Raw genomic sequence first — 55,353 nt, 5'->3', positions numbered from 1 at the left:
AGATCCCGTACTCGATCGAGTCGGTGGCCGAGTCGGTCAACCGCAGGGCCAGCTCGGGGCGCAACTTCTCCGTCATCGCGCTGGCCGAGGGCGCCCGCAACGAGCAGGACGCCGCGGACCTGGCCGCGGCGGAGGTGCTGCGCAAGCACGCGTCGACCCCCGAGGCGAAGGCTGCGGCCACCAAGCACCGCGACGCGGTCATCGCCGAGCACCGCGACAACGCCTTCAAGGTGGCCGAGTCGCTGGAGCAGGTCACGGGCCTGGAGTCTCGGGTCACGATCCTGGGCTACGTCCAGCGCGGCGGCATCCCGGACGCCAACGACCGTGTCCTCGGCACCCTGCTGGGCTCCGCGGGAGCCGACCTGGTGGCCGAGGGGACCTTCGGCGTCACCGTCGCCTCCCAGGGCGGGGCGGCGGTGCCGGTGCCGCTGGAGGATGTGGCCGGCACCCTGAAGACCGTGCCCGTGGACCACGAGTGGATCCGGGCGGCGCGCGGGGTCGGCACCAACCTGGGCGACTGAGTGGCGACGAAGGTGGCCGCCGGCCGCCCCCGCTGGGTGGTGGCGCTGTGCGTGGTGCTGGCGGTGCTCCTCGTCGCCGCGGTGGCCGGGTACCTGTACGTGCGTCCGCTGCTGCGCACGGGCACCGGCTATGCCGCGCACAGCCTGTGTGCGGTCACGGAGATCGCGGGCCGCACCGACGCCTCGGAGGATCTTCCGCCCAACCCCCTCGTGCCGTACCTGACGCAGTTCAAGACCGGCAGCCACGCCTACGTCAACGTGCTCGGGCTCTTCGCAGGGCAGACCGCGTTCTACAGCGAGGGCCTCGGGTGCACGTTGTCGCCGAGGCCGCCGAGGTTCCCCGTGCCCGATGCGGTGCCCAGCCAGAAGCTGCTGACGGAGGAGCCGGTACCGGACCGCGCCCTGGACGAGGCGATCGGCCGGGCGTTCGGCGACCACCTGCCCGACGACGAGGCCGAGGCGCTGGGCACTCGCGGCATCGTGGTGGTGCGCGACGGGGTCATCGTGGGCGAACGCTACGCCGACGGTTTCACCTCCAACACGCCGCAGCTGGGGTGGTCGATGACGAAGTCCGTGGCCAACCTGCTGGCCGGGCGGGCCGTCATGCAGGGTGCGGTGGCGGTTGACGACGCCAACCTCCGCCCGGAGTGGACCGACGAGCGGGCCGGGATCACCGTCGACCACCTGCTGCGGATGACCAGCGGCCTGTCGTGGGACGAGGATTACGACCTGGGCACGCCCATCACGCAGATGCTGTTCAACGTCGACGACATGGCGGGCTACGTGGCCGGCCGCCCCGCGGCGCACGAGCCGGGCACGTTCCAGCAGTACTCGTCCGGGTCCACGACGCTGCTGTGCTCCGTGCTGGCGGACCGCCTCGGTGGAGGCCCCGCCATGCCGCGCGACCAGCTGTTCGCGCCGCTGGGCCTGACGTCGGCGGTGCTGGAGCCGGACGCGACGGGCACCCCGGTGTGCAGTTCGTACCTGTCGGCGACGCCGCGCGACTGGGCCAGGATCGGCCAGTTCGTGCTGGACGACGGCGTCGTCGACGGTGTGCGCCTCCTGCCGGAGGGGTGGGTGGAGGAGTCCACCACCGTCGTGCCGTTGACGTCGGCTGACCCGGGGGAGTACGCGACGGAGGAGGCGGGTTACGCGTCGTCGTGGTGGACGAACCTGCGCGGCGACGGCACCTTGGCCTACCCCGACCTCCCGGAGGACATGTTCTTCGCGCAGGGCCACGACGGCCAGCGGCTGTACGTGGTGCCCAGCCGGAACCTGGTGGTGGTGCGGCTGGGCTTCACGCCCGAGTCGCGCGACCTCGGCCTGACCGAACTCATCTCTGCCGCCTCCTGAGCGCGGCTCACCCAGGCCGCGTGGCCTCGGCCAGCAGTTCGATGATGTGGCGGTAGGTCTGCCCGGTGGCCCGGCTCATGGCCAGCTCGCAGGTCCGGTTCGTCGAGGCGTAGGCGGCGAACTGCCGGCCGGCGAGTTCCTCGGCCATCTCCCGCGTCGCCGACTCCGTCAGCTCGGGGTGCAACACCCCCCGGTCGCCCGCCCAGCCGCAGCAGGCCCAGCTGTCCGGCACCACGACGTCCTTGCTGATCGCGCGGGCGATGGTGAGCAGGTGGTCGTTGATGTCCATCCGGGTGGAGGCGCACGTGGGGTGCACCGCGATGGACTCAAACGGGTGCGTGACCGCCAGGTGCGGCAGCAGGTGCTCGGCGGCGAACTGCACCAGGTCGAGGATCTCGATGCCGCGACCCTCGGCCATCTCCCGCAGCGCCAGCGTGCAGCTGGAGGCGTCCATCACGATGGGGAGGCGCGCGCCGTCGGGGCCGTGCACGTCGATGCCCCTGAGGGTCTTGGCGGTCATGATGTCGTAGCCCTCGGTGAGGCCCTTGGCCTTCCAGGGGGCGCCGCAGCACAGGTCGGTGGCGTCGATGAGCGAGACCGACACGTCGGCGCGGTTGGAGACGTCGCGGAACGCGTGGAACGTGCCCTGCCCGGCGGGCGCGAGCACGGTCTGGACGCAGCTGGGGAAGTAGGCGGCGACGCCGTAGATGCGGCCGCGGTCTCGTCGACGAAGTGGCCGGCGCTTGAGGCCCGCACCGCGGGGCAGGTCCTCGTCGTAGCCGGGGACGGCCTCGTCGCCGAGCCGTCGTCGCCCCGCGTTGCTCACCGCCACGGCCAGCGGGGTGCTGCTCTTGGCCATGGTGAGCGCGGCTGACCCCATGCGGGTGGCCAGCCCCCAGTGCCTGGCGGCCGACGTCCACGCCGTCTTCTCGACGCCCTGGGCCAGCTCGGTGCGTTGGCGGCGCACGAGATCGCCGGTGTTGATGCCCAGCGGGCACGCCACCGAGCACATGCCGTCGACCGCGCAGGTCTCGATTGCGGCGTAGAGGTAGTCATCGGTGATCTGGTCGAGCAGCGCGTGGTCCGACTGGCGGGCGGCGAGCTCGCGTCTGAGCACGATGCGTTGGCGCGGCGTGACGGTCAGGTCCCGCGACGGGCACACAGATTCGCAGTAGCCGCACTCGATGCAGTTGTCGACCTCGGGCTCGATGGTGGGCATCAGCTTGAGGTTGCGCAGGTGCTCGTCGGGGTCGTCGGAGATGATCACGCCCGGGTTCATCACGCCTGCGGGGTCGAAGAGGTGCTTGATCTCGCGCATCACCTCGTACAGCTCGTCGCCGTACTGCGCCTGGACGAACGGGGCCATGGCCCGCCCGGTGCCGTGCTCGGCCTTCAGGACGCCGCCGCGGCGCAGCACCTCGCGCACCAGTTCGCGGGTGAACTTGCGGTACCGCAGCAGCCCGGCGGGCTGGTCGAAGCGCTCGCTGAGCAGGAAGTGGATGTTCCCGTCGCGCGCGTGCGCGAACAGCGGCACGTTGTCGATGCCGTAGCCGTGCTTGTCGAACAGGCGGTCCAGCGCCTTGCACATGTCCGCGAACCTCTCCAGCGGCAGGCTGAGGTCCTCCAGCAGCGTGGTGGTGCCCGATGCCCGTGCGCCGGCGACCAGGGCGTAGAGCCCGCGGCGCAGCTCGATGAGGGCGTTGCGTTCCTCAGGGTCCGTGGTGAGTTCGACGACGTCGACGGCGTTGAGTTCGCTGAGCGCCGCCTCGGCCCGTGCCACGCGCTCGGCCAGGGTCTCGGCCGAGGTGTCGTGCAGTTCGACGAGCAGCACGGCCTGCGTGGTGAGGTCGGCGTCGCGGATGATCGGCGGCGCGGTGGGCTGGTCCCGCACCACCCGCAGCGCCGCCACGTCCATCAGCTCGATGGCCTCGAACCCGTGCGCCACGAGCCCCTGCGCAGCGGTGGCCGCGGCGTCGAGGTCCGGGAACACCGCCAGCGCGGCGGCGGAGTGGCTCTGCCGCGGCACGGTGCGGAACGTCGCCTCCGCCACGAAGCCGAGCGTGCCCTCGGAGCCCACGAGAAGGTGGGGGATGATGTCGACCGGCCGGTGGAACTCCAGCAGTGCGTTGATGCCGTAGCCCATGGTGTTCTTGATGCTGAACAGCCGGTTGATGTCGGCGATGGCGGTGGGGTTGGTGCGCAGCCGGTTGCGCAGCATGTGGAGCCCGCCGACGAGCTTGGTCTCCTCGAGCCGCAGCGTGATGTCGGCGCCCGGGTCCGCGGTGTCGACGATGCGGCCGCTGGGCAGCACGAACACCATCGATTCGACGGTGTGGTAGGCCGTCTGCTCGTTGCCGGCCAGCATGCCGCTGGAGTTGTTGGCGATGATGCCGCCGATGGTGCAGGCCACGGCGCTGGTGGGGTCTGGCCCCAGGCGGCGGCCGTACGGCGCCAACCGCGCGTTGACGGCGGCGAGCGTGGCCCCGGCGCCCGCACGGACCCGTTCACCGCCGTCGAGGACCTCGATGCCGCGGAAGTGCCGGCGCACGTCGACCAGCACGCCGTCGGTCACGGCCTGGCCGCAGAGGCTGGTGCCACCGGACCGGAACGTGATGGGCTGGCGGAGGAACGAGGCCTCGGCCATGAGGTCGGAGACATCCTCGACACTGGTGGGCGTGACGACGGCGGTGGGCGTCAGCAGGAAGTGCGACGCGTCGTGGGCCATGGCCAGGCGCGTGATCGCGCGCTCATCCCGCTTGGGGTGGTCATGCGCGTTTGTCACGGCATCAAGCCTACTCATCTGCGCACACCCGTGGGGACACGGACTCCCCGCGGTCGAAGGCTCGCCCGATGCCTGCTACTCTGGGTGCGCAACGCGGGCGTAGCTCAATGGTAGAGCGTCAGCTTCCCAAGCTGAACACGCGGGTTCGATTCCCGTCGCCCGCTCTCTTGTTGCCCGGGCTCACCCCTTCGCAGCCTCTTCCAGCGCTTCGCGCTCGTCCACCACGCGGTCCTCGACCTTGCTGAACAGCCACGAGGCGATGATGCCCACCACCAGCAGTGCGACGGCGAACAGCACCGCCGCGGTGAGGCTCAACCCCGCGTCGGCCAGGCCGGAGGGGGAGAAGGCGGGGAACACCACCGTCGGGAAGATGGCCACCGACGAGCCGACCACCATGCCGAGGATGAAGTGGTACATGCCGGCGTAGTGGCGGTCGAAGGCCCAGGAGGCGGCCTTGGCGAACACGAGCACGCAGACGATGAGGCCGACGGCCAGCGGGATGACCGTGGCCAGGTCGAGGGCCTTGATGCCGCTGGCCATCTTGTCGTAGAGGCCGAAGTAGATCAGGAAGTTCGACGGGCTCATGCCGGGCACGATCACGCCGAGGCCGATCAGTGCGCCGGAACCGAACCAGGCGGGGACGCTGGGCTCGACCTGGAGCAGGGCCTGCGACTGGCCACCCACGAGCATCAACGCGAAGATGGCAGCTGCGGAGACCGCCATGATCACCAGGTGCTTCGGCCGGCGGCCTCGTTTCCCGGCCGTGTGGTAGAGCGAGGGGAACGTGCCGATCACGAAGCCGATGAACAGGCACACGAACTGCGCTGCGTACTTGCCGAAGGCGGCCTCCACCACGACGGCGAACCCCAGGATGCCCAGGCCCACGCCGATGCCGATGGGGATGAAGAACAACACGTTGCGCCAGAAGTTGCGCCGAGGGTTGGCCAGGAAGCGGATGAGCGGGTCGTACAGCTTGAAGATGACGGCGAGCACCCCGCCGGAGAGGCCGGGGAGGATGGCGCCGACGCCCACCGCCATGCCCTTGAGCAGCCGAGCCAGCCAGCGGCCGGGCGTGTCGGGCTGGAGGACGGTCGACTCGTCGTTGCGGGTCTCGGTCTCGACGTGGGTCTCGGGCATGCGGAAGAGCTTTCTCTCGAGGGCGCCTCCACTCTAGACGGGGCCCGCGGGCAGGGCTCAATCCAGCGGGGTCTTGCGCGCGGGGCCGGAGGGATGCTCTGCTTGGGAACTGCTATGGACATCTATGAGATCCCCCTGCCGGAGTCGGCGGCCGATCCCGACTGGGCCGACCACAAGCGGCTCGAGAACGAGTGCTACCGCGAGGTGATCGGCGGGCCCGAGTGGGACGTCGACCCCGAAGCAGACCTCGTGTCGGCCAGGGCCGAGAAGGAATGGCGCAATCGCTGGTTCATCGTGCGCGACGACGGGGCACCCGTCGGGTGGGCACGGACGTCGCGGCAGATGGTGGACCAACCCGACATGGCCTACGTGTCGCTGTACGTGACCCCGGGCCACCGTGGTCGCGGCGTGGGCCAGGCCATCGTCGACCACGTGCGCGAGGTGCTGCTGGCCGACGGCGTCACCACGTTCCAGTCGTGGATCACCACGCCGATCGTCGACGAGCCGCTGAGGCCGTCGTCGGGCTTCGGCGGGGTGGACCCGTCGCACGGCGGCGTGCGGTTGGCGCAGGCCGACGGGCTCGCGCTCAAGCAGGCGGAGCGGGTGAGCCGCTACGACTTCGACCGCCCGCTGGTGGACCCGGCGGAGGCCCTGGCCGAGGCGCAGGCCGTGGCGGGGGAGTCCTACCTGGTGCAGACGGTGGAGGGCGCCATGCCCGACGAGATGTTGGCGGGCTACGCGGTGCTGATGGAGCGCATGGCTGTGGACCCGCCGCAGGGCGACCTCGCGGTGATCGAGAAGAAGTGGGACGCCGAGCGCGTGCGCCAACACGAGGCCACGCGGCTCCTGACCGACCGCATCTACCGCGCCGTCGTGCGGCACGTGCCCACCGGGGAGTTCGTGGCGCTCAGCGAGATGCACATGGACCGCGCCAACCCGCTGGCGTTCGTGCAGCAGTGGGACACCATCGTGCTGGAGGAGCACCGTGGGCGCCGGTTGGGCATGCTGGTCAAGGCGGCCAACCTCCTCCAGGTGCGCGACAGGGAACCGGACGCCAAGGCGATCCTCACGTGGAACGCGGAGGAGAACGGCCACATGCTGGCCGTCAACGAGGCGCTGGGGTTCTACCCGGTGTACGCAGAGGGCGCCTTCGAGGCCATCACCGGTGAGGGCGTCGGCAAGAACGGCGATCCGACGTCCTGAGGCTCAGGAACCGGCCGTCAGCAGGGCGGTGACCTCGGCCGCGGTGTCGACGACGACCTCTGCGCCGCCGGCCAGCAGGTCCGCCCGGGTGGCCGCACCGGTGGTGATGCCCAGCGGGCGCATGCCGGCGGCGATCGCCATGGTCATGTCGCTGACGGCGTCGCCCACGTACCAGGTGCCGTCGGCCTGCGCGCCCAGCCGCTGGAGGCCCAGGACGGCCGAGTCCGGCGCCGGCTTGCCGTGCTCGACGTCCTCGGTGGTGACGAGGGCGTCGATGAGGTGGCTCAGCTCCGTGATGTCGAGCAGGTGGATGGCCGAGGCCGTGCCCTTCGCCGTCACCACGCCGATGCGGTAGCCCGCCAGCCGCAGGTCCGCCAGCATCTCCCGCACGCCGGGCAGCACCAGCTTCGACCCTGCGGCGTTGACCGCGACGTGCAGCGCGTCGCGGTACTCGACGATGATGCGGTTCATCCGGTCCTGGTCGTCGCCGAACGTGTGCAACTCGCCCATCGCGAACTCGATCGGCCGCCCGATCAGCGGGTACACGTCGCGCGGCGCGCACTCGATGCCGTTGGCCACGAGCGCGCCGGCGATGTACTCGGCGATGAGCGGCACGGTGTCGGCGAGCGTGCCGTCGAGGTCGAAGAGGACAGCGCGGGTCATGGACCCACCCTACCCAGCGTCAGCAGGACAGGCCCGCCGGCTTCGCGGACACCGGACCGCGGTTGACGCACACCCCGATGCCGCGGGCCTTCAGGCCGTCGCGCATCGCCTTCAGCGTGGGGCCGTTGAAGGCGTTCCACTTCATGTGCATCAACACGCTGTCGCCGGGCCTGGCGTAGGTCACCACCCGGGTGATCAGTTCCTGGCTGGTGCGGCCCCGGTAGTCGAACGTGTCGAGGTTCCACAGCCAGATCCTCATCCCCACCGCGGCGTAGGCCCGCTTCACGGTGTCGGTGTCGTACTGCCCACCCGGTGGGCGGCCGTACGTCGTCACCACACCGGGCGCGCCGAGCTCGCGCACCACTTCGGAGTAGGGCAGCGAGGTGAGGTCCGGGTGCGAGATGGAGTGGTTGAACACGTAGTGGCCCTTCGACCGGGCGTAGGCGGCGTCGAACCGGCCGGCGGTGATGCAGTTCCCCGTCGGGAACAACACCAGCGCGATGCCCAGGTCGGTGGCGGCGTTCACCGTCGTCTTGAAGGCAGACAGCGACACCGGGCAGTCGTCGAAGGTCAGCGTGACCCGGTCCGTCGGGTTCGGGCCGCGGTTGATGTTGTAGTAGCTCGGCGCGGGGACCGACGGGGCCTGGTCAGCGGGCGGCCGGTACCAGTAGAGCGTGGCGAGGTCGGAGCGCAGCGCGCCGAACTGCACGATGTTGTTGAACACGAACTTCGTGCCGTCCCAGATGTAGGCGCGGCACCCGTTGCGCCCGGTGGCGGCGGTCTCGCACTCCGTGCGCCAGAGCCGCCCGTTGATCTGGTGCTGCCCCGGGGTGGCCAGCGGGTTGCCCACCCACAGCGACCTCGGCGACGGCAGGTAGGTGAGGTTGTTGAACGTCCAGACCCCTGCCACCTTCAGCTGCGAGGTGCAGCGGGCCGTCTGTGAGTACGGCTCGCACCACGTGCGCCACTCGCGCCCGGCGCTGATGTGTTCGCCCGGCGTGGTGTACACGTCGACGGCGTGGGCCGGCGGCGCCGCGACCCATCCGGCCGCCACCAGTGACAGCGTCAGCGCAGCCATGAACCATTGTTTGATGTGTCGCATCACGAGCCCCCTATGCAGTGCCCGGGACATGGTTGCCCGGGGCGACGCAAGTGAATGTACTCGCGCCGGGCGGCCCCGGAAAGGGACCGTGGTCTCGCGTTTCACAAGGGGGGATACGACGACGGGGCCACGCGGTTCAGCACCGCGTGGCCCCGTCGTCTGATGGGTGGATTCAGCCGGGGATCACGTCACCGGCAGGCCACTCCTGCTTGATGAACTCGGCCACCTCGGCGGAGTGCAGCAGCTCGTCGAGCTTGGCCACGCCCGGGTTGGTGTTGTCGGTGCGCCAGGCGAGGATGTTGGCGTAGGGGTTGCCCTCCACGGCCTCGATGGCGATGGCGTCCTCTGCCTTCAGGCCGGCGTTGAGGATGAAGTTGCCGTTGATCAGCGCGGCGTCGACCTTCGGGTCCTCGAGCTGCTGGACGACCACCTCGGGCTGCGCCTCCTCGAACTGCAGGCCCTTGGGGTTCTGCTCGTCCGAGATGGTCAGCGCCGTGGTGTCCTCGGCGATGTCCTGCAGGAGGCCCGCCTCTTCGAGCAGCTTCAGGCCGCGGTACTGGTTCGACGGGTCGTTGGTGATGGCGATGACGCCGCCGTCGGGCACCTGGTCGGGGGAGGCGTGCTTGTTCGAGAACAGGGCGAAGGGCTCGATGTGGATGCCCTCGCCGTGCTCGAACTCGAAGCCCTTCTCCTCGACCTGGTTGTCGAAGTACGGCACGTGCTGGAAGTAGTTGGCGTCGAGCTCACCCGAGGCGAGCGCCTCGTTGGGCAGCACGTAGTCGTCGAACTCCCTGATCTCCAGCTCGATGCCGGCCTCTGCCGCCAGGTTCTCCTTGACGAACTCGAGGATCTTGGCGTGCGGGACGGGGCTGGCGCCGACGACGACCTTGGTGGGGCTGGCCGGGTCGAGGCTGGCGCCGGCTTCGGGCGCGGCGGCGTCTGAACCACAGGCCGTCATGGCCATGACAGTTGCCAACGAGGCAGCGACGGCGGTGAGGATCTTGCGCATAGGTCTTTCTCCTTGAGCTTGCGGCCGACAACAAGTCGGCCATCTTCCTGGACTGTGGCCCGGGTGGGCCGCCCGCCTGCGCGGCGGGAGTTCTGTGGGGTGGTGGGTCAGCGGTGGTCGATCTTCTTGGTGACGGCGTCGCCCGCCATCTGGATGACCTGGACCATGACCACCAGGATGACGACGGTGATGACCATCACGTCGACCTGGTAGCGCTGGAAGCCGTAGTTGTACGCCAACCGGCCCAGGCCGCCGCCACCGATGAGTCCCGCCATCGCTGAGTAGCCGACGATGGTGACCACCGTCGTCGTGATGGAGGCGACCAGCGCCGGCATGGCCTCGGGGATGAGCACCTTGGTCACCGACTGCATCTTGGTGGAGCCCATCGCGTGCGCGGCGTCGAGCTTGCCGGGGTGGACGTCTCGCAGCGCCGTCTCCACCAGGCGCGCGAAGAACGGGATGGCCGCGATGGCCAGCGACACCGACGCGGCGATCGGCCCCAGCGACGTGCCGACCAGCCAGCGGGTGAACGGGATGAGCGCCACCATCAGGATGGCGTAGGGGATCGAGCGCGTGATGTTGACCACGATCGACGACAGCACGAAGTTCAGCGCTCGGTTCTCGCCCAAGCCGCCGCGCTGCGTGACGAACAGCACCACGCCCAGCGGCAGGCCGATCAGCACGGTGGCGAGCCCCGAGATGCCCACCATCTGGATGGTCTCGATGAAGGCCGGCAGCAGGGCCTTCTGCAGGGCCGGGTTGTTGAACCAGGTGTCGAGGAGGGTCATGCGAGCGGTTCCTCCTCGCGGATCTCCGCGGTGCGGCGCGCGTCGGCGCCGAGCTTCTTCAGTTCCTCGACGACCCGGTCCGCGTCGGCGCCGTTGGGCACCGCCAGGCGCAGGTGGGAGAACGTGGTGCCGGCCAGCTGCTCCACCGACCCGGCGAGGATCGCCAGCTCGGCGCCCACCTCCCGCGAGGTGTGGGCGATCATCGGCAGCGCCGCGTGATCACCGCTGGCGAGCACGTCGACCAGCGTCGCGTCCGATGGCGCGACGTGGGCGTGCGGGGGGATGCCGAGCAGCGCCTGGCTGAGCCTGCCGTCGAGGTGCTTCACGACGGAGGTCAGCGGGCCGGATTCGACGATGCGGCCGCCCTCGAGGAGCGAGACGGAGTCGCAGATCTTCTTGACCACGTGCATCTCGTGCGTGATGACGAGCACGGCGAGATCGTCGGGGTTGCGGTCGCGCAGCGACACGATCAGGTCGAGGATCTCGTCGGTGGTCCGGGGGTCGAGCGCCGAGGTGGGCTCGTCGAACAGCAGGACGTCGGGGTCGGTGGCGAGGGCGCGGGCGATGCCGACGCGCTGGCGCATGCCGCCGGAGAGCTGGGCGGGGTAGGCGTTGCCGGCGTCGCCCAAGCCGACGAGGCCCAGCAGTTCCCGTGCCTTCTCGCGGCGTTTCTCGCGGCCCACGCCGATCAGTTCGAGCGGGTAGGCGACATTGGCCTCGATGGTGCGCGAGTCGAACAGGTTGGCCTGCTGGAACACCAGCCCGATGCGCCGGCGCGCGGTGCGCAGCGCGTCGGAACGTGCGGCGGTGAGGTCCACGCCGTTGATCTCGACGGCGCCCGAGGTGGGGCGGTCGAGCATGGTGAGGCAGCGCACCAGCGTCGACTTGCCGGCGCCGGAGTGCCCGATCACGCCGTGGATGGAGCCGGCGGGCACGGTGAGTGAGACGCCGTCGAGCGCGCGGACTTCGCGCTTGCCCTGGTGGTAGACCTTGCGCAGGTCTGTGACGGTGATCATGTGCCTCTCCTGTGCTCCTGCGCGATCATTCAACCACTCGGGCGCCCGGCGCTCCGAATCGGCCCGCCCGATGTTCACCAGCGGCGGAAGCGCGCCCTGGCTCTGCCACGGTGCGGGGCGGGGGCGCGGGTGCGTAGGGTGGGCGTCATGAGCCGCTCGGTGGTGTTCGTCCATGGTCTGCGTACGTCGTCGAGCATGTAGGACCCGCAGGTCAGCCGGCTCACCGCACGCGGCTGGACCTGCCTCGCGCCTGACCTGCCCGGCCACGGCAGCCGCAGGGGCGAACCGTTCACCGCGGAGGCGGCCATCGGCACCATCCGCACCGCTCTCCTCGAGGGCTCGACGGCGGGCCAGCCGCACCTGGTGGGCTGTTCGCTGGGCGGGATGGTGGCCATCCACACCGCCGGCAGGTACCCCGAGTTGGTGCGTTCGCTCGTCGCTGCGGGGTGTTCGACGCAGCCCGGCGCCCGCTCGGCAGGGCTCTACGCGCGCCTGATCGGCTGGTCGGACCGGGCGGGCGAGGCGCCCGTGCGTCGACTGCTGGGGGAGGAAGGCGCCGCGGCCTTCCTCCGGCAGGGCCGGGCCGACCTGACGGTGGTGAGCGCCGCGGTGCGGGCGGTGGCGAGGTTCGACCTGCTGGCCGACCTGGCCAGGGTCGACGCCCCGGTCACGGTCCTGAACGGCCGCCTCGACCAGTTCCGCGGACAGGAACGCCGCTTCGCCGCGGCCGCGCCCCAAGGCCGGCTGGTGGTGCTGGGCTACGGCACGCACATGGTCAACCTCACCCACCCGGACGCCTACACCGACACCCTGGAGCGACTTCTGCAGGACGCCGAGGCCCGCTGATCAGTAGTGCTTGCCCACCTCGCGGGCGACGGTGCGGAAGGTGCGCTCGTCGAGCATCGCGCCCACGCGGCGCACCGCGTCGGGATCGATCCGGAGGATCCGGTTGACCCGCGCCTCGCTGGGCCGCCGCTGGGAATCCCAGTCGCCGGCGCCGATGTCGACCCAGAAGCGGCCCGCGCGGGCCTCCTGCTCCTGGTCGCGGTCGTGGTCCTGGCTGGTGACCTGCAGGCCCAGCAGCCAGTCGCCGTCGCGCCCGATCAGCAGCACCGGGCGGTCCTTGCCCTTCGTGTGGTCCTCCTCGTAGGGCACCCACGTCCACACGACCTCCCCCGGGTCCGGCCGGCCGTCCAGGTGCGGGTCGTAGCGGATCTCCGGCATGCGGGTGTAGTCGCCGGGGTAGCCCAGCGGCTGCTCGGGCGCTCGCCTCGTCGGCGGCGGCGCGGGTGCCTTCAACCTGGCGCGCGGACGGGCTGCATCGCGCAGCACCCGGAGGAGACCGGAGAGGAGCGGGTTGGCCATGCCGGGCAGTCTAGGGGTCAGCGGAAGCGGGGGAGCCGGCCGTACAGGATCTGCTCCGGGCGCCGATAGGGCTGCGGCCGCTGGCCGCGCACCTCGGCCCACTGGGTGAAGTAGCGGCTGACTGCGGGCAGGAACAGCAGCCCCGCGCCCATCAGCGTCAGCCCCACGGGCATGGCGGCGTACCAGTGCGTCAGCGCCAGGAAGCCGCCCATCAACGCCAGCGCCACCAGGCCGGCCCATCGGGCCCAGCGCCACCCGTTCCACGCCTGGAAGCCGGCGATGCCCGCGGCCCCGGCGGCCAGCGCGAGCGCCGCCGCGAGCGCCACCTCGAGGGTCAGCGAAAGCCACTTGCCGGGCGCCGGGTCCGTCCAGCCGATGAGCCAGGCGGAGCGGCCATAGCTGGCGGGGTGCGCGGCCAACCACCAGTGCCACGCGTAGGCGCCCATGGCGCCGACGGCCGCGAGCTGCAGCAGCACCGCGGCCACCACGAGCACGACGGGGCGGCGCGGCTCACCGGTGCGCCTGCTCAGCGGCACGGCGCCGTGCAGTTCCTCCAGCGGAGGGAGCGTCGCGATCTGCTTCGGTTCTGACATCGCTGCCAAGACTACAAGTCCCCGCCGACGCAGCGCCCGTGTCTCCGCACGGGGGTTTCGGCCGGGCCGCCCGGCGGTGCAGACTGGCCCCATGCACGAGCACAGCTGGGACGAGACCTACAGCGAGTCAGAGGCCATGTGGTCCGGCAACCCCAACGCGGCCCTGGTGGCCGAAGCCGGCAAGCTCGCACCCGGGTTGGCCCTCGACGTCGGCTCCGGCGAGGGGGCCGACGCGGTCTGGCTCGAGCAGCACGGCTGGGAGGTCGTCGGGCTCGAGCCGTCGTCGGTTGCCATCGAGCGCGCAGTGCGGGCCGCGAAGGCCGCTGGCGTCGAGGTCGAGTGGGTCCACGGCGAACTCGGCACGGCCTTCCTGCCGCACGCCGAGTACGACCTGGTCGCCGCCAGCTACGTCCCGCTGTTCACCGATGAGCACACCACGGAGCAGCTCACGCGGCTCGTCGCGCCCGGCGGGCACCTCCTCGTCGTGCACCACGCCGACTTCGACACCCACGTGCACGAGGGCCACCCGGCCCACGGCAGGGAACTGCTCGGCCCCGAACAGATGGCGGACCAGCTGCCCGACGGGTGGGGCGTCGTCCTGCTCGAGCCGCGCGAGCGCACCGTGACGCACGGCGCCGGCGCGCAGCATCGCGACGACGTGGTGCTGCTCGCGCAGCGCCTCGGGTGAGCCCGGCCCGGTTCAGTTGGCGACGGCGGCGTCCACCGGTGCCACGTCGGGGCGCAGCCGCAACATCACCGGCTGCCGCAGCACGCCGTCGGGCGTCACGTTGAGGTAGCGCACCTGTACGCACAGCAGGGGGTCGACCCAGTGGGTGCGCCGCACGGCGGGGTCGCGCGGGGCGGGCTCGAACGGCGGGGTGTCGCGCTCCGTGGTACGCAGCACCTCGAGCAGCGTGTCCTTGTCGGCGTGGCTCAGCCCGGAGCCCACCCGGCCCAGGGAGTAGAGCACGGGGCGGGCCTCGAAGGTCGACTCGTCTGCGGGGTGGCCGATCCACACCGCGCCCAGCCGGGCGTCGTTGCCCGTCTCGGGTATCCAGCCGCCGATCACGCCCACCAGTTCCGTGCGGTGCGGCGTCTTGACCCAGTCGGTGCTGCGCACGCCCGGCAGGTAGACGGAGTCGGCGCGTTTGCTGATCACGCCCTCCAGGCCGGCCTCGCGGGTGGCGCGCGCCAGCGCTTCGCCGTCCTCGTGCTGGTCGGACAGCTGCCAGTGGGGGCGGTCGAGGTCGAGTTCCTCGAGCCTGGCGCGGCGCTGCGTGAGCGGCAGCCGCGTGAGGTCACGGCCGTCGGCACGCAGCAGGTCGAACACCACGAAGGTGACCGGCCGCTCCGTCGACCAGCGGGCCGCGCGCACCGGGTTGCGCACGTGCATCCGGGGCGCGATGGCATGGAACGAGGGGACGCCGTCGTCGTTGAGCGCGATGAGTTCGCCGTCGATCACGAGCCCGTCTGGCAGCCCCCGCGCGCCGGCGACCACCTCGGGGTAGGCGACGGTGATCTCGCCGTCGGTGCGGTTGTACAGGATGAGCCCGCCGTCGCTGGTCTCGGCGACCGAGCGCACGCCGTCCCACTTGATCTCGTGCACCCAGCCGGGCCCGGACGGGGGCACCCCCGGCGTGGTGGTGGGCGTGGCGAGCATGGGACGCATCGCCCCATTGTGCCGCGACGTCAGGCCCGCGTACCCCACTGGACGCGATTCTCGTTGAGGGCCTCGCGGTCGTCGTCGGACGGCGGCTGCACCAGCAACCGGGGCGGGAACGTGCCCTCGTGCAGGGAGAAGAGGTGCGGGCACAGCACCAGGGCGTCGCCGAGGCTGACGCCGAGCGGTTCGGTGTCGCCCTCGCGGAAGAAGACCACCAGGTCTGTCCGCGGGATGCTCGTGACGCCGTCGGAGGTCACCGCCAGGGTTTCCCAGCGGCCGCTGCGCTCGATCTGCAGCATCGAAGACGGGAACGGGCCCTCCATCTGCAACCGCTCGCGTTGCGCGGCGTGCTGCTGCGCGTGGATGTCGGCGCGGAGCCGCGTGAGTCGCCTCTCGGCGGGGTGCCCGGCGGGCGGGATCCACTCTCGCCAGGCGTGGTCTGCCTGCACGTGGGGCAGTGGGCAGACCTCCTTGTGCGAGCCGTGCACCGACTCCAGCACGTCGAGGAACTCCGGCCAGTGCAGCGTGCCGGTGTCCATCAGGAACAGGTCCTCGCGCGAGGCCGGCACTACGGCCCACTCTGAATCCGTGAGCTGCTCCATCTGGGCGAGCGCCGCCTCCATCGTCTGGAGGTCGGCGAACCAGGCGGAGTCGTTGCCCTCGGTCGCGTTGACCACGAGGATCGAGTTGTCGGTGACGACCGGGGCCAGCGCGAACTGCTTGGTCATGTCGCGCAGGTTCAGCACCGCGCGGGCGGCTCTGTTGATGGCCTCCTCGGTGGAGTCGCCCAGCAGCTTCTCCTCACCCACGGGCATGACGGCGGTGGGCAGGTCGATGGCGAGGCCCACCCCGACGTAGTCGGTGAGGGGGAACGTCATGGCCGGGCCGGCGTCGTCGCGGGTGAAGTAGTCTGCGCTCCGCACGAGCGGGATGGCGTCGTCCAGGTCGTACTCCTCGTCCAGGTGGGTCTGGACGGTGACCAGCAGCTTGTCGAGGGAGGCGTGGAACCGGACGAGGGCCTCGGCCGCCGATTCGCCGGGGTCCGGTTCAGCCAGTTCCGGGTTGCAGATGATGTCCTCGCCTGTCAGCAGTGTGAGCGTGATCATGCCGGGGTGCTCGGCGCTCGGAACCGCACCCACCACCAGCGGGTGTGCCAGAGCGGCAGCAACGGCGTCGTCGAGTTTCATGTATCGAGACTACTCGTCGCTTCTCGGGCGATTTTCCACCCATTTGGGTCTATCAACCGTTATCAGCCGAGTTTGCGCAGCGTGAGTTCCGTGAAGAGCCGAGCTCCGTCGGCGAGCACCGCGTCGTCGAACCGGGCATAGGCGGAGTGGTTGAACGGCGCGGTGGCGGGGTCGAGGTCCGGCGGGCAGGCGGACAGGCCGATGAAGCAGCCAGGGGCCTCCTGCAGGAGGCGCGAGAAGTCCTCGGCGCCCGCCAGGGGCTTGTCCCACCGCACGTGCCGGTCGGCGCCGAAGAGGTCGGTGACGGCCTCTGCCACGACGTCGGCCTCGGAGTCGTCGTTGACGGTCACGGGGTACTGCTCCAGAAGGTCGAACTCGCCGGTGACCCCGTGGGCCGAGGCGATGCCGGCCACCACCTGCGGGATGGTCTCGATGAGCTTGGCGCGCACCCCGGTGTCGAAGGTGCGCAGCGTGGCCTCGAGCCTGCCGTCCTCGGGGATCACGTTGGCGATGGTGCCGGCCTGCAGCAGGCCGACGGTGACGACGACGGGGTTCTGCACGTCGAAGCGGCGCGTGACCATGGTGTTCAGCGCGGTGGTGATCTCCGCGAGGGCGGGCACGGGGTCTGCGGCCATCTGCGGGGTGGAGCCGTGGCCGCCGCGGCCGACGACACGGACCCGGGCCACGTCGGAGCTGGCCATCACCGTGCCGGGCTTGGTGCTGAAGGTGCCGTGGGGGTCGAGCGCGGACCACACGTGGATGGCGTAGACCCAGTCGGGCCGCGAGCCGGCCACGTCGAGCAGGCCCTCCTCCAGCATGTAACGGCAGCCGTCGACGCCCTCCTCGCCGGGCTGGAACATGAAGACGACGTCGCCTGCGAGGTCGTCGCGGCGGGCCGAGAGTTCCTGCGCGGCGCCGACGAGCATCGCCATGTGGAGGTCGTGACCGCAGGCGTGCATGTTGCCGTTGGCCGAGGCGTACTCGAGCCCCGTGAGTTCGTCGACGGGCAGCGCGTCCATGTCCGCCCGCAGCAGCACGACGGGGCGCTTGCCCTCCGTCGGCCGCCCTCCGCGCAGCACGCCGACGACGCTGGTGACGCTCTGGCCCAGCGTGATCTCGAGCGGGAGCCCTTCGAGCGCCTCGATGATGCGCGCCTGGGTCTGGGGCAGTTGGAGCCCGACCTCGGGGATCTGATGGAGTTCGCGGCGCAGTGCTACCAGGTCGATCATGGACCCATTCATACCAGTAGCGGTCAGCGGCCGAAGAAGTCGGCGATGCCCTGGAACATCATCTGCACGGCCAGGATGACCAGGATCATGCCCATGAGGCGCTCGATGGCGATGAGGGTCTTGTCGCCGACGACGCGGCGCAGGAAGCCCGACATGTAGAGGATGGCGGCGGTCACCAGCCACGACAGGATCAGCGCGCCGAGATAGGCGGGCCACTGGTCGGGGTTCTGGCTGACCAGCACCACCTCGACGGCGAGCAGCGACGGCCCCGCGACGTACGGGACGGCGAGCGGGACGATGAACGGCTCGTCGTCGGTGTGGGGCTCGCGCAGGTTGCGCTCGGGGGTGGGGAACACCATGCGGATGGCGATCAGCAGCAGGATGACGCCGCCGGCCGCCACGAGCGCGCCGTTGTCGATGCTGAGGAGTTGGAGCAGGCCCCGCCCGGCGAAGAGGAACGCCACCATGATGCCCAGCGCGATCAGCAGCTCCCGGAGGATGACCCACTGGCGCCGCTCCTCGGGCGTGTTGCGCAGGGCTGTCAGGAACAGCGGAACGTTGCCCAGGGGGTCCATGACGAGGAAGAACGTCAACGCGGCGGCAAGCACGGGATGGGGGCTCCTTTCCGGGGGGGGGGACGGTCCTCAGCCTGCCAGAGTCGCGCGGCCCGCGTCGGGCCGGGGTGGTCGGCGGGGCGCTGGGCGTATCGAAAGACGTTGTGCATATCGAGATTCGATGCTATCGTTTAACGATATACAGACCGAAGGGGGCTGACATGGCCAAGGATCGCATCAAGTTCGACGACTCGGACTTCCAACTCACCAAGATCGTCGGCGCCGGCGTCGCCGTCGTCACGGCGATCATCTCAGTCGTGATCCCCATCATCACCTGGGCCAGGGGCGAGCCCCTCGACACCGAGGTCTCTCCGGAGGTGGCGGGGCAGGCGTTGGCGGGTGCCGAGCCGGGCGTCTACCTCGGGCATGGTCGGGAGATCCAGGCGACCTTCACCGACGCGGGGCTGGGCCTGTGGTTGGCCTCGCTCGCACCGGCGGTGTTGTTCGTGATGATCCTCGCCGTGGTTGTCTGGCTGCTGTGGCAGCTCTTGGATGATGTCCGCGGCGGCCACCCCTTCACGCTTGCCAACGTGAGGCGAATGCGCGCCATCGCCATGGTGATCGTGGGCGGCTCGGTGCTGCTGTTCCTGGCGGGTGGCGTCAGCAACGGGATCCTGTCGAGTGCCGCGGTGGAGGGCGTCGACGCGATGTTCATCGCCGGCGGTGACGCGCGCGACCTGCTGCTGCCCGGCGTCGGCTTCCTGATCGCCGGGCTCGCAGAGGCGTTCCGACGGGGGATCGAGCTCGAGCAAGACGTCGAGGGGTTGGTCTGACATGGGCGAGCCTGCCCACCGCGTGGTCTGCCACCTCGACGACCTGCTCGAGGCCCGCGGCATGACGCTCGTGGCGTTGGCTGAGCAGGTGGGCGTGACGCCGGTGAACCTGTCGGTGCTGAAGAACAACCGCGCCAAGGCCATCCGCTACTCCACGCTCACCGCGCTGTGCGACGCGCTGGGCTGCCAGCCGGGGGACCTGTTCACCGTCCAGCGCTGAACTTGTCGCTTCCAAAAGAGGGGTCAGGTGTGGATTATCCACACCTGACCCCTCTCTTGGTAGGGATGTGTCAGACCGCCATGGTGCCGGTCTCGAGGAACCGGACGTGCCAGCCCAGCGCGCTGGCCAGGTCGTGCGGCGTGTGCATGCCGTTGGCCTTCTTCTCCGCCAGCTTCACGTACTCGCGCAGGGGCTCCTTGTAGTCGGGGTGCGCGCAGTTGTCGATGATCGCCTTGGCGCGCAGGCGCGGGGCCAGGCCGCGCAGGTCCGCCAGGCCCTGCTCGGTGATGATCACCTGGACGTCGTGCTCGGTGTGGTCCACGTGGTTGACCATCGGCACGATGCAGGAGATGGCGCCGCCCTTCGCCGTCGACGGCGTGACGAACGACGAGATCCAGCCGTTGCGGGTGAAGTCACCCGAGCCGCCGATGCCGTTCTGCATGCGCGAGCCCATCACGTGCGTGGAGTTCACGTTGCCGTAGATGTCGGCCTCGATCATGCCGTTGCAGGCGATGACGCCCATCCGGCGGATGGCCTCCGGGTGGTTGGAGACGTCCTGCGGGCGCAGCACGATCTTCTTGGAGTAGTGGGCGGCGTTGTCGTTCATCTTCTCCGCGGCCTTCGGGGAGAGCGAGAACGCGGTGGCGGAGGCGACGGTGAGCTTGCCCGAGTCGAGCAGGTCGACCATGCCGTCCTGGATGACCTCGGTGTAGGACGTGAGGTTCTCGAACGGGCCCTCGAGGAGGCCCTGCAGCACCGCGTTGGCGATGTTGCCGACGCCCGACTGCAGCGGCAGGAGGTTCTCCGGCAGGCGGCCGACCTTGACCTCGTGGCCGAGGAAGTCGAGGAAGTTGCCGGCGATGGCGCGCGAGTCGTCGTCGAGGTGCTTGAAGGGGGTGTTGCGGTCAGGCGAGTTGGTCTCGATGATCGCGATGACCTTGTCCGGGTCCACCTTGAGGACCTTGTCGCCGATGCGGTCGCCCGCGGTCTGGATGGGCAGCGGCACCCGGTTGGGCGGCAGCGCGCCGACGGGGGAGTAGATGTCGTGCATGCCGAAGAGGCCCTCGGACTGCCACTCGTTGACCTCGATGATCACCTTGTCCGCGTGCTCGAGGTAGGTGCGGTTCATGCCCACCGACGACGACGGGATGATGTCGCCGTCCTCCGTGATGGCGGTGGCCTCGATGACGGCGAGGTGCAGCTTGCCGAGGAAGCCCTGCGACACCTGGGGGCCCATGTGGGACAGGTGGATGTCCTGGTAGTAGGACACGCCCGTGTTGATGGTGTTGCGCATGTCGGGATCCGACTGGTACGGGGCGCGGTACGAGATGCCGCCCGTGCGGGCGAGGGCCCCGTCGAGTTCCGGAGCCGTGGACGCGCCGGTCCACACGCCGATCCTGAACTCCTCGCCGCGGTTGTGCGCGGCGTCGATGATCGCGGCGAGCGCCTCTGGGAGCGCCTTGGGGTAACCGGAGCCGGTGAACCCAGAGAAGCCGACATTCCATCCGTTCTCGACCAGGGCGGCTGCGTCGTGGGCCGACATCACCTTGTTCCTGAACGCCTCGTAGCGGATGCGACCTGACATCTGTCCTCCTTGAAGATTTTCGGTGGCGTGGCCAACCATACCGGCTGGGCCCTGCGCGGAGCCGCTGGGTCGAAATTGATCGGATGTCCTCGCTTGACCGGTCACCCGAGATGTTTTAGTCTTGAAACGAAACAAAGTAGTTGGGGCGATGATCGTCCGCAGGAGGAAATCAACCACCATGAACCACACACCCACTCCCGAGGACAAGTTCTCCTTCGGCCTCTGGACCGTCGGCTGGACCGGTACCGACCCATTCGGCACCAGCACCCGTCCCGCGTTCGACCCCTGGGAGTACGCCGCGAAGCTCGCCGAGCTCGGCGCCTGGGGCATCACGTTCCACGACAACGACGTCTTCCCGTTCGACGCCACCGACGAGGAGCGCAGCTCGCGCGTCGGCAAGCTGAAGGACGCCGCCGACAAGGCCGGCCTCGTCATCGAGATGGTCACCACCAACACCTTCTCGCACCCGGTGTTCAAGGACGGCGGCCTGACGGCCAACGACCGCTCCGTGCGCCGCTTCGGCCTGCGCAAGGTGCTGCGCAACGTCGACCTGGCCGCCGAGCTGGGCGCCAGCACTTTCGTGATGTGGGGTGGCCGCGAGGGCACCGAGTACGAGTCCTCCAAGGACCTGTACGCCGCGCACGCCCGCTACGCGGAGGGCCTCGACACCGTCGCCGCCTACATCAAGGAGCAGGGCTACGACCTGCGCATCGGCCTGGAGCCCAAGCCCAACGAGCCGCGCGGTGACATCTTCCTGCCCACGATCGGCCATGCGCTGGCCCTCATCGCCACGCTGGACAACGGCGACATCGTCGGCCTCAACCCCGAGGTGGGCCACGAGCAGATGGCCAACCTCAACTACACGCACGGCCTGGCGCAGGCGCTGCACTCCGACAAGCTGTTCCACATCGACCTCAACGGCCAGCGGGGCCTGAAGTACGACCAGGACCTCGTGTTCGGCCACGGCGACCTGATCAGCGCCTTCTTCACCGTCGACCTGCTGGTCAACGGCTTCCCGTTCTCGCCCGACGCGCCGCGCTACGACGGCCCGATCCACTTCGACTACAAGCCGTCGCGCACCGAGGGCGTCGAGGGCATCTGGGATTCGGCCCGGGCGAACATGGAGATGTACCTGCTGCTGGCCGAGAAGGCGAAGGCCTTCCGCGCCGACCCGCAGGTGCAGGCGCTCATGAAGGAGGCCAGCGTCGACGAACTGGCGCAGCCCACGCTGGCAGAGGGCGAGTCGATCAAGGATTTCCTCGCCGCGGAGGAGGAGTTCGACGCCGACGCCAAGGGCGCCCGCGAGTACCGCTACGTCGAGCTGTACCAGGCGGCGCTGCGCCACCTCGTCAGCTGAGGGCTGGTCGAGCTGATGGAAGCCCCCGTGCCGTTCAGGTTGCTGAACGGACCGGGGGCTTCGTCATGCGCGGGCCGCGCGGGCCGCGCGGCTCAGCCGGCGTTGAAGGCGAACGCGGCGACGGCGTCGAGGCGGGCGAACGGGATGGCCACGTCGGCCGCCGCTGCCGTCACGGGCTTGGCGCAGTAGGCGACGGAGAGGCCGGCGGCGTCGAACATGTCGAGGTCGTTGGCCCCGTCGCCCACGGCGACGGTGAGTTCCGGGTCGATGCCGTGGGCGTGGGCGAAGCGCAGCAGGTCGCGCGCCTTCTGCTCCCGGTTCACCACGGTGCCGATCACCCTTCCGGTCAGCCGCTCCACCCCGTCGACGACCTCGGTCTCGAGTTCGTTGGCGTGGCAGAAGTCGAGCCCCAGCCGCTCGGCCAGCGGCCCGACCAGTTGCGTGAAGCCGCCGGAGGTGACGCCCACCTTGGCGCCGACGGAGCGCGCCGCGCGGATGAGTTCCTGCGCGCCGGGGGACAGCGTCATGGCCGGGGCCACGTCGTCGAACACGGCGACGGGCAGCCCACCGAGGGTGGCGACGCGTTCGCGCAGCGAGGCGGTGAAGTCGAGCTCGCCGCGCATGGCGCGCTCGGTGATCTCGGCGACCTTCTCGCCTGCGCCGGCGTGGTGCGCGAGGAGGTCGACGGCCTCGGTGGTGGTCAGCGTGGAATCCACGTCCATCAGCAGCAGCCTGGCCGGCTGCGCCGCCAACGGCCTGGTCAGGACCCCGACGGCGACGTTGCCGGCCACCGCGCGCAGGGCCTGCCGCAACTGGTCGGGCTCGTCGTGGCGCGTGTAGACGTTGACCCGCTGGCCGTACGCCGTGCGGTCCACCGTCTTCGAGATGGGCGTGGGGATGCAGGCGAGCAGGGACTCGGGAATGGGGCCCATGGCCGCCAGCGTCACGCGGATGTCCATGGGCCCCAACCTTAGAGGGGAAAGCGCGCCGTCGTCGTCGGGCGCCCAAGCGGTGGAGCGTCAGTTCGGGGCGGCGATCGGCGTGACCGACACCTTCTGCTCCTGGCCCTCGCGCAGCAGCGTGATCTCCATCTCCTCGCCGACGCGGCCGGCGCGGACGAGCGCCACCAGTGACTCGGTCGAGGTCACCGGCTGGCCGTCGACGTGCGTGACCTGGTCACCCACCTGGAGGCTCGCCTGCTCAGCGGGGGAACCGGGCACGACCTGGACGATCTCCGCACCGAGCGGGCCGTAGGTCTGGACGTCGCTGGCGCTGACGCCCAGCTGCGGGTGCTCGGCGCGGCCGCTGGCGATGAGCTGCTCGGCCACGTACTGCACCTGGTCTGAGCCGATGGCGAAGCCGATGCCGATGTTGCCCGCCTGGCTCTGGCCGGCCGACGGCAGCGAGGCGATCGACGACGTGATGCCCACCAGTTCACCGGCCGTGTTGACCAGCGCGCCCCCCGAGTTGCCCGGGTTGATGGCGGCGTTGGTCTGGATCGCGGCGGTGACCACCACGTTGTCGGGGGTCTGCTGGGCGACGGTCTCGTTGGTCACCGCGCGGGTGGTGACGGGCCGGTTCAGGGCGGAGACGATGCCGGTGGTCACGGTGTCGGCGAGCCCCAGCGGGTTGCCGATGGCCATGACCTGGTCGCCCACCTCGAGGGCCTTGGAGTCGCCGTAGCCCATGACCGCGAGGTCCGACGGCGGGTCGATCATCTTGATCACGGCCAGGTCCGTCGACGGGTCGTAGCCGACGGCCTCCGCGCGGTAAGCGGTGTTGCCGAGCAGCACCGTGATCTGGCCGCCGCCCGCCGCGCTGGCCACGACGTGGTTGTTGGTCACGATGTGGCCCGCGCCGTCGATGACGACACCGGAACCCTGACTGCCGGAGCCGCCGCCGGAGACCTGGATGGCGACGACGGACTTCGACGCCACCTCGGCCACCGCGCTCCAGTCGGGGTTGGACGGGTCCGCCTGGACGACGGTGGTCTGCTGCCCGCCGGACGGGTCCTGGCTGGTCTCGGTGGAGGGGCTGGCGCTGGGCGACGTGGAGCTGGCGCTGGGCGAGGCGACGTCGTCGGCGGCGTAGCGGGAGGCCACGTAGCCGGTGCCGCCGCCGATGCCGCCGGCGAGCACTGCCACGGCCAGCAGTCCGGCCACGCGCGAGCCGCCCTTCTTCCGGGGCGCCTGCACCGCCGTTGCGCTGGAGGCCGACTGCGGGTAGCCCGGGTACGACGGGCGAGGCGGGGGATAGGCGGAGTGCTGGAACGTCGGGCCCGACTGCTGGTAGCTCGGCCGCGGGGGGTACTGCTGCGCGGGCTGGGACGATTGCGCGGGCTGCGACGGCTGGCCCGGCTGGGCCGGCGGGTTCCACTGCGACGACTCGCGGCTCCACGGATCCGGCTGCTGGTTGTGCTGCTGCTCGTTGCTCATCTGGGCTCCTTGGTGGGTACGCGCCTAGACAACTACCCCAGTCTATGAGGTTCCTGTGAGGCCTCTTTGAGCCAGCAACGCGATCTTTGACCTTGCCACCATCTTCCCCGCGTCTTCACGCAGTGGGAAGTGGTGCGGCAAGTGGGTGGTGAGTTCGTGCTCACGTTGCGCGACGGTATCGCTGGCGCGGGCTTCGGGTGGGTTCCAGAGCTTCGAGTAGGCCCTCGTTCAGCAGTTGGTTGATTGCGTTCTGGATTGATGTGCGACTCAGACCCGTGAGTTCGCGGAGCTCTGCGGTACTGGCTGATTCACGGTCAGCCATGAGGTGCAGCACGCGCTCTCGTGTTGTGCCTCTCGCCTCCTCTGCAGGCGCTACGCGACGCCTCCGGAAGATGACCGTGAAGCTGGCGAGATCATCGCGTACCTCGATGGGGGGCATCAGTGCCTTGCGCAGTGCTTCCTCCATGACCGCGAAGCCTGTTCCTCGGTTTTCGGCCACGAGGCCCCCGCCTGGCAGCTGCACATGTTCCAGCAGGGTGCTCAGCCTCTGGTTGCGAGTTGAACTCAAGCCAGCGTGCCCCAAAGTGCGCTTCGTCACCGTTCCGTAGAGACCCCCTGGGTTGGTGATCTCAAGCCTGTCGACGAACATGTTGACTTGAACCTGGGTGCCTCGTGCTGAGGGGGAGTAGTCGCGATGCATCAGCGCGTTGACGACTGCTTCACGAACCGCCGCAAGGGGATAGTCAGGGAGCTCGCGCCTGTAGGGGCCTTCCATGATGGCCCCGGTCGCCATGCTCCTGGCCACCATGGCAACGGACTGTTCGACCAGCTCCGGAATCGGGCCGGTCAGCGTCTGGCTGTCGAGCAACCGGAGCCCCTCGGCGATGTCGCCCTTGGTGGTCCCCGGGAAGTGCGCGAAGGACACCGTCAGCCGAGGGAAGAACCCCTGAGGGTACTCGCCCATGGCCAGTATCGCGGCGAGCGTGGGGGCTCCCTCCTTGACCACGTGCAGGCGTTGCATTGCGATGTCGTCGCCTTGTGAAAATGTCCGTCTTCTGACGTGGCGTTGTGAATCGAGGTAGCTGACCAGCGCCTCGGGCATCACGTCCGCCAGGGTTGCCTGAGGCACCGGTTCGTCGTCCCAGGTGGGCTGGCGGTGTTCCTCCACCAGCCGGTCCACTTCGTAGGCGTCCAGCCGCTGGTCGCCATCGCCGACACGGATGAAGGCGCCTTGGTACCGACCACGCGCGGTGATGTAGCAGGGCTTGTCGCGCGGCTGGAGCTCTGGAATCCGTGCGAGCAAGAGTGCGCCATCCTCGTACGGCACGATGTCCAGAGTGCCCCGCACCGGTGGAGTCAGCTCATTCATCCGGCTCGCGAGTTGATCCCGCGCCTTACGCGCGTCGAAATCATCAACGGGCGCAAAACCTGCCCCTTCGGCGAGCCCGACGATGATGAGGCCGCCTGCTGTGTTGGAAAAGGAACTCAGCGTCTCCAGGATGTCCTTGCCCACCCCGGATTTGATCTCGATGTCTTGCTCATCAGTTCCGACCAGGCGCAATTCGGCGATGAGTTCTGTCAGGGCTGGAGCTTCCATGACTCTCTTCCCACAATGGCTTCCCACATAACTTACCAGGAAGCTTACCGCCTGGTAAGTAAGTGGTAAGTCAAGGGGTCCTCACGGCTCAGGCGCGGATGATCCGGCGCTCGATCGCCGCCGCGACCGCACCGGCGCGGGTGTCTACGCCCAGCTTGGTGTAGATGTGCGACAGGTGCGACTTCACCGTCGCCTCAGAGACGAACAGCTCGCGCGCCATCTCCCGGTTACCCAGGCCGCGCGAGAGCAGCTCGAGCACCTCCACCTCGCGCTCGGTGATGGTGGTGGCGCCCGGCGTGGTGCGGCGCACCAGCGTGGCGGCCACCGACGGCGCCAGTACCGTCTCGCCGCGCGCGGTCGAGCGGATGCCGGCGAACAACTCCTCCGGCGGCTGCGGCAGCGCGCGCAGCGCGGCGGTCACTTGTGCGCCGCCCACCTCGCCGTCGCCCAGGCTGAGGTCCATCGGCACCACGTCGGGCGACGTCCCGGCGACTGCGGCCAGCGCGGCGTCGAGCCCGTCGGCCTCCGCCACCACGGTGAGGCCCTCCTGCCCCTCGACGAGCGCCCTCAGCCCGGCGCGCACCACCGGGTGGTCGTCGACCAGCACGATCCGGATCATCGGGAGCCTCCATCGATGGGTAGGTGGACGGACACGGTGGTGCCCTCGCCGGGGGCGCTCTCGACGTAGGCCGCGCCGCCCAGCGCTGCCGCGCGGTCGCGGATGCCGGTGAGCCCGTGGCCGCGGGTGTCGGGCGGGGTGGTCTCGGCACCGCCAATTCCGCCCAGACCGAGGTGCGGAAGGACGCCGGAGCCGACGGCCGGTTCACCGCGCGCGGCATCACCGTCGACGCCGAGGGCCGCGTCTACCTCGCCGGCGGCCCCAACGGCCTGAACACCGGGCCGCAGGTCTTCCGCGTAGCCGACGACGGCTCGGGCTTCCAGGCGACCCTGTGGGCCGACGCCACCGACGAGATCGTGGTCTTCACCGGCTTCAACCTCGGCGGCATCGTGCTGACGGCGGACCGCAGGGCCCTCGTCGTGGCGCAGGGCACCACTGGCCAGCTGTGGCGCTTCGATTCGGTGACCGGCGGGGCCACGCCGGTGGCCACCGGCGGCGCGGACCTCACCAACGCCGACGGCCTCGTGCGCCAGGGCAACCGCCTCACCGTCGTGCGCAACTTCACCAGGAAGGTCGCCACGCTGCGGCTCGCCGCGGACGGCACCGCGGCCCAGCTCATCGGCCAGGTCGACACCGCGCCCGACCGCGTGCTCACCACCGCCAAGGTGTTGCGCGGCCGCATCCTCTACGTCGACAGCAAGTTCGACGAGACGGTGGGCCTGCCGCCCTACGAGGTGGTCACCGACCCGACGACGTGACCGTGACCGTGTAGTGCCGATCCTGCGCCACGACGCGGGTGGGGCCGAGCCTTTCGCTGAGCGCCCGGCGGTACGGCAGGTGCGAGTTGTACACGCACCACAGCTGGCCGCCGGGCCGCAGCACGCGCGAGGCCTCGTCGAACATCTTGAGGGTGTCGGTGGAGTCCTTCGCCACCCCCTGGTGGAACGGCGGGTTGGTGACGATGGCGTCGACGCTGTGGTCGGCGTAGCCGTCGAGCCCGTCGCCCCAGGTGGCGTCCACGGTGAGGCCGTTGACCTCGGCGGCGACGGCGGTGCCGGCCACTGCCGACCAGCTCACGTCGCGGGCCAGCACGCCCATGCCCTCCTTCGCCAACCACATGGCCACCGAGCCGTTGCCGCAGCCCCAGTCCAGCACGGTGCCGGCCTCGAGCCGCGCGTGGTCGCCGCCGCCGGCCAGCGCCATCAGCAGAAGTCGCGTGCCCGGGTCGACCTTGGTGCCGCCGAACGTGGCGCCGTAGGCGGCCACGGCGAACCCGAGGTCGTCGTGCTGGCGCACCTTCGGCCAGTCCGACTCCAGGCCCTGCGGGCCGTACGCCCGCAGGACGCGTGACTTGGAGCGGCCCAGCGACGCGTTCACGGCCGCGAAGTGCTTGGCGAGCACCTCGTTCATCGAGTAGTTCATGTGCCGGATCCGCGCCCCGCCGAGGTACGTCACGTCCGGCGCCCCCTGCACGACGGCGGCCTGGTGGTCCAGGGCGGCCAGGCTCTTCGGGAGGCGGGCCAACGCCAGGTCCACGCCGCCGAGGTCGTCGGGGTGTTCGACCAGCAGCTCCGGGGCCACCGAGGCCGCGTCGCGCCAGTCGTCGCAGAAGACCCGCACGTCGGGGGTGATGCCCAACGCGCCGTCCACCAGTTCGGGCGCGTCGAGGATCGCGACGGCGGCAGCCTCCTTCGGGGCCTCGTCCCAGATCAGGTCGTCCACGGCGTCTCTCATGGGTCAACCCTAGACTTTGCCCGTGATCTTGCACCTCGTCCGGCACGGACAGTCGACGTGGAACCTGCAACGCAGGCTGCAGGGCCAGACCGTCGACGTGCCGCTCACCGACCTCGGGCACGCGCAGGCGCACGCCGCGGCGGCGGGCCTGGTGGGACGGCGCATCACCGCGATCTGGTCCTCCGACCAGGTGCGCGCACTGCAGACCGCCGGGGCCATCTCGGACGTGCTCGGGGTGCCGGTGCAGGCCTGCGCGGCACTGCGTGAGCAGGCGCTGGGCCGGCTCGAGGGCCTCAGCTACGACGACCTCACCGAGGAGCCCGTGCCCGACGGGGCCCACCTCTCGGAGGTGCGCTGGGGCGGCGGCGAGTCCGTCCGCGACGTGCACGGCCGCCTCTCGGGCTTCGTCGCGGGGCTCGCACCCACCGACGGCGAGGTGGTGCTCGTCTCGCACGGCGACACGCTGCGCATCCTGCTGGCGGTGCTCGCGGGCCGCGGCCACCGCGACGTGGAGTGGCTGGAGTTCGGCAACGGCGAGGTCCGCACCGTCGAGGTGGCCCGATAGGGTTCGCTGCGTGATCTCCAGAGCACTCGGCCTCGCCCTGGGCGTGGTCGCCGACCAGCTCCTCGGCGACCCGAAGCGCCACCACCCGGTGGCCTGGTTCGGCACGTTCGCCGCGCGCCTCGAGGAGCCGCTGTACGGCGACGACGTCGTCGCCGGTGCGGTCTACGCCGCAGCCACCGTGACCCCGGTCGTGGCGCTGGGCGTGGCCGCCGAACGGCTCACGCGCAGCCGGCCGCTGCTGCACACCGCCGCCACCGCGCTGGCCACGTGGGCCGTGCTCGGCGCCCGCACCCTCGTCCGGGAGGGGGAAGCCATGGCCGACAGCCTGGAGGTCGGCGACCTGGACCGCGCCCGAGCGCAGCTGCCCAACCTCTGCGGCCGCGACGCCAGCCGGCTCGACGCCCCGGAGCTGGGCCGCGCCACCGTCGAATCCATGGCGGAGAACGCCGCCGACGCAGCGGTGGCCTCGCTGTTCTGGGGTGCGATCCTCGGCGTCCCCGGGCTGCTGGCGCACCGCGCCGTCAACACGCTCGACGCCATGGTGGGGCGCCGCGACGAGCGCTACGGCCGCTTCGGCACGGCCTCCGCGCGGCTCGACGACGCGCTCGACTACTTCCCGGCGCGCATCACCGGCGCCCTGGCCTCCGCGTTGGCGCCCACGGTGGGAGGCCGGGCGCGGCAGGCCTGGACCATCACGCTGCGCGACGCCGGCAACCACCCCTCGCCCAACGGCGGCTGGTGCGAGGCCGCGTGGGCGGGAGCGCTCGACGTGCAGCTGGGCGGGCGCAACGTCTACGCCAGCCGGGTCGAGGACCGGGGGCTGCTGGGCGACGGCCCGCGGCCCGGCGCGTGCGAGGTGCGCAAGGCGGCGCACCTGGTGACGCTGGTGACCGGGGCTGCCACCGTGCTGGCCGCGGGCGCGGCGCTGTTGCTGGGGCGGCGCCGATGAGCTTCCTGGTGGCCGGCACGTCGTCGGATGCGGGCAAGTCGCTGATCACCGCCGGCCTGTGCCGGGCGGCCCGACGCCGGGGCATCGACGTGGCGCCGTTCAAGGCGCAGAACATGAGCAACAACTCCATGGTGGTGGCCGACGGCGAGATCGGCCGCGCGCAGTACCTGCAGGCCATCGCCGCCGGGGTGACGCCGTCGACCCTGCTGAACCCCGTGCTCCTGAAGCCGGGCAGCGACCGGCGCTCGCACGTGATCCTGCGCGGGCAGCCCGCCGGCGAACTGCGCGCAGGCGAGTACGCCACCGGGCGACGGCTGCTGGCCGAGGCGGCGCACGACGCGTACCGCGAACTGGCCGCCACGCACGACCTGGTGATCTGCGAGGGAGCGGGCTCGCCGGCAGAGATCAACCTGCGCGAGGGCGACTACACCAACATGGGGCTGGCAAGGGCCTTCAACCTGCCGGTGCTGCTCGTGGGCGACATCGACCGCGGCGGCGTGCTGGCCGCGCTCTACGGCACCTGGGCGCTGCTGGACGACGACGACCGGGCGCTGCTGGCCGGCTACCTCATCAACAAGTTCCGCGGCGACCAGGCCGTCCTCGACCCGGGCCTCCAGGAACTCACCCGCCGCTGCGGGCTGCCCGGCTTCGGCGTGGTGCCGTGGCTGCCGGGCATGTGGGTCGACGGCGAGGACGCCCTCGAGGTGGCGCGCTGGCGCGGCGAGGGGAAGGCCGACGGCGGGCTCACCGTCGCCGTCGTCCGGATGCCGCGCATCTCCAACGCGACGGACGTGGACGCGCTCGCGGCCGAGCCGGGCGTGCAGGTGAGCGTCACGACGGACCCCGCAGTGGTGGCGGCGGCCGACCTGGCGGTGCTGCCCGGGTCGCGCGCCACGCTGCACGACCTGGCCTGGCTGCGCCAGAGGGGGCTGGCCGACGCGGTGCTCGCCCGCGCCGCGGCCGGGCGGCCGGTGCTGGGGATCTGCGGCGGGTTCCAGATGCTGGCCCGCGCCATCGTCGACCCCGTGGAGAGCGGGGGCGCCGCGCCGGTGCCGGGGCTGGGGTTGCTGCCGGTGGATGTGCGGTTCGAGGCCGACAAGGTGTTGGGCCGCCCGAAGGGCCAGTGGCGGGGCATCCCGGTGGAGGGCTACGAGATCCACCACGGGCGCACGTCCAGCTGGCCCGGCTCAGGGGCCGAGGAGTTCCTCGGCGGCGTCCGGGTGGGGCAGACATGGGGCACCATGTGGCACGGTGCGCTGGAGTGCGACGGGTTCCGCCGCGCCTGGCTGGCCGAGGTGGCGTGCGCGGCCGGCCGCGACTGGGTGCCCTCGGCCGCACCGGGGTTCGCCGAACGGCGCGAGCAGATGCTCGAGGCCGTGGCCGACGCGCTCGAGGAACACGCTGACGTGGAGCGCCTCCTGCAGCTTGGCTGACCCCGCCGTCGGGCCCCTGCGGAGCGCCTGCAAGGATGGGCGCCAACGCGCAGAGCGTCAGAGGAACCCGGTGCGACCCCGGGACGGTCCCGCCACTGTGTGCCCCTGTCAGGGGTGAGTCAGGAACTCTGTCTGCGCGGCCACTTGTCCGGGCGAGCGACCCAAGGAGGCCACGGTTGAACACCGTCCCCACCCATGCCCACCGGCGCCTGATCGGCGTCGGCGTCGGGCCAGGAGATCCCACACACGTCACCCTCAAGGCAGCCGAGGCGCTGCGCACGGCCGACGTCGTGCTCGTGCCCGCCACGGAGGCGTCCGGCGACGGCCCCGGCCGGGCCGAACTGATCGTCGCCGAGGTGGCGCCCGCTGCGCGGCTGCGGCGCATCCCCTTCACCATGGCGGACCGCAGCGGCGTCTCGGAGCGCCGCAAGGAGGCGTGGCTCACGTCGGCCGCGGCCGCCGTCGAGGAGTTCGACGGCGGGGCCGGGGTGGTGGCGTTCGCCACCGTCGGCGACCCGTCGGTGTACTCGACGTTCTCGTACCTGGCCGCCCACGTCGTCGCCTCGCGGCCGGGGGTGGAGGTCGAGGTGGTCCCGGGGATCACCGCGATGCAGGCCCTGGCGGCGGAGTCGCGCACCCCGCTCGTCGAGGGGCAGGAGGTCCTGGCGCTGGTGCCGGTGACGGTCGGGCTGGACCGGGTGCGCGAGTTGCTGCGGGCCGCCGACACGGTGGTCGCCTACAAGGGCGGCCGCACGCTGCCCGACCTGGTGCGCCTGTTGCGCGACGAGGGGCGCGACGGCGTCGTGGGGGTCAACGTCTCCCTGGCGGGCCAGCGGCTGCTGCAGTTGGACGACCTGGGCGACGGCGAACGGGCGCCGTACTTCTCCACCGTGCTGAGCGCCCCGCGGCGCACCGAGACCGGCGGCGCGCTGTGAGCGGCCGCGTGGTCTTCGTCGGTGCCGGTCCCGGCGCGGCAGACCTCATCACGCTGCGGGGGGCCCGCGTGATCGCCGAGGCCGACGTCGTCATCTGGGCGTCGTCGCTGGTGCACCCCGACCTCGTCGCGACGGCGAAGCCCGGCGCCGAGGTGATCGACTCGGCCTCGGCATCGCTGGAGGACCTCGTCCCCGTCTACGAGCGCGCCCGCGACGAGGGGCTCACCGTCGCTCGCGTGCACACCGGCGACCCCTCCATCTACGGCGCCACCGCGGAGCAGCGCGACCTCATCCGCCGGCTGGGGCTCGCCGTCGAATCCGTGCCGGGCATCTCGGCGTTCTCCGCCGCGGCCGCTCGGATGGAGGTCGAGTTGACGGTGCCGGAGGTGTCGCAGTCGCTGGTGTTGACCAGGCTCGAGGGCGGCCGCACGCCCATGCCGCCGAGGGAGACCGTCAGGTCCTTCGCCGCACACGGCGCCACCATGGCGCTGTACCTGTCGGCGGCGCGCAACAAGGTGCTGCAGGAGGAACTCCTGGCCGGCGGCTACCCGCCGGGGACGCCCTGCATCGTCGGGTACCGCGTGACGTGGCCCGACGAGCTGATGCTGCGCTGCGAGCTCTCCCAGTTGTCCTCGACGATGCGGGAGCACAAGTTGTGGAAGCACACCGTCGTGCTCGTGGGGCCGGCGCTCGCCGAGGGCCCACTGAGCACCCGTTCCCACCTCTACCACCCAGGTTTCCGGCACGAGTACCGCGCGGCCGAACCCCACGCGCAGGCAGACCTGCGCGCCCAGGGCACGCGTGGCGTCACGGAGGCACTGTCATGATCCACGTCCACGGCTACCTGGGGCAGCTGGCCCCGGAGACGGTCGAACTCGCCGGACGCGCCGCGCTGGTGGTCGGCGGGCGCCGACACCTGGCGGCGCTGGGCGTCGACGAGCAGCGGGGCGTGGTGCTGGGGGCGCTCGCCCCCGCGCTGGAGCGGCTGCGCGCGCTGCCCGACGGCGCCGACGCCCTGGTGCTCGCCAGCGGCGACCCCGGCTTCCACGGCATCGTGCGCAGGCTGCGCGACGAGGGCCTCGAGGTGACGGTGCGCCCCGCGGTGAGCTCGGTGGCGGCCGCGTTCGCAGCGGTGGCACTGCCGTGGGACGACGCCGTGGTGGTCTCGGCCCACGGGCGCCCCATCGACGACGCGGTGGCCGCCGCGCTGCGGCACCCGAAGGTCGCGGTGCTCACCGGCCCGGGCTCCGGCCTGCGGGAGATCGCGGCCGCCCTGGTGGCCTGTGGGCGGGCGCCACGCTTCGTGGTCGCCGAGCGGTTGGGGGAGGTTGATGAACGGGTGCGGTGGTTCACCGGTGACGAGGCGTTGCGCGCCGACGTGGTCGAACCCAACGTCGTGCTGGTCCTCGACGCGTCGGCACCTCGCACCTCGAGCGGTGCCACCCCCACGATCGGGCAGGTCACGAACTCCGCTGCGGCGCGTCGGCATGCCGACGCCATCGACGCCGTCGTGGGGCCCACCCTGCGCTTCGACGGGCCCTCGCGCGAGGGGCTCGCCGCCGCCTGGCAGCGGTGTGACCTCATCGTCAGCCACCTGGCGCTGGGCGCGACGTCGCGGATCATCGCGCCGTGGCTGCACGACAAGAAGGCCGACCCGGGCGTGGTCGTGGTGGACGAGGCGGGCCGGTTCGCCGTGCCGCTGGTGGGCGGCCACGCGGGCGGGGCGAACGACCTCGCGCGCCGCATCGCGGAGGCCACCGGCGCCACGCCGGTGCTGACCACGGCCACGGACGCGCTGAACATCCCGGCGCTCGACACCTTGGGCTGGGCCTACGCCGGCGACGTCGCGGCCGTGACCCGCGCCGTCATCGACGGCGAACCCGTCCTGGTCGAGAAGCACCAGCCGTGGCCGCTCCCGCCGCTGCCCACCAACGTGTCCCAGACCGCTGAGCACCCCGTCGCCCGGATCCTCGTCACAGACCATTCGTACCCTGAGCCTGTCCCAGCGCGGAACTCCTCGTGCCCTGAGCCTGTCCCAGCGCGGAGCGCCGGACAGGTCGAAGGGCCCACCGTCGTGCTGCACCCGCGCAGCCTCGTGGTGGGCATGGGCTGCAACAAGGGCACCAGCGCGGACCACCTGCGGGGACTCCTCGAGGCGACTCTCGCGGAGCACAACCTCGCCCTCGACTCCGTCGCCGCGCTGACCACCGTCGACGCCAAGGCGGGCGAGCTCGGGCTGCTCCAGCTGGCCCACCAGTTGGGGGTGAAGCTCGTCGACTACCCGGCCGCCGAGCTTGCGGTCTTCGACGTGCCGACGCCCAGCCAGTACGCCCTCGACCACGTCGGCACGCCGTCGGTGTCGGAGGCCTCCGTCCTGGCCCACGGCGCAGAGCTGGTCGTGACCAAGCAGAAGACGCAGGACGCCACGTGCGCCGTCGGCCGCATCCCCGCGCGGGGGCGACTCAGCGTCGTCGGTCTCGGCCCGGGCGTGCGCGACCTGCTCACGCCCCGCGCGAAGGAGCGGCTGCAGCAGGCCACCTACGTCGTCGGCTACGCGCCGTACGTCAAGCAGGTCCGCGACCTCATCCGCCCCGGCACCCGCATCATGGCCACGAAGATGGGCACCGAGGAGGAGCGCACCGCCTCGGCGATCGACGCGGCCCGGGCTGGTGAGAACGTCGCGCTGGTCTGCGGCGGCGACCCCGCCATCTACGCCATGGCCAGCCCCGTGCTGGAGCAGGGCACCGACGGCGTGGACGTCGACGTCGTGCCCGGCGTCACCGCCTCGCTGGCGGTCTCCGCCATCCTCGGCGCGCCGCTGGGCCACGACCACGCCACCATCTCGCTGTCCGACCTCCACACCCCGTGGGCCTCCATCGAGCGGCGACTGCGCGGCGCCGCCGTCGGCGACTTCGTCACCGTCCTCTACAACCCCCGCTCGCGCAAGCGCGTGCGGCACCTGCCCCTGGCGCTGGAGATCCTGGGCGAACACCGCCCGCCCGAGACGCCCGTCGCCGTGGTGCAACAGGCCGAGCGGCCCCGGCAGAAGGTGATCATGTCCACGCTGGCCGAGTTCCGGCCCGAATGGGTGGACATGAACTCGCTGGTCGTGGTGGGCTCGTCGTCGACGAAGTACGTCACGTCCGGCGGCGGGCGCCAGCTGATGGTCACGCCGCGCGACTACACCTGGATGGAGCGGCCATGAGCACGCCACTGCTGATCGCGGCCCACGGGACGCGGCTCGAAGCCGGTGTCGAGGCCTGCCTGGAACTGGCGGAACTGGTGCGTGACAGGCTGCCCGACGCCCCGGTCAGCGTGGGGTTCGTCGAGCTGGCCGAGCCGTCGATCACCGAGGCACTGGCAGAGGCGATGGGGGAGCACGGCCCCCGCGCCGTCGTCGTGCCGTTGATGCTGGGCACGGGCGGGCACGTGCGCTCCGACATCCCCGGGTTCATCGACGCGGCCCGCTCCGCCGTCCCGGGCGCCCACGTGGACTACGCGGCGCACCTGGGCCCGCACCCACGCCTCCTCGACGCCGTGGAGGCACGGCTGCACGCGGCCCTCGGCGGGTGGGCCGAGCCGGAGACCACCGTCGTGTTCGTGGGCCGGGGTGCGCTGGTGCCGGAGGCGAACGCCGACCACGTGCACCTCGCCCGCCTGCTGCTCGAGCGGGGGGAGTGGGCCGACGTGGAGCCGGCGTTCATCCAGGTCACGCGCCCGTCGCTGCCCACCGCGCTGGACCGCGCGTACGCGGCCGGCGCGCGCCGCATCGTGGTGATGGGGCACTGGTTGTTCCCCGGGATGCTCAGCACCTGGACGTGGAAGCAGGCCGACGGCTGGGCCGCCGCGCACGCCGACGCCGAGGTGCGCGTCGCCGACGTGATCGGGCCGTGTGCCGAGCTCGCCGACGTGGTGGTGGAGCGCTACCTGGAGGTGTTGCCGGAGGCGCCGCCGCACGGGTCGCCGACCTACCTCGCCGGCCTGTGGCTGCGCAACCGCGACGTGCTGGTGCTCGGCGGTGGGAGGGTCGCGGAGCGGCGGGTACCGCGGCTGCTCGAGGCCGGCGCGCGGCTGCGGCTGGTCTCGCCGACGCTCACCCCCGCGTTGCGGGCCCTGGCGGAGGAGGGCCGCTTCGAGTGGATCCCCAGGGCGTTCCTGGATTCGGACCTGGGCGACGCCTGGTACGTCCTCGCGGCCACCAATGATCCGACGGCGAACAGGGCGGCGTCGGACATCGCCGAGTCACACCACCGGTTCTGCGTCCGGGCCGACGACGCCCGCGCGGGCACGGCCTGGACGCCTGCGACGGCGGACGCGCACGGCCTGACCGTCGCGGTGATCGGCAACCGAGACCCACGGCTGTCGCGCGCGGTGCGCGACGCGGTGGTCGGTTTGCTGGGGTCCTGACCGCGGCGCGGCTCAGCCGGCGTGGCGGCGCAGCAGGTAGGTGTCGAACATCCAGCCCTTGCGGGCGGCAGCCTCGGCGCGCACCTCGACGATCCGGTCGCGCACCTCCGGCAGCGGGCCGCTGATCAGGATCTCGTCCGGGGTGCCCAGGTAGGCGCCCCAGTAGATGTCGATCCCCGTCGGGTCGATCGTGGCGAAGGTCTGCCTGCCGTCGAGCATCACGACGACGTCGTCGACGCCGTCGGGCAGCCCGTCGGCCAGTAGGCGCGCGGGGCTGACCTGCACCGCCCTGCCCTGCCGGTTGAGCGGGATGCGGTGCCGCGCGGCCAGCGCCAGCACGCAACTGATGCCCGGGATGACCCGCACGTCGAACGGCTCGACGGCGGCCTGCGCGATGCGCTCCACGATGGCCAGCGTCGACTCGTACAGGCTCGGGTCCCCCCACACCAGGAAGCCGCCGGTCTCGCCCTCGGCCAGCGCGGCGGCGATGGCCTCGCCCCACTGCTCGAAGCGCTGCTGCCGCCAGCGCGCCACGGCCGCAGGGTAGTCCGGGGTGCTGCGCCACGGGCGCGGCGGGTCGGCCAGCTCCACCACGCGCAGCTCGGGCAGGTCAGCGCCGCGATGGCGCGCCACGAGGTCACGCCGGAACGCGACGGGCTCGTCGTACTCGTCCTCCTTGACCACCACGAACAACACGTCGAGCGCGCGGATGGCCGCCACGGCCTCGAGGGTGAGCCAGTCGGGGTCGCCGGCGCCGATGCCGATCAGCGCCACCTCGCGGCTCATCAGCCCTCCTGGCGCGACGTGTTGGTGAGCTCGTCCACGCTGGCGATCGCGTTGACCGCCGCCACCGTCAACGCCGAGCCGCCCCGTCTGCCGTGCACCACCAGGTACTCGAGGCCCAACTCGTTGGCGGCCAGTGCCGCCTTCGACTCCGCGGCGCCGACGAAGCCCACCGGGATCCCGACGACGGCGGCAGGCCGCACGCCCGTCTCGGCCACCACCTCCAACAGGCGGAACAGCGCCGTGGGCGCGTTGCCGATGGCGACGACGGCGCCCTCCAGGCGGGGCAGCCACAGGTCGACGGCGGCCATCGTCTTGGTCATGGACCTCGCGGCGGCCAGCTCGGCCAGCGCCGGGTCCTTGATGTGGCAGATGACGTCGTTGTCACGGGGGAGCCGGGAGCGGATGATGCCCGTGGCCACCATCGAGGAATCACAGAGGATGGGTGCCCCGGCGCGCAGCGCCGCGTTGGCCGCGGCCACCACCCCGGGCGTGAAGTCGACGTCGTCGGCCAGGTCGGTCGCTGCGCTGGCGTGCACCATGCGCACCACGACGCGGCTCACGTCGTCGGGGAACCGCTCCAGGTTGGTCTCCTCGCGGATGATGCGGAAGCTCTCGCGGTAGATCTCTGAACCGTCGGTGAGGTAGTCGTAGGCCACGGGCGCCACCGTAGTGCACCCCCCGGCGGCGCCCGCCGCAGGGGGTCTGGTTGGATGGGAGGCACAACACAAGAACCCGTGAGGAGACCAGGAAGCCGGGAACGAGCCGGCACGGTCGCGCCACTGTGCACCGCCCCCGAGGCGGAGAGTCAGGAACTGGATCCCCACGGACCGATCGCCGGGACGCGAGAATCTCGGCCGAAGGGAATCCCCATGCACATCGCAGAGGGGATGCTGCCACCGCTGCACTGCGCGGCCTGGTTCGCAGCATCCGCACCGTTCGTCATCCACGGCGCCTCCGCCGTGATCCGCACGTCGCGCGAGAACCCCGAGAACAAGCTGCTGCTGGCCGCCGCCGGCGCCTTCACGCTGGTGCTCAGCGCGCTGAAGCTGCCGTCGGTGACCGGGTCGTCGTCGCACCCCACCGGCACCGGCCTGGGCGCGGTGCTGTTCGGCCCGCCCGTCATGGCGTTCCTCGGCACGCTCGTGCTCGTCTTCCAGGCCGTCCTGCTGGCCCACGGCGGCCTCACGACGCTGGGCGCCAACGCGTTCTCCATGGCCATCGTGGGCCCCTGGGTGGGGTACGGCACCTACCGCGCGCTGCGGGCGCTGCGCTCGCCGGCGTGGCTGCAGGTGGGCTGCGCGTTGGCGCTGGCCAACCTGGCCACGTACGCGGTCACCTCCGCCCAGCTCGCCATCGCCTACCCGGATCCGGCCACCGGGTTCGGCGGGGCGCTGGCGAAGTTCGGGGCGCTGTTCGCCGTCACGCAGGTGCCGCTCGCGCTCGCGGAGGGCGTGCTGGGCGTGTTGGTCTTCGGGTTCCTCACGCGTGCGGCCCGGCCCGGCCTCGTGCGGCTCGGCGTGCTGCCGGAGGCCGCCCATGTCTGAGGCCACCACCCACCGCATCCCCCTGCTCTCGAGGCGCGACTGGTTGATCGGCGCCGCCCTGGTCGCGCTGCTCGTGGCAGGCTTCGCCGCCGTCGTGCTGCTCGCGCCCAGCGGCGCAGGCTTCGCCGGCACCGACGCCACCGGGGCCGAGCTCATCCCCGCCGAGCCCTGGGTCACGCCGCCGTTCTCCCCGGGCAGCCTGGGCAGCGAGGTCGAATCCGGCCTGTTCGCCCTGCAGGCGGCGCTGGGCGGGATCATCCTCGGCTTCGTGCTGGGGCGGCTCACCGGCCGTCGCAGCACCGCAGCGCAGGAGTAGCTCCGTGGCACGTGTTGCCGCGGTCGACGACGCGGCGTGGGAGTCGCCCTGGCGGCAGCGCCCCGTGGGCACCAGGGTCTTCCTTTCTTTCGCCCTGGTGCTCGCAGCGCTGCTGATGCCCGCCTGGCCGGGCTGCGCGCTGGTGGCCGGGGGCTCGCTCGGCCTCATGCTCGGCCCAGCGCGGATCAGGGCCTCCCTCGTCGCCGTCGTCACGGTGCCGCCCATCGCGTTCATCGCCGTCGGGGTGCTCCCGTTGGCGGTGCAGGTGGGCGGCACCCCCTTCCTCTCCCTCGCGCCCGACGGCGGGGCCAGGGCCCTGGGCGTGCTGGCGCACGGCGTGGCCGGCACGCTGGCGCTGCTGCTGTTGGTGACCACCACCACGATGGTGGACCTGCTCGCCTGGTGTCGGCGGCTGGGGGTACCCGCGCCCCTGGTGGAGATCGCCGCGCTCATGTACCGGCTGGTGTTCGTGCTGCTCAGCACCGCCGTGGCCGTCCAGCGCGCGCAGCAGGCCCGGCTCGTGGCCGATGCGCCGCTGCCGCAACGGATGCGCTTCGCCGCGGCCGCCGTCGGCACCACGCTGCTGCGCACCTGGGACAGGGCCAGCCGGCTCCAGCGCGGCCTCGAGCTGCGCGGCTACGAGGAGGACCTGCCCACGCTGCCGAGGGTGGTGGCGTGATGCTGGCCGCGGAGCACGTCACCGTCGCCTACCCGGGCGGCCCCGCGGTGCTGAAGGGCGCCTCCATCCGCCTGCCGCGCCGGAAGGTGGCACTGCTCGGCGCCAACGGCTCCGGCAAGTCGACCCTCCTGCAGACCCTCGCCGGGGCGGTACGCCCGGCCGGCGGCAGCGTGCTCCTCGACGGCACGCCCCTCGTCCACTCGCGCGCCGGACTGCGCGGGCACCGCCGCCGGGTGCAGCTGGTGCTGCAGGACCCGGACGACCAGTTGTTCTCCGCGGACGTGCGCCAGGACGTGTCGTTCGGCCCGCTCAACCTGGGGCTGGCCGAGGCCGAGGCGGCGGCGCGGGTGGACGAGACGCTCGCCCAGCTGGGGATCGCGCACCTGGCGGCGCGGCCCACGCACCACCTGAGCTACGGCGAGCGCAAGCGTGTGGCGCTGGCCGGCGCCGTCGCCATGCGGCCCGACCACCTCCTGCTCGACGAACCCACCGCAGGCCTCGACCCCGAGGGCGTGCACGAACTGCTCGTCGCGCTCGACGGCCTCGACTCCGCCATCCTGCTGGCCACGCACCACGTGGCGTTCGCGTTGGCCTGGGCAGACGAGGTCGCCGTGGTGGTGGACGGTCAGGTCCGGCAGGGGCCGGTGTCGCTGCTGGGCGACGCCGACCTGCTGGCCGCCGCCCGCCTCCACCGCCCCTGGCCGCTCGAACTCGCCGCCCGCCTGGGCCTGGCAGGCACCCCCAGACACCTCGACGACGTCACCGCACTGCTGGAGGCACGATGATCCACGACCCGAACTGCGCCGTCCTCGGCCGCGCGCCCGGCCTGCCCGATGACGTGTTCGAGCACGACGGGCTCATCACCAAGCGGGTGCTGCGCGCCGCGGCGCTCGCGTTCCTGCGCCCGCGGCCCGGCGAGTTGTTGTGGGACCTGGGCGCCGGCGCCGGCTCGGTGGGCATCGAGTGGTGCCGCGCGGCCGAGGGCTGCCGCTGCGTGGCCGTGGAGCGCGTGGCGGAGCGGGCCGACCGCGCAGAGGCCAACGCCGCCCGGCTCGCGCCCGAGGGGGCGTACCGGCTGGTCCGCGCCACCGTCGACGGTGTGCTGACCGCGCTGCCCAACCCCGACGCCGTGTTCGTCGGGGGCGGGGCCACGCTCGCCGTGCTCGAGCACGCCGTCGACAGGCTGCCGGAGGGCGGCCGCCTCGTGGTGCACGGCGTCACGGTGGAGGCCGAGGAGGTCTGCGTCGCCGCGCACCGACGGTGGGGCGGCGCGCTGGCCAGGGTCGCCGTCGAGCACGCCGAGCCCATCGGCCGCCTGCTGGGCTGGACGCCCGCGCGCACCGTCGTGACGTGGGCGGCGCAACGGTGAGCACCAAGGAACTGCGCAGCCGGCCGATCGTCGCGGTGCACACCGGCGACGGCAAGGGCAAGACCACCGCCGCCGTCGGGATGGCGCTGCGCGCGTGGGCTCAGGGGTGGAGCGTGGGCGTGTACCAGTTCGTGAAGTCCGCGAAGTGGCGCACGGGGGAGCAGGCGGCGTTCGCCGCGCTCGGCGGCGACGTCACGTGGGAGAAGATGGGCACCGGCTGGAGCTGGTCGCGCGCCCACACCGCCACCGACCCCGAGGGGGCGGCCCGGGAGGGCTGGGGGCGCATCCGCGAGGGGATCGCGGCGCAGCGCCACCGGTTCTGGCTCCTGGACGAGTTCACCTACCCCTTGGCGTGGGGCTGGGTGGAGGTCGACGAGGTACTCGAGGTGCTGCGGGAGCGGCCCGGCACGCAGCACGTGGTGATCACCGGGCGGCGCTGCCCGCAGCCCATCATCGACGCGGCGGACCTGGTCACCGACATGGTGCCGGTCAAGCACCCCTTCACGCAGGGGCAGCGGGGACAGGCGGGGATCGAATGGTGAGCCGGATCGTGGTGGCCGCGCCGTCGTCGGGCAGCGGCAAGACCACCGTCGCGACGGGCCTGATGGCGGCGTTGCGGGCGCGCGGGCTGACGGTGTCGCCGTTCAAGGTGGGCCCCGACTACATCGACCCCGGCTACCACGCCCTGGCCACCGGGCGGCCGGGCCGCAACCTCGACCCGGTGCTGTGCGGCGAGGGCTTGGTGGCGCCGCTGTTCGCGCACGGCGCCGAGGGCGCCGATGTCGCCGTGGTGGAGGGCGTGATGGGCCTGTTCGACGGCCGGCTCGGCACCCGCGGCGAGGGATCGACGGCGCACGTGGCGCGGCTGCTCGAGGCCCCCGTCGTGCTGGTGGTCGACGCGCGGCACACCTCGCGCACCGTGGGCGCGGTGGCCCTGGGCATGGCGCGGTTCGACCCCGCGGTCCGGGTGGCAGGCGTCGTCCTCAACCAGGTGGGCAGCCAACGCCACGCCGCGGAGGCCCGGGCAGCCGTCGAGGAGGCGGGCTTGCCGGTGTTGGGTGCGTTGCCGCGCAATCTGGGGATCGAGGCGCCGTCGCGACATCTGGGGCTGGTGCCGGCCGCCGAGCGCAACGACGCGAAGATCGCGGCGATGGGGGAGGCCGTGGCGGCGCACGTCGACCTCGACGCGGTGCTGGAGTTGGCGCGCACGGCCCCGCCGCTCGGGGTTGCGCCGTGGCGGCCCGCGGCCCGCCCGGTGCAGGCGCCCCGCGTGGTGGCGGTGGCGGGCGGGCGGGCGTTCACGTTCCGCTACCCGGAGACCGACGAACTGCTCGCCGCGGGCGGGTGCCGCGTGGTGGAGTTCGACCCGCTGCGCGACACGGTTCTCCCTGCGGGGACGGCGGGGCTGTGGCTCGGCGGGGGGTTCCCGGAGGTGCACGCGGCGGAACTGGCCGCCAACACGGCGCTGCTGGCAGAGGTGCGCGACGCGGTGCGCTCGGGCATGCCCACCGTCGCCGAGTGCGCCGGGCTGCTGTACCTGTGCCGCACGCTCGACGGCGTGCCCATGGCCGGCGCCGTCGACGCCGACGCGGCGATGGGGCCCAGGCTCACGTTGGGCTATCGCACCGCCACGGCCGAGCGGCCCTCGCTGCTGGGCAGGCCGGGCGAAGTCGTCACAGGGCACGAGTTCCACCGCACGCGGCTGCTGGACCGCCCCGACGCCGACCCCGCGTGGCTGCTGCCGCACCCCGACGGCGTGGCCACCGAGACGCTGCACGCGTCGTACCTGCACGTGCACTGGGCCGGGCACCCCCAGCTGGCGGCGCGCTTCGTCGAGGGGGTGCACGCATGACGGACCTGTGGCACCACGGCGACAAGGACCTCGCGCCCGGGCTGGTCGACCTGGCCGTCAACGTGCGCCAGCCCCGCACGCCGCAGTGGCTGGTCGACGCCGTCGTGGGCGACGCGGACTGGGCGGCGTACCCGGACCCGGAGCCGGCGCGGCTCGCGATCGCGCGGCACCACGGCGTCGAGGCCGCCATGGTGCTGCCGACGGCGGGCGCGGCCGAGGCGTTCACGCTGATCGCGCGTGCCGTGCCCGGCACGTCGCTGGTGGTGCACCCGCAGTTCACCGAACCCGAGGCCGCGCTGCTCGCCGCCGGCCGTGAGCCGCAGCGCCACGTGCTGCGGCCCGACGACGACTTCCGGCTCGACCCCACCGTCGTGCCCCCCGCTGACCTCACCGTGGTGGGCAACCCCACCAACCCGACGGCGGTGCTGCACGCGGCGGCGGACCTCGAGGCACTGCCCGCCGGGGTGCTGGTGGTGGACGAGGCCTTCCTCGACGCCGTGCCCGGCGAGCCGGAGAGCCTCATCGCGCCCAGCATGCCGGGCCGCCTGGTGGTGAGGTCGCTGACGAAGACGTGGGCGTTGGCCGGGCTGCGCGCCGGCTACGTCGTGGGCGACCCCGCCCTCATCGCTGCGCTGGAGCGGCAGCAGCCGCCGTGGTCGGTGTCCACGCCCGCCGTCCGGGCGATGCTCGCCTGCCTCACGCCGCGCGCCCGGGCCGAGGCGGCCGGGCTCGCCGCCGAGGCGGCGACCCACCGTCGTGACCTCGCCAGCCGCCTCACCGCCCTCGGCCTCCACCCCGTCCCGGGCGCCGCCCCCTTCGTGCTGGTGGACACCGTGAGCAATGGGATGGGGTCACGGCGCGACACGCCGAGGAATGCACCGCACACCGGTCATGACCCCATCCCATTGCTCACGGCCGGGCCACGCCGAGCCCTCGCCCAGCGCGGGTTCGCGGTGCGCCGCGGGGAGACGTTCCCGGGATTGGGGCCAAGCTGGGTGCGGCTCGCGGTCCGCACGCCGGAGGTGCACGAGCGACTCGTCGAAGCGCTGCGTCAGCTGGGGGTGGGCAGGTGAGCCACCCACGCCAGAGCCTCCTCGACGCTGTGCACCTCCTCAGCCGGGGGCAGGTGCGGGCGCCGCAGCACCACCACCAGGCAGCCCTCCTCATGGGCGACGGTGAGCTTGGCGTCGGTCATGGGCCCGCCGGCATCCTTGGTCACCAGCACGCCGACGCCGTGCTCGCGGAAGAGCGCCCGCTCGCCCTCGGCGGTGAACGGCCCGCGCGACGTCAGCAGCTCCCACCCCGCGGGCACCGTCAGGCCAGTGCCGTCCGCCACGCGGGCCACCACCCGCCGTTCCCGCAGCGCGTCCACGTAGTCGACGGTGTGCTGCCGCCCCACCGTCAGCAGCACCGTCCGCCCGTCCCCGGCCGCGACTGCCGCGGCCTCGGCGTGCGAGCCCACCCACCGCCATGTCGCGGCCAGTGGGTGCCCGGCCCAGCCGGGGCGCACCACCCGCAACAGCGGCACGCCTGCCTCGGCGCAGGCCGCCACGGCGTTGCGCGAGATGTCAGCCGCGAACGGGTGCGTCGCGTCCAGCACCGCCTCGACGGCGTGCTCCCGCAGGTGGGCCACCATGCCGGCCACACCACCGAAGCCGCCGCGGCGCGTGGCGCCCACCGTGAGCGGGTCGGCGGTCCGTCCGGCCAGCGACAGCACGGCGCGACCCTCCAGCGCAGCCGCCAACCGGCGCCCCTCCGCAGTACCACCCAGGATCACCATCACACCACCATCCAACCCGAAGGAAATGAAGATGTCGCTGCTCGACACCACGCTCGCCGCCATCAAGCCCGTCTCCGAGGAGGCGCTGGCCGCGGCTGAGCGACGCCAGAACGAGCTCACCAAGCCGCCGGGCAGCCTCGGCCACCTCGAGACGGTCGGCAACCGCCTGGCCGCCATCGCCGGCGTCTGCCCGCCGCCCGTCCCGGAGCCCGCCGTCATCGGCCTGTTCGCCGGCGACCACGGCGTCTGCGCCCAGGGCGTCAGCCCGTGGCCGCAGGAGGTCACGGTGCAGATGATGCTCAACATAGGAGCGGGTGGGGCGGCCATCAACGTGCTGGGGCGCCAGGCCGGCGCCGACGTGTGGGTCACCAACGTGGGGGTCGCCGCCGACGCGCCGGACCACCCGGCCGTGCGCGACCGCAACGTGCGTCGCGGCACCGCCGACTTCACCGAGGGCCCCGCCATGACGCTCGAGGAGGCCCGCGCCGCCGTCGAGGTGGGCATCGCCACGGCGTTCGAAGCCGTCGACGGCGGCGCCAGGTGCCTGCTCACCGGCGAGATGGGCATCGGCAACACCACGCCGTCGAGCGCACTCATCTCGGTGTTCACCGGCACGGACGCCGCCACGGTCACCGGCCGGGGCGCGGGGGCCGACGACGAGATGCTGGACCGCAAGGTCGACGCCATCGAACGCGGCCTCGCCCTCCACCAGCCCGACCCCGCCGACGCCCTCGGCACCGTCGCCGCCGTCGGCGGCCTGGAACAGGCGGCCATCGCGGGCTTCATCCTCGGCGCCGCGGCGCGCCGGGTCCCGGTGGTCCTCGACGGCGTCATCGCCTGCTCGGCGGCGTGCGTCGCCGTCGCGTTCGACGACGACGTGCGTGGCTACCTGATCTCCGGCCACGCCGGGGCCGAGCCGGGCATCCAGGCCGCGGTGGCGCACCTCGGCCTGCGGCCACTGGTCGACCTGGGCCTGCGCCTCGGCGAGGGCTCCGGCGCGGCGGTCGCCCTGCCCATGGTCCAGGCCTCCGCCCGTATCCTGAACGACATGGCGACCTTCGCCAGCGCCGGAGTCTCGGAGGGCTGATGCAGTTCGGTGGTGAGGGCACCGCGTTGGTGCTGGGTGGGGCCCGTTCGGGCAAGTCGACGTGGGCTGAGGCCCAGTTCGACGGCGTGGCGGAGGTGGAGTACGTGGCCACCTCCGAGCTCCGCGACGGCGACACCGAGTGGGCGCACCGCGTGGCGCTCCACCGCGAACGGCGACCGGCCTCGTGGCGCACGACCGAGACGCTCGACCTGGCCGCCGTGCTGGGTGCCGACGACGCCGCGCCCGTGCTGGTCGACTGTGTGGCCGTATGGTTCGACCGCGTGCTCCAGGACGCCGGCGCCTGGGACGACTCGCCGGGCTGGCGCGACACCGTCGCGGCCCGGGTCGACGAGCTGGTGGCGGCCGTGCGCACCACCCGCCGCACCGTCATCCTGGTCAGCAACGAGGTGGGCCTCGGCGTGGTGCCCGCCACCGCTTCGGGCCGCCTCTACCGCGACGAGTTGGGCAGGCTCAACGCCCGCCTGGCCGGCGCGGTGCGCGAGGTGTGGTTCTGCGTGGCAGGCATCGCCAAGCGGTGGGCATGAACTCGCTCGGCGCCGCCACCGGGCTGTTCACGGTCATCCCGGTGCCCGCGTTCGAGGTCGACCGGAGGCTCGCGGCCCGGGCCATGGCGGCCTTCCCCTGGCTGGGCGCCCTCCTGGGTGCCGCGTCCGGCGCGGTCCTGTGGGCTGCCTGGCAGCTGGCCGGGCCGCTGCTCGGGGCCATGCTCGGCCTCGCCCTCCTGGCGGGGCTGACCGGAGCCATGCACCTCGACGGCGTGGCCGACACCGCCGACGGCCTCGGGTCGCGGCGCCCGCCCGACGAGGCGCTGACCATCATGCGCAAGTCCGACATCGGCCCGATGGGGGTGGCCACGCTGGTGCTGGTCCTGCTGGTCGACGCCGCCGCGCTGGCGTCGATGCCCAGCGCGGTGGTGGCCGCCGTCGGCCTCGCCGGGGCGGCTGCCCTGGGCCGGCTGGCCATCACGCTCGCGTCGGTGTCCACCCGGTCGGCCAGGCAGCACGGCTTCGGCGCGCTGTTCGTCGGCGTGACGAGACCCTGGGTGGCGGCAGTCACCTGGGTCGCCGTCGTCGGGCTCGTCCTGGCGGGTGCGTGGGTGGCAGGCGGCCAGCACGCCGCGTTGGCCGCCGGCATCGGCCTGGCCGCCGCCACGCTGGCCGGGGCCCTCTGGTCGCGCCACCTCCTGGTCCGGCTGGGCGGCTGGACCGGCGACACCTTCGGCTCGCTGATCGAGGTCGTCCAGGCGGTGTTCCTCGTGGCCTTCGCGTTGGCCGCCTAGAACGCCACGGTCTCGACGGCGGTGAGTGGGCCGGCGATGTCCGCGGCGTCGTAGCGCAGCAACGTCACCCCGGTCACCGTGATCGGCTCGATGCTGGGCGGGCACCAGGCGGCGGCGCGGGCGGCCACCTCGTCGAGCGGCACCTCGACGCCGTAGTGGCCGATGGTCACGTGCGGCACGTACGGTCTGCGCCGGTTCTCGCCCAGCGCGTCGGCCAGGGCGTCGAGCTCCGGCGCCTCGACGCACAGGTACGGCGTCATCCGGAACGTGCCCCAGCCCCCGATGGCGAGCCGGAACGGTTCGATGCCCAGACCGCGGATCGTGGCGCGGGCGGCGGCGATCCTCTCCGGCGTGTACGGGGGGTCCTCGGGTGCGGCGCCGGCCTTGGGCACCGGACCGCCGTAGCCGACGGTGACGTGCGGCTGCCTGTCGTACCGCGGCAGCAGCACGTCGGCCCAGTGGGCACGCGCGGAGTCGACGGCGGCGCGCACCTCGTCGGTGTCCACCAGCACGCCCCAGATGAGGGCGTGGTCGGCGCCGCCGCGCCAGGCCACGAAGTCGCGGTCCTCACACGCGATGGTGCGGCTCACCGCGGCGGCTCGCCGGCCTGCGGCCAGGTGCCGTTGAGGCGCTCCCCGCCGCGCGCCAGTTCCTCCAGTCCCCGCGCCAGGTCGGCGGCGGGGGCGCCGTGCAGGGAGCCGTCGATGTCGCGGGTGAGCTGCGACGTGGCCCGGTTGACCCGGGCGATCGCGTGGCGGGTGCGGGCGAACAGGTGCGCCGCGTCCCCGCCCACCAGCGCCAGGACCTGCGCCGCCGCCTCCCGCAGGGACTCGGCGCACAGGTAGAACGTGGCGCGGTGCAGCAGCGCCGCATCCGCCAGGTAGGCGGCGGAGGCGCGGGTCACGGCGGCGTACTCCTCGAGGGCGCCTGCCTGCAGTTGCGCCGCGGAGCGGTACGCGGCCGCGGCCTCGCCCTGCCAGGTGCCGGAGGCCGTCAGTTCCTCCGCGGTGAGCGAGGCCTCGTCGAGTTGCTGCGCCTGGGCGAGCACCTCGTCGCGCTGCGTCTCGAGCCGCTCCGGCACGCTCGCGTGGGGGCTGAGGCGATCGGCCACCAGCTCGCGGAGGCTCTCCACCGCCTCGTCGAGGTCTGCCCGGGCAGCCCGTTCACCGTCGGCCACCAGGTAGCCGACGAGCGTCTGCATCTCCGGGTGCTGCCGTGCGATCTCCGCGACCGCATCGCGGCCCTGCCGCAGGTCTGCCTCCAGCACGCGCTGCGCGGCGCGCTGCAACTCGGAGGTGGCGTCGCGCACGGCGTCGAAGTCGGCCTTCGGCAGGTCAGGGCCCACGCCCTGCTGCCGCAGCTGGCTCGCCTCCTTCTGCGCCAGTCGGATCACCAGCGTCCTCGTCATGCCCGCAGCCCCTCCGTGCGGCGCAGCTCCGCGATGCCCGCGTCGTCCACGCCCTCGTACTGGGCGGCCGTCTCGTGCAACCGCTCCGCGATGCCCTCGAACTCATCCACGGCGCCGGTGCGCCAGGCGTCTATCTGTTGGCTCAGCGTCAGCTGAGACCGCTGGGCGGCCTCGAACAGCCCCATGCCGGATTCGGGGTGGCGCGGCACGGCTGCCACCTGCCCCGCGAGGCCCGTCCAGCGTTCGCCCAGGCCGTGGAGCTGCGCCGGGTCCGCGACGAAGCCGTCGATGTGCTCGGGTTCCTGCGGCATCCGGGGCGCTGCGGCCCTGCCCACGTCGGCCACCTCGCCGCTGACCATCGTCACGCCGGCCACCTCGCTGGCCGGTTCGACGACCGCCTCGGCCGTGCCTCCGGGCACCTCCTCCCCGGACGGCGGGGCACCCGCACCGCCCGGCGCGCCGCCACCTCCGACGGCGCCGGCGCCGATCCCGCCCGCGCCGGGGCCGGCACCTGGCGACTTCGTCAGCGGACGCGCCTCACCCGGCACGCCCGCCACCGTGGGGGCCTGCGCCGGCGCGGACAAGGGGGCGACGGCGGGCTCGGCAGGCCTGGCACCGCCCAGCGTGCCGCCGCCGGTACCGCCCATGCCGCCGGCGCCGCCCATCATCATCGGCGGCATCATGCCCGGCGAGCCGGCGCCCGCCATGCCGGCCTGGGCGCCCCGGTGGGGGTTGATCGTGGCCTCGACGATGTCGGCGGCAGCGAGCACGTCGTCGTCCTCGGCCCTGACGCCACCCACCTGGGAGCGGGTCACGCGCGCCGCCAGCTGGTCCCACAGTTCCTCGTTGCTGCTGCTCATCCAGGCTCCCTCCCGGTCACCATCCGGCGCAGGCCGGCCATCAGGATCTCGTGCTCGCGCGTGATGGCGGCCAGCTCGTCAGCCGGGCCAGCCGCCGGGACGTAGCGGGCGTAGGCCTGCTGCGCGAGCCTCAGCACGCCGTCGTTGATCTCCCGGACGTCGGCGTCGTCGAGCCAGTCCTCGTCGAATTCCACGGCGGCCAGCTCGCCGCCGGCGTCGAGGTGCACCGCCATGGCGCCCTCCCAGACGGCACTGACGGGCTGCGCGGGCACGGGCGGCTGCTCAAGCTGCCGCTTGGCCGCGTCCTGCCAACGCCGGTTGACGTTGTCGATGGCGAGCTGGAAAGTGGTGAACGGGTCCCGGCCGAAGCGCCACAGGCCCGTGAAGTCGACGCCGGCCAGGTCCGGCTCGGGAAGCTCAGGCTCCGGCTCCGCGATGCGGATGCGTGCGGCGGCGAGCACCGCAGCGAACGCGTCGCCGAGGGTGCGGTGCTCGCCCAGCCTGCGGTGCCAGATGGGTGAGACGAACACGCGGGTGAGGCGGCCGCCGTCGAACCAGAGCCGCACGATGCGCTGGGGGTCCGTGACGGAGTCTGCGGCCTCCTCCTCGCCCACCTCGTCAGCGGGGTCGCCGACGTGGACCGGCGCAAGCGGGTCGAAGTCGTCGTCGAGGAGGCCGTCCATGCCGCACAGCTTGCCAAACGCCGAGGTCATTCGACCAGCGGAGGCCCGGGCGGAGACGAAGATGATGGGCGTGGCCGCGCTGGCGCGCACCGCCGGCAGAACGTGAAGCCGTTCATGCTCGGGAGGTTGACGTCCAGCAACACCACGCCCGCCGGTGCCAGGGCGAGGAACTCCTGCGCGTCCTCTGCCGTAGTGCGGTGCGCGACGGTGAGCCCCGTGGCCCCGAGGAACTCGTCGGTGGGCCCGCCCTGCGCCACCCATGTGTGAGCGGTGCTCTTGCTTTGCGGAGGGGGAGTCGTTACGCTTCAGAAAAGAGAGAGCGATGCTCTCGGAAAGGACATGTCATGCGAATCCGTCCGGAGACTTCCTGGCTCACGGCCTCAGGTGTTGGGTTCGCCCTCTTCCCGATGTTGCGCCCCTGGGGCGACAAGGCCATGACGCAGGAGGGCATGGTGGCGGCGTTCGGTTCGTCGTGGTGGCTCGTGGCGCACCTGCTGGGCGCCGGGGGCTTCGTGGCGCTGTCCGTGGCGCTGGCCCTGCGCGCCCGAGTCGAGCGACGCGGGCGCGCCGCCGCCTGGTTCGCCGCCGTCGGCACGGCGTTGGTGCTGCCGTTCTTCGGTGCGGAGACGTTCGCGCTGCATGCCATCGCGCTCCTCGAGCCCGGCTCCACCCCGGCGCTCGCCGAGGGGGTCCGCGGCGGCGCGGCCGCGCTCGGCACCTTCGCCCTCGGCCTGCTGTGCCTGGCGGTGGCCGGCGACCTGATCGCCGCGACGCGCCGGCGCGCCAGTGGCCTGCGGTGGGCCGGCATCCCGCTGGCGCTGGGCCTGGTGGGCTACCTGCCGCAGTTCTTCCTGCCCGCCGAGGGCCGCATCGCCCACGGGGTGCTGATGCTCGTGGGGGCCGTGGTCCTGGCGCTCGCATGGCGTCGCGAGGCGCCCGTCAACGAGTCGACCCCCGCGCGGCACGTGCCGGCGGGGGTCTGATGGCGGAGGATACGAGATTCGAACTCGTGAGGGCGTGAACCCAACCCGCTTTCCAAGCGAGCGCCATAGGCCTCTAGGCGAATCCTCCAAGGGGAAACCTTACCGGAGCAGCGCCTGCGGCCTCAAATCCGCCGGATCAGTTGTAGACGATCACCTTGTCGCCCACCCGGGCGATGTCGAAGAAGCGCTCCATCTGGGCGTAGTCGCGCACGTTGACGCAGCCACCGGAGCCGCCGCTGTAGCCCACGCGGGCGAAGTTGGCGGAGTAGTGGATGGCGATGCCGCCGTCGAAGAACAGCGCGAACGGCATCTCGACCTTGTAGATGCTGGAGAAGTGGTCGCGCGACTTCCAGCCGATCCGGAACGCGCCGTTGCGGGTGGGCGTGGCGGTCTTGCCGAAGCGGACGTCGACGATGGTCTGCACCTTGCCGTTGACCACCCAGGCCATCTTGTTCTGGCCCTTCGAGACGCAGAACGCGCGGCCGGTCATGCAGCGCTCGTCGAGGCGGAAGCCCGACTGCACGAGCGGCTGCGTGATGACGGGCACCGGTGCGGTGGGGGTGGGCACGCCGGCCGGCGGCGTGGCGGCGGCGGGGATGGCCTTGACCCAGGGGCTGGCGGTGCCGTCGAACTTGACGATGCCGTTGAACACCCAGTCGGTCTTCTGGGTCACGGTGCCGGTGGCCACCGACGCGGTGGTGGCGACGGCGTAGCTGCGGCAGGCGCCGCGGCCCGTGGCGGCGGTGTCACACTCGGAGCGCCACTTGCGGCCGTCGGACGCCGTCCACTCGCCGGTCTGGGCCAGCGGGTTGCCGGCCCACACGGAGCGGGGCGACGGGAGGTAGGTCAAGTTGTTGAACGCCCAGGCGTTCTGGGTGTACCACTGGCCGTCCTTCAGGAACACCGTGGAGGCGTAGATGCTGGTGCGGCACCGCACCGTCGTCGACGAGTACATGTCGCACTGGGTGAACCAGTAGCGGCCGTTGACCAGGTGGTAGCCCGGGGTCACGTAGATGGCCTGCTCGGGAGTGAGCTTGGCCGGCTGCGTGGTGGGCGCCGGGGTGCTGGTGGTGGGTGCCGGAGAGGTGACCAGCGGGGGCAGCTCTCCGGGCGGCGTGGGGTTGAACTCCTCGGCGGCTGCGAACGGCGCGACCAGCGTCATCGCCAGGGCAGCGATGGCCACCCCCAACATCTTCTTGCGCATCTTCGGCTTCCTCCCGGCAAACATCGTTGCCAATCGTAAACGCGGCCTCGGTCATTTCCCAATGCCGCGGCGCGTGCTCCTGACCCTCATACGCGTCGGGCTGCCGAAAGGTTGCAGCGGGTGGCGGGATTTTTCAGTTCACAGCACCATCGCCGCGACCCAACCTGCGGCGAGCAGCGGCAGGTTGAAGTGCAGGAAGGTGGGGATGACGGTGTCGCGGATGTGGTCGTGCTGGCCGTCGGCGTTCAGGCCGGCGGTGGGGCCGAGCGTCGAGTCGGAGGCGGGGGAGCCCGCGTCGCCCAGCGCGCCGGCGGTGCCGATGATCGAGACGGTGGCCAGCGGCGAGAAGCCCATCGCGACGCACAGCGGCACGTAGATGGCCGTGATGATCGGCAGCGTCGAGAACGACGAGCCGATGCCCATCGTGACCAGCAGGCCCACGAACAGCATCGCGAAGGCGGCCACGGCCCTGTTGCCCGCGAAGAGGTCGGCGGTGCCCTCCACCAGCGGGCCGATCTCGCCGGTGGCCTGCATGACGGCGGCGAAGCCCTGCGCGGAGATCATGATGAAGCCGATCAGCGCCATCATCTTCATGCCACCGGTGAAGACGTGCTCGGCGTCCTTCCACCGCACCGCGCCGGTCACCACGAACAGGCAGAGGCCCACGAGCGCGCCCACGAGGAGGGAGTCGGCGGAGGAGCCGACGATGGTCAGCCAGGTCTGGATGGCGAAGCACGCCACGATCGCCACCAGGGCGATGGCGACCTTCTTCCTGTCGATGGCCGTGGGTGCCTCCACGTCCACGACGGCGGTCGGGTCGTAGTCGCGCGGCCTGCGGTAGGTCACGCCGACGGCGAGGACCAGGCCCAACACCATGCCCAGCGCCGGGATCCACATGGCCTCCATGACGGGCACGTCGCTGACGTCCAGGCCGGACTTCGTGATGTTGGCGTAGAGGATGTCGTAGAGGAAGATCTTCCCGAAGCCGATCGGCAGGAACATGTAGGTGGTCACGAGGCCGAACGTCAGCACGCAGGCCATGGCGCGGCGGTCGAGGCGCAGCCGGCTCATCACCACCAGCAGCGGCGGGATCAGCAGCGGGATGAACGCGATGTGCACCGGGATGAGGTTCTGGCTCATGATCGACATCACGAGCACGCCGGTCAGCATGCCCCACTTGGCCCAGGCCTTGACCTTCTGCGACGTGGACATGTCGTCGGCGTCGAGCTTGGCGATGAGCCAGTTGGCCAGCAGTTGCGGCAGGCCCGAGTGCGCCACCGCCATCGCGAAGGCGCCCAGCAGGGCGTAGCTGAGCGCGATCTTCGCGCCGCCCGCCAGGCCATCCTGGAACGCCACCATCGTGGCCTCGAGGCCCAGGCCTGCGGTCAGGCCGCCCACCAACGCGCCCAGGAACAGCGCCAGCACCACGTGGACGCGCAGCACCGACAGGACCAACATCACGAGGACGGACAGCACGACGGCGTTCATGGGCAGCCTTCAGGGATCGGTGACAGGGCCGGGCGGAATCCTATGCTCCCGACACTCCCCGCGCCGCATCGGGTCAGCCGAGCAGGCGCAGCGCCTCCACCAGCGGGGCCGCCGGCACCAGCTGGCCGACCCGTTCACCGTGGCCGAGGACCGGCTCGGGGTCCAGCTCCGACAGGGTCGCCGTCGAATGGCCCAGCGCCGCCAGGATGGCGACGGCCACGGGGACGGTGGCGCGGTGGCGGCCGTCGGAGACCTTGATCCCGATGCCGGTGCCGTCGGCCAGGCCCAGCGCGAGCGTGCCCTCGGCGCCCGCCTTGCAGACCAGGCCCGGGACCTCGCGGTGGAAGACGGCCTCGTCTCGGCGGGTGCCCGACGCGTACTCCGGGTGGGCGCGGAAGGCGTCGGCCAGCAGCTTCTCGGGCCCGTCTGTCGCGCCTGCGATGCGGCCGAAGGCCCGGGCGAGTCCGACGAGGCTGGTGGGGAACGCGGGGGCGCCGCAGCCGTCGACGACGGGGTCGCCGACGTCCTCGCCGGTCTGCGCGGCCAGTTCCTCACGGATCGCGAGCTGCAGCGGGTGGCTCGGGTCGCGGTAGGCGTCGGTGCGCCACCCGGCGCGCACGCAGGTGCGCAGCATGGCGGAGTGCTTGCCCGAGCAGTTGTGGGCGATGGACTCCTCGCCGCGGCCGGCGGCCAGCCAGGCGTCCAGCGGGACGCGCGAGGGGAACGCCGGGGTGGTCTGCAGGTCGGCGGGGGAGAGCCCGGCCCCGGCGAGGATGCGGGTGGCGCCGTCGACGTGGATGGGTTCGCCGTCGTGTGACGCGGCTGCCAGCGCGAGCTCGGCGCCGTCGAGGTCCAGGCCGTGCCGCAGCATCGCCACGGCCTGCATGGGCTTGAGGGCGGAGCGGGCGAGGAACGGCGAGGCGGCGTCGCCGAGGAGGAGGCGCACGCCGCCGGGCCCGGTGACCGCGACGGCGCCGTGGTGGACGGCTTCCAGGTAGGGGCCGCGCCACACCTCGGCGAGCGCGGGATCGAGACTGCTGACCATGCCCGCCACCCTGCCACCGGCCGCTCCGCCACCCCAAATCCGCCCGACTGGCCCCAACGGCGACGTGATGCCTCATGTCAATACCTCCGGGTGAACTGATCGTTGCCTCAGCAGTGAACCTCCGGTTCGCCAGGT

At 72.0% G+C, this 55,353-nt stretch carries 52 protein-coding genes, 2 tRNA genes, 3 pseudogenes and 1 riboswitch (1 of these 58 only partly in view); of the genes and pseudogenes, 27 read left to right on the top strand and 30 right to left on the bottom strand.

From position 1 onward, the window contains the following. Both ABEA30_RS09700 and ABEA30_RS09695 read left to right on the top strand, forming a co-directional pair. Positions 1-521: the end of a 6-phosphofructokinase gene (locus ABEA30_RS09700; protein WP_345582278.1), read on the top strand. The gene continues 598 nt to the left of window position 1, outside the view; the window shows 521 of its 1,119 coding nt (coding positions 599-1,119); its start codon lies beyond the left edge, outside the window; the stop codon is at positions 519-521. Beyond that, positions 522-1,874: a serine hydrolase domain-containing protein gene (locus ABEA30_RS09695; RefSeq protein WP_345582276.1), complete on the top strand. Its 1,353-nt coding sequence runs from the start codon at positions 522-524 to the stop codon at positions 1,872-1,874. It begins immediately after the preceding gene. A 7-nt stretch (positions 1,875-1,881) separates the two neighbouring features. Here the strand turns inward: ABEA30_RS09695 and ABEA30_RS09690 are convergent, their stop codons facing one another. Then, on the bottom strand, positions 1,882-4,656 hold the full coding sequence (locus ABEA30_RS09690; protein ID WP_345582274.1) for an FAD-binding and (Fe-S)-binding domain-containing protein: 2,775 nt from the start codon (positions 4,654-4,656) through the stop codon (positions 1,882-1,884). 93 nt (positions 4,657-4,749) lie between these two features. On the opposite strand from ABEA30_RS09690, the gene ABEA30_RS09685 reads away from it, so the two are divergent. After that, positions 4,750-4,820 (top strand) — tRNA-Gly (locus tag ABEA30_RS09685). Between the two features lie 16 nt (positions 4,821-4,836). Here the strand turns inward: ABEA30_RS09685 and ABEA30_RS09680 are convergent. Further along, the gene (locus ABEA30_RS09680; RefSeq protein ID WP_345582272.1) at positions 4,837-5,793 is read right to left on the bottom strand and encodes a DUF368 domain-containing protein; all 957 of its coding nucleotides are present in this window, start codon (positions 5,791-5,793) and stop codon (positions 4,837-4,839) included. Positions 5,794-5,907: 114 nt separating this feature from the next. On the opposite strand from ABEA30_RS09680, the gene ABEA30_RS09675 reads away from it, so the two are divergent. Next, on the top strand, positions 5,908-6,996 hold the full coding sequence (locus ABEA30_RS09675; protein ID WP_345582270.1) for a GNAT family N-acetyltransferase: 1,089 nt from the start codon (positions 5,908-5,910) through the stop codon (positions 6,994-6,996). Between the two features lie 3 nt (positions 6,997-6,999). Here the strand turns inward: ABEA30_RS09675 and ABEA30_RS09670 are convergent, their stop codons facing one another. From ABEA30_RS09670 to ABEA30_RS09650, 5 genes are all read right to left on the bottom strand, one after another. Continuing rightward, positions 7,000-7,659: an HAD family hydrolase gene (locus tag ABEA30_RS09670; RefSeq protein ID WP_345582268.1), complete on the bottom strand. Its 660-nt coding sequence runs from the start codon at positions 7,657-7,659 to the stop codon at positions 7,000-7,002. Positions 7,660-7,678: 19 nt separating this feature from the next. Further along, complete coding sequence (locus tag ABEA30_RS09665; RefSeq protein WP_345582266.1) at positions 7,679-8,761, bottom strand: polysaccharide deacetylase family protein; 1,083 nt, start codon at positions 8,759-8,761, stop codon at positions 7,679-7,681. A gap of 172 nt (positions 8,762-8,933) precedes the next feature. Beyond that, on the bottom strand, positions 8,934-9,770 hold the full coding sequence (locus ABEA30_RS09660) for a MetQ/NlpA family ABC transporter substrate-binding protein (protein WP_345582264.1): 837 nt from the start codon (positions 9,768-9,770) through the stop codon (positions 8,934-8,936). 107 nt (positions 9,771-9,877) lie between these two features. Then, on the bottom strand, positions 9,878-10,558 hold the full coding sequence (locus ABEA30_RS09655; RefSeq protein WP_345582262.1) for a methionine ABC transporter permease: 681 nt from the start codon (positions 10,556-10,558) through the stop codon (positions 9,878-9,880). Beyond that, positions 10,555-11,574 carry a methionine ABC transporter ATP-binding protein gene (locus ABEA30_RS09650; RefSeq protein ID WP_345582260.1) on the bottom strand — a complete coding sequence of 340 codons (1,020 nt, stop codon included), beginning with the start codon at positions 11,572-11,574 and terminating at the stop codon, positions 10,555-10,557. The genes ABEA30_RS09655 and ABEA30_RS09650 overlap by 4 nt, the downstream gene beginning before the upstream one ends. A gap of 219 nt (positions 11,575-11,793) precedes the next feature. Here ABEA30_RS09650 and ABEA30_RS09645 point away from each other — a divergent pair. Continuing rightward, positions 11,794-12,420 (top strand): annotated as a pseudogene (locus tag ABEA30_RS09645) (alpha/beta fold hydrolase); the annotation flags it as partial. Here ABEA30_RS09645 and ABEA30_RS09640 read toward each other — a convergent pair. Together ABEA30_RS09640 and ABEA30_RS09635 are read right to left on the bottom strand one after the other, a co-directional pair. After that, the gene (locus ABEA30_RS09640) at positions 12,421-12,939 is read right to left on the bottom strand and encodes a type II toxin-antitoxin system PemK/MazF family toxin (protein ID WP_345582258.1); all 519 of its coding nucleotides are present in this window, start codon (positions 12,937-12,939) and stop codon (positions 12,421-12,423) included. It lies immediately after the preceding pseudogene. Positions 12,940-12,956: 17 nt separating this feature from the next. Then, positions 12,957-13,532 (bottom strand): hypothetical protein, encoded by a 576-nt coding sequence (locus ABEA30_RS09635; protein ID WP_345582256.1) that lies wholly within the window; start codon positions 13,530-13,532, stop codon positions 12,957-12,959. 91 nt (positions 13,533-13,623) lie between these two features. Between ABEA30_RS09635 and ABEA30_RS09630 the strand changes: the two genes are divergently transcribed. Beyond that, entirely contained in the window at positions 13,624-14,220 is a 597-nt protein-coding gene (locus ABEA30_RS09630) for a class I SAM-dependent methyltransferase (RefSeq protein ID WP_345582254.1), read from the top strand. Between the two features lie 12 nt (positions 14,221-14,232). Here ABEA30_RS09630 and ligD read toward each other — a convergent pair whose 3' ends face one another. The 4 genes from ligD to ABEA30_RS09610 form a co-directional block, all read right to left on the bottom strand. After that, positions 14,233-15,201 carry a non-homologous end-joining DNA ligase gene (gene ligD / locus ABEA30_RS09625; RefSeq protein ID WP_345582252.1) on the bottom strand — a complete coding sequence of 323 codons (969 nt, stop codon included), beginning with the start codon at positions 15,199-15,201 and terminating at the stop codon, positions 14,233-14,235. 20 nt (positions 15,202-15,221) lie between these two features. Further along, positions 15,222-16,382 (bottom strand): hypothetical protein, encoded by a 1,161-nt coding sequence (locus ABEA30_RS09620; protein ID WP_345582250.1) that lies wholly within the window; start codon positions 16,380-16,382, stop codon positions 15,222-15,224. 62 nt (positions 16,383-16,444) lie between these two features. After that, positions 16,445-17,611, bottom strand: a complete 1,167-nt coding sequence (locus tag ABEA30_RS09615) for a M20 metallopeptidase family protein (protein ID WP_345582249.1) — start codon at positions 17,609-17,611, stop codon at positions 16,445-16,447. 23 nt (positions 17,612-17,634) lie between these two features. Beyond that, positions 17,635-18,219 (bottom strand): MarC family protein, encoded by a 585-nt coding sequence (locus tag ABEA30_RS09610; protein WP_345582247.1) that lies wholly within the window; start codon positions 18,217-18,219, stop codon positions 17,635-17,637. Positions 18,220-18,386: 167 nt separating this feature from the next. Here ABEA30_RS09610 and ABEA30_RS09605 point away from each other — a divergent pair, with 167 nt between their 5' ends. Further along, entirely contained in the window at positions 18,387-18,998 is a 612-nt protein-coding gene (locus tag ABEA30_RS09605) for a DUF2975 domain-containing protein (RefSeq protein ID WP_345582245.1), read from the top strand. Position 18,999: 1 nt separating this feature from the next. Continuing rightward, positions 19,000-19,218 carry a helix-turn-helix domain-containing protein gene (locus tag ABEA30_RS09600; RefSeq protein WP_345582243.1) on the top strand — a complete coding sequence of 73 codons (219 nt, stop codon included), beginning with the start codon at positions 19,000-19,002 and terminating at the stop codon, positions 19,216-19,218. A 70-nt stretch (positions 19,219-19,288) separates the two neighbouring features. Here the strand turns inward: ABEA30_RS09600 and ABEA30_RS09595 are convergent, their stop codons facing one another. After that, on the bottom strand, positions 19,289-20,803 hold the full coding sequence (locus ABEA30_RS09595) for an acetyl-CoA hydrolase/transferase family protein (RefSeq protein WP_345582241.1): 1,515 nt from the start codon (positions 20,801-20,803) through the stop codon (positions 19,289-19,291). A 178-nt stretch (positions 20,804-20,981) separates the two neighbouring features. On the opposite strand from ABEA30_RS09595, the gene xylA reads away from it, so the two are divergent. Further along, positions 20,982-22,160, top strand: coding sequence for a xylose isomerase (xylA, locus tag ABEA30_RS09590; RefSeq protein WP_345582239.1), 1,179 nt, complete (start codon positions 20,982-20,984; stop codon positions 22,158-22,160). Positions 22,161-22,252: 92 nt separating this feature from the next. On the opposite strand, the gene serB is transcribed toward xylA, so the two are convergent. The 4 genes from serB to ABEA30_RS09570 form a co-directional block, all read right to left on the bottom strand. Beyond that, complete coding sequence (gene serB / locus ABEA30_RS09585; protein ID WP_345582238.1) at positions 22,253-23,119, bottom strand: phosphoserine phosphatase SerB; 867 nt, start codon at positions 23,117-23,119, stop codon at positions 22,253-22,255. A 60-nt stretch (positions 23,120-23,179) separates the two neighbouring features. Further along, entirely contained in the window at positions 23,180-24,595 is a 1,416-nt protein-coding gene (locus ABEA30_RS09580; RefSeq protein WP_345582237.1) for a S1C family serine protease, read from the bottom strand. Between the two features lie 160 nt (positions 24,596-24,755). Beyond that, positions 24,756-26,192, bottom strand: a complete 1,437-nt coding sequence (locus ABEA30_RS09575; RefSeq protein WP_345582235.1) for an ATP-binding protein — start codon at positions 26,190-26,192, stop codon at positions 24,756-24,758. An 88-nt stretch (positions 26,193-26,280) separates the two neighbouring features. Then, a complete protein-coding gene (locus ABEA30_RS09570) occupies positions 26,281-26,811 on the bottom strand; it encodes a response regulator transcription factor (protein ID WP_345582233.1) in 531 nt (176 codons plus the stop codon). Positions 26,812-26,834: 23 nt separating this feature from the next. Here ABEA30_RS09570 and ABEA30_RS09565 point away from each other — a divergent pair, with 23 nt between their 5' ends. Then, positions 26,835-27,569 carry a gluconolaconase gene (locus tag ABEA30_RS09565; RefSeq protein ID WP_345582232.1) on the top strand — a complete coding sequence of 245 codons (735 nt, stop codon included), beginning with the start codon at positions 26,835-26,837 and terminating at the stop codon, positions 27,567-27,569. Here ABEA30_RS09565 and ABEA30_RS09560 read toward each other — a convergent pair. Continuing rightward, positions 27,550-28,545, bottom strand: coding sequence for a class I SAM-dependent methyltransferase (locus ABEA30_RS09560; RefSeq protein ID WP_345582230.1), 996 nt, complete (start codon positions 28,543-28,545; stop codon positions 27,550-27,552). The genes ABEA30_RS09565 and ABEA30_RS09560 overlap by 20 nt on opposite strands. Positions 28,546-28,567: 22 nt before the next feature. On the opposite strand from ABEA30_RS09560, the gene ABEA30_RS09555 reads away from it, so the two are divergent. From ABEA30_RS09555 to ABEA30_RS09525, 7 genes are all read left to right on the top strand, one after another. Continuing rightward, entirely contained in the window at positions 28,568-29,110 is a 543-nt protein-coding gene (locus ABEA30_RS09555; protein ID WP_345582228.1) for a histidine phosphatase family protein, read from the top strand. A gap of 10 nt (positions 29,111-29,120) precedes the next feature. Next, complete coding sequence (locus ABEA30_RS09550) at positions 29,121-30,059, top strand: cobalamin biosynthesis protein (protein WP_345582226.1); 939 nt, start codon at positions 29,121-29,123, stop codon at positions 30,057-30,059. Next, positions 30,056-31,492: a cobyric acid synthase gene (locus ABEA30_RS09545; RefSeq protein ID WP_345582224.1), complete on the top strand. Its 1,437-nt coding sequence runs from the start codon at positions 30,056-30,058 to the stop codon at positions 31,490-31,492. Before ABEA30_RS09550 ends, ABEA30_RS09545 begins: the two co-directional genes overlap by 4 nt. Before the next feature lie 16 nt (positions 31,493-31,508). Next, positions 31,509-31,642, top strand: a riboswitch (cobalamin riboswitch). Positions 31,643-31,668: 26 nt separating this feature from the next. Next, positions 31,669-32,427 carry a precorrin-2 C(20)-methyltransferase gene (gene cobI / locus ABEA30_RS09540; RefSeq protein WP_345582222.1) on the top strand — a complete coding sequence of 253 codons (759 nt, stop codon included), beginning with the start codon at positions 31,669-31,671 and terminating at the stop codon, positions 32,425-32,427. Then, entirely contained in the window at positions 32,424-33,254 is an 831-nt protein-coding gene (cobM, locus tag ABEA30_RS09535; protein WP_345582220.1) for a precorrin-4 C(11)-methyltransferase, read from the top strand. Before cobI ends, cobM begins: the two co-directional genes overlap by 4 nt. Next, positions 33,251-35,632, top strand: coding sequence for a precorrin-3B C(17)-methyltransferase (gene cobJ / locus ABEA30_RS09530; RefSeq protein WP_345582218.1), 2,382 nt, complete (start codon positions 33,251-33,253; stop codon positions 35,630-35,632). The genes cobM and cobJ overlap by 4 nt, the downstream gene beginning before the upstream one ends. Beyond that, positions 35,629-36,834, top strand: coding sequence for a CbiX/SirB N-terminal domain-containing protein (locus tag ABEA30_RS09525; RefSeq protein WP_345582216.1), 1,206 nt, complete (start codon positions 35,629-35,631; stop codon positions 36,832-36,834). The genes cobJ and ABEA30_RS09525 overlap by 4 nt, the downstream gene beginning before the upstream one ends. A gap of 12 nt (positions 36,835-36,846) precedes the next feature. Here the strand turns inward: ABEA30_RS09525 and cobF are convergent, their stop codons facing one another. Further along, on the bottom strand, positions 36,847-37,620 hold the full coding sequence (cobF, locus tag ABEA30_RS09520) for a precorrin-6A synthase (deacetylating) (protein ID WP_345582215.1): 774 nt from the start codon (positions 37,618-37,620) through the stop codon (positions 36,847-36,849). Next, positions 37,620-38,276, bottom strand: coding sequence for a precorrin-8X methylmutase (locus tag ABEA30_RS09515; RefSeq protein WP_345582214.1), 657 nt, complete (start codon positions 38,274-38,276; stop codon positions 37,620-37,622). Before ABEA30_RS09515 ends, cobF begins: the two co-directional genes overlap by 1 nt. Positions 38,277-38,489: 213 nt before the next feature. Between ABEA30_RS09515 and ABEA30_RS09510 the strand changes: the two genes are divergently transcribed. From ABEA30_RS09510 to ABEA30_RS09480, 7 genes and pseudogenes are all read left to right on the top strand, one after another. Continuing rightward, on the top strand, positions 38,490-39,164 hold the full coding sequence (locus ABEA30_RS09510) for an energy-coupling factor ABC transporter permease (RefSeq protein ID WP_345582213.1): 675 nt from the start codon (positions 38,490-38,492) through the stop codon (positions 39,162-39,164). Continuing rightward, a complete protein-coding gene (locus ABEA30_RS09505) occupies positions 39,157-39,480 on the top strand; it encodes an energy-coupling factor ABC transporter substrate-binding protein (protein WP_386086613.1) in 324 nt (107 codons plus the stop codon). Before ABEA30_RS09510 ends, ABEA30_RS09505 begins: the two co-directional genes overlap by 8 nt. 4 nt (positions 39,481-39,484) lie before the next feature. Beyond that, complete coding sequence (cbiQ, locus tag ABEA30_RS09500) at positions 39,485-40,159, top strand: cobalt ECF transporter T component CbiQ (protein WP_345582212.1); 675 nt, start codon at positions 39,485-39,487, stop codon at positions 40,157-40,159. Next, a complete protein-coding gene (locus tag ABEA30_RS09495) occupies positions 40,159-40,944 on the top strand; it encodes an energy-coupling factor ABC transporter ATP-binding protein (RefSeq protein ID WP_345582439.1) in 786 nt (261 codons plus the stop codon). Before cbiQ ends, ABEA30_RS09495 begins: the two co-directional genes overlap by 1 nt. Beyond that, complete coding sequence (gene cbiT / locus ABEA30_RS09490) at positions 40,941-41,528, top strand: precorrin-6Y C5,15-methyltransferase (decarboxylating) subunit CbiT (protein WP_345582210.1); 588 nt, start codon at positions 40,941-40,943, stop codon at positions 41,526-41,528. Before ABEA30_RS09495 ends, cbiT begins: the two co-directional genes overlap by 4 nt. Continuing rightward, positions 41,483-42,070 (top strand): cob(I)yrinic acid a,c-diamide adenosyltransferase, encoded by a 588-nt coding sequence (cobO, locus tag ABEA30_RS09485; RefSeq protein ID WP_386086652.1) that lies wholly within the window; start codon positions 41,483-41,485, stop codon positions 42,068-42,070. Before cbiT ends, cobO begins: the two co-directional genes overlap by 46 nt. Then, positions 42,064-44,453: pseudogene (locus tag ABEA30_RS09480) on the top strand (cobyrinate a,c-diamide synthase). The gene cobO and the pseudogene ABEA30_RS09480 overlap by 7 nt, the downstream one beginning before the upstream one ends. Here ABEA30_RS09480 and ABEA30_RS09475 read toward each other — a convergent pair. Next, positions 44,432-45,160 (bottom strand): cobalt-precorrin-6A reductase, encoded by a 729-nt coding sequence (locus tag ABEA30_RS09475; RefSeq protein ID WP_345582206.1) that lies wholly within the window; start codon positions 45,158-45,160, stop codon positions 44,432-44,434. The pseudogene ABEA30_RS09480 and the gene ABEA30_RS09475 overlap by 22 nt on opposite strands. A gap of 25 nt (positions 45,161-45,185) precedes the next feature. On the opposite strand from ABEA30_RS09475, the pseudogene cobT reads away from it, so the two are divergent. Then, positions 45,186-46,792, top strand: a pseudogene (gene cobT, locus ABEA30_RS09470) (nicotinate-nucleotide--dimethylbenzimidazole phosphoribosyltransferase). After that, entirely contained in the window at positions 46,789-47,547 is a 759-nt protein-coding gene (gene cobS, locus ABEA30_RS09460) for an adenosylcobinamide-GDP ribazoletransferase (RefSeq protein ID WP_345582199.1), read from the top strand. Before cobT ends, cobS begins: the two are co-directional and overlap by 4 nt. Here cobS and ABEA30_RS09455 read toward each other — a convergent pair. From ABEA30_RS09455 to ABEA30_RS09440, 4 genes are read right to left on the bottom strand one after another with little or no spacing between them, the layout of a single operon-like run. Then, positions 47,544-48,137, bottom strand: coding sequence for a 2'-5' RNA ligase family protein (locus ABEA30_RS09455; protein ID WP_345582197.1), 594 nt, complete (start codon positions 48,135-48,137; stop codon positions 47,544-47,546). The genes cobS and ABEA30_RS09455 overlap by 4 nt on opposite strands. Further along, complete coding sequence (locus ABEA30_RS09450; protein ID WP_345582195.1) at positions 48,134-48,955, bottom strand: hypothetical protein; 822 nt, start codon at positions 48,953-48,955, stop codon at positions 48,134-48,136. The genes ABEA30_RS09455 and ABEA30_RS09450 overlap by 4 nt, the downstream gene beginning before the upstream one ends. Further along, the gene (locus tag ABEA30_RS09445; RefSeq protein WP_345582193.1) at positions 48,952-49,815 is read right to left on the bottom strand and encodes a hypothetical protein; all 864 of its coding nucleotides are present in this window, start codon (positions 49,813-49,815) and stop codon (positions 48,952-48,954) included. Before ABEA30_RS09445 ends, ABEA30_RS09450 begins: the two co-directional genes overlap by 4 nt. Continuing rightward, a complete protein-coding gene (locus ABEA30_RS09440) occupies positions 49,812-50,528 on the bottom strand; it encodes a hypothetical protein (protein WP_345582191.1) in 717 nt (238 codons plus the stop codon). The genes ABEA30_RS09445 and ABEA30_RS09440 overlap by 4 nt, the downstream gene beginning before the upstream one ends. A 314-nt stretch (positions 50,529-50,842) precedes the next feature. Between ABEA30_RS09440 and ABEA30_RS09435 the strand changes: the two genes are divergently transcribed. After that, positions 50,843-51,481: a hypothetical protein gene (locus ABEA30_RS09435; RefSeq protein WP_345582189.1), complete on the top strand. Its 639-nt coding sequence runs from the start codon at positions 50,843-50,845 to the stop codon at positions 51,479-51,481. Here ABEA30_RS09435 and ABEA30_RS09430 read toward each other — a convergent pair. From ABEA30_RS09430 to ABEA30_RS09415, 4 genes are all read right to left on the bottom strand, one after another. After that, a tRNA-Ser gene (locus tag ABEA30_RS09430) sits at positions 51,482-51,569 on the bottom strand. A gap of 48 nt (positions 51,570-51,617) precedes the next feature. After that, positions 51,618-52,685 carry a L,D-transpeptidase gene (locus ABEA30_RS09425; RefSeq protein WP_345582187.1) on the bottom strand — a complete coding sequence of 356 codons (1,068 nt, stop codon included), beginning with the start codon at positions 52,683-52,685 and terminating at the stop codon, positions 51,618-51,620. 138 nt (positions 52,686-52,823) lie between these two features. Further along, positions 52,824-54,173, bottom strand: a complete 1,350-nt coding sequence (locus ABEA30_RS09420; RefSeq protein ID WP_345582185.1) for a Na+/H+ antiporter family protein — start codon at positions 54,171-54,173, stop codon at positions 52,824-52,826. Positions 54,174-54,246: 73 nt separating this feature from the next. After that, positions 54,247-55,218: an asparaginase gene (locus ABEA30_RS09415; protein ID WP_345582183.1), complete on the bottom strand. Its 972-nt coding sequence runs from the start codon at positions 55,216-55,218 to the stop codon at positions 54,247-54,249. Positions 55,219-55,353 lie beyond the last annotated feature (135 nt).

This window comes from Tessaracoccus lubricantis (assembly GCF_039544535.1).
Classification (GTDB): Bacteria; Actinomycetota; Actinomycetes; order Propionibacteriales; family Propionibacteriaceae; genus Arachnia; species Arachnia lubricantis.
Note: the sequence above shows the minus strand (reverse complement) of the source record. Positions and strands in the feature narration are given on the sequence as shown.

Excerpts from the sequence above, each read along its gene's own strand:
- ABEA30_RS09680 (WP_345582272.1), bottom strand. The coding sequence starts at position 5,793 with ATGCCCGAGACCCACGTCGAGACCGAGACCCGCAACGACGAGTCGACC.
- ABEA30_RS09675 (WP_345582270.1), top strand. The coding sequence starts at position 5,908 with ATGGACATCTATGAGATCCCCCTGCCGGAGTCGGCGGCCGATCCCGAC.
- ABEA30_RS09670 (WP_345582268.1), bottom strand. The coding sequence starts at position 7,659 with ATGACCCGCGCTGTCCTCTTCGACCTCGACGGCACGCTCGCCGACACC.
- ABEA30_RS09665 (WP_345582266.1), bottom strand. The coding sequence starts at position 8,761 with ATGCGACACATCAAACAATGGTTCATGGCTGCGCTGACGCTGTCACTG.
- ABEA30_RS09660 (WP_345582264.1), bottom strand. The coding sequence starts at position 9,770 with ATGCGCAAGATCCTCACCGCCGTCGCTGCCTCGTTGGCAACTGTCATG.
- ABEA30_RS09655 (WP_345582262.1), bottom strand. The coding sequence starts at position 10,558 with ATGACCCTCCTCGACACCTGGTTCAACAACCCGGCCCTGCAGAAGGCC.
- ABEA30_RS09650 (WP_345582260.1), bottom strand. The coding sequence starts at position 11,574 with ATGATCACCGTCACAGACCTGCGCAAGGTCTACCACCAGGGCAAGCGC.
- ABEA30_RS09640 (WP_345582258.1), bottom strand. The coding sequence starts at position 12,939 with ATGGCCAACCCGCTCCTCTCCGGTCTCCTCCGGGTGCTGCGCGATGCA.
- ABEA30_RS09635 (WP_345582256.1), bottom strand. The coding sequence starts at position 13,532 with ATGTCAGAACCGAAGCAGATCGCGACGCTCCCTCCGCTGGAGGAACTG.
- ABEA30_RS09630 (WP_345582254.1), top strand. The coding sequence starts at position 13,624 with ATGCACGAGCACAGCTGGGACGAGACCTACAGCGAGTCAGAGGCCATG.
- ligD (WP_345582252.1), bottom strand. The coding sequence starts at position 15,201 with ATGCGTCCCATGCTCGCCACGCCCACCACCACGCCGGGGGTGCCCCCG.
- ABEA30_RS09620 (WP_345582250.1), bottom strand. The coding sequence starts at position 16,382 with ATGAAACTCGACGACGCCGTTGCTGCCGCTCTGGCACACCCGCTGGTG.
- ABEA30_RS09615 (WP_345582249.1), bottom strand. The coding sequence starts at position 17,611 with ATGATCGACCTGGTAGCACTGCGCCGCGAACTCCATCAGATCCCCGAG.
- ABEA30_RS09605 (WP_345582245.1), top strand. The coding sequence starts at position 18,387 with ATGGCCAAGGATCGCATCAAGTTCGACGACTCGGACTTCCAACTCACC.
- ABEA30_RS09600 (WP_345582243.1), top strand. The coding sequence starts at position 19,000 with ATGGGCGAGCCTGCCCACCGCGTGGTCTGCCACCTCGACGACCTGCTC.
- ABEA30_RS09595 (WP_345582241.1), bottom strand. The coding sequence starts at position 20,803 with ATGTCAGGTCGCATCCGCTACGAGGCGTTCAGGAACAAGGTGATGTCG.
- xylA (WP_345582239.1), top strand. The coding sequence starts at position 20,982 with ATGAACCACACACCCACTCCCGAGGACAAGTTCTCCTTCGGCCTCTGG.
- serB (WP_345582238.1), bottom strand. The coding sequence starts at position 23,119 with ATGGACATCCGCGTGACGCTGGCGGCCATGGGCCCCATTCCCGAGTCC.
- ABEA30_RS09580 (WP_345582237.1), bottom strand. The coding sequence starts at position 24,595 with ATGAGCAACGAGCAGCAGCACAACCAGCAGCCGGATCCGTGGAGCCGC.
- ABEA30_RS09575 (WP_345582235.1), bottom strand. The coding sequence starts at position 26,192 with ATGGAAGCTCCAGCCCTGACAGAACTCATCGCCGAATTGCGCCTGGTC.
- ABEA30_RS09570 (WP_345582233.1), bottom strand. The coding sequence starts at position 26,811 with ATGATCCGGATCGTGCTGGTCGACGACCACCCGGTGGTGCGCGCCGGG.
- ABEA30_RS09560 (WP_345582230.1), bottom strand. The coding sequence starts at position 28,545 with ATGAGAGACGCCGTGGACGACCTGATCTGGGACGAGGCCCCGAAGGAG.
- ABEA30_RS09545 (WP_345582224.1), top strand. The coding sequence starts at position 30,056 with ATGAGCTTCCTGGTGGCCGGCACGTCGTCGGATGCGGGCAAGTCGCTG.
- cobJ (WP_345582218.1), top strand. The coding sequence starts at position 33,251 with ATGATCCACGTCCACGGCTACCTGGGGCAGCTGGCCCCGGAGACGGTC.
- ABEA30_RS09525 (WP_345582216.1), top strand. The coding sequence starts at position 35,629 with ATGAGCACGCCACTGCTGATCGCGGCCCACGGGACGCGGCTCGAAGCC.
- cobF (WP_345582215.1), bottom strand. The coding sequence starts at position 37,620 with ATGAGCCGCGAGGTGGCGCTGATCGGCATCGGCGCCGGCGACCCCGAC.
- ABEA30_RS09510 (WP_345582213.1), top strand. The coding sequence starts at position 38,490 with ATGCACATCGCAGAGGGGATGCTGCCACCGCTGCACTGCGCGGCCTGG.
- ABEA30_RS09505 (WP_386086613.1), top strand. The coding sequence starts at position 39,157 with ATGTCTGAGGCCACCACCCACCGCATCCCCCTGCTCTCGAGGCGCGAC.
- ABEA30_RS09495 (WP_345582439.1), top strand. The coding sequence starts at position 40,159 with ATGCTGGCCGCGGAGCACGTCACCGTCGCCTACCCGGGCGGCCCCGCG.
- cbiT (WP_345582210.1), top strand. The coding sequence starts at position 40,941 with ATGATCCACGACCCGAACTGCGCCGTCCTCGGCCGCGCGCCCGGCCTG.
- ABEA30_RS09475 (WP_345582206.1), bottom strand. The coding sequence starts at position 45,160 with ATGGTGATCCTGGGTGGTACTGCGGAGGGGCGCCGGTTGGCGGCTGCG.
- cobS (WP_345582199.1), top strand. The coding sequence starts at position 46,789 with ATGAACTCGCTCGGCGCCGCCACCGGGCTGTTCACGGTCATCCCGGTG.
- ABEA30_RS09450 (WP_345582195.1), bottom strand. The coding sequence starts at position 48,955 with ATGACGAGGACGCTGGTGATCCGACTGGCGCAGAAGGAGGCGAGCCAG.
- ABEA30_RS09445 (WP_345582193.1), bottom strand. The coding sequence starts at position 49,815 with ATGAGCAGCAGCAACGAGGAACTGTGGGACCAGCTGGCGGCGCGCGTG.
- ABEA30_RS09440 (WP_345582191.1), bottom strand. The coding sequence starts at position 50,528 with ATGACCTCGGCGTTTGGCAAGCTGTGCGGCATGGACGGCCTCCTCGAC.
- ABEA30_RS09435 (WP_345582189.1), top strand. The coding sequence starts at position 50,843 with ATGCGAATCCGTCCGGAGACTTCCTGGCTCACGGCCTCAGGTGTTGGG.
- ABEA30_RS09425 (WP_345582187.1), bottom strand. The coding sequence starts at position 52,685 with ATGCGCAAGAAGATGTTGGGGGTGGCCATCGCTGCCCTGGCGATGACG.
- ABEA30_RS09420 (WP_345582185.1), bottom strand. The coding sequence starts at position 54,173 with ATGAACGCCGTCGTGCTGTCCGTCCTCGTGATGTTGGTCCTGTCGGTG.
- ABEA30_RS09415 (WP_345582183.1), bottom strand. The coding sequence starts at position 55,218 with ATGGTCAGCAGTCTCGATCCCGCGCTCGCCGAGGTGTGGCGCGGCCCC.